At 72.9% G+C, this 53996-nt stretch carries 41 protein-coding genes (1 of these 41 cut by a window edge); 14 read left to right on the top strand and 27 right to left on the bottom strand.

What is annotated here, in order from left to right; translation table 11 throughout:
• Window positions 1–24: 24 nt before the first annotated feature.
• Complete coding sequence (locus ACWDYF_RS27935; RefSeq protein ID WP_451584307.1) at window positions 25–7317, top strand: hypothetical protein; 7293 nt, start codon at window positions 25–27, stop codon at window positions 7315–7317.
• 75 nt (window positions 7318–7392) lie between these two features.
• On the opposite strand, the gene ACWDYF_RS27930 is transcribed toward ACWDYF_RS27935, so the two are convergent.
• Window positions 7393–7752, bottom strand: a complete 360-nt coding sequence (locus tag ACWDYF_RS27930) for a hypothetical protein (RefSeq protein ID WP_389468328.1) — start codon at window positions 7750–7752, stop codon at window positions 7393–7395.
• A 331-nt stretch (window positions 7753–8083) separates the two neighbouring features.
• Here ACWDYF_RS27930 and ACWDYF_RS27925 point away from each other — a divergent pair, with 331 nt between their 5' ends.
• The gene (locus ACWDYF_RS27925) at window positions 8084–8623 is read left to right on the top strand and encodes a CGNR zinc finger domain-containing protein (RefSeq protein WP_026252431.1); all 540 of its coding nucleotides are present in this window, start codon (window positions 8084–8086) and stop codon (window positions 8621–8623) included.
• Between the two features lie 62 nt (window positions 8624–8685).
• On the opposite strand, the gene ACWDYF_RS27920 is transcribed toward ACWDYF_RS27925, so the two are convergent.
• Window positions 8686–9261 (bottom strand): TetR/AcrR family transcriptional regulator, encoded by a 576-nt coding sequence (locus tag ACWDYF_RS27920; RefSeq protein WP_389468324.1) that lies wholly within the window; start codon window positions 9259–9261, stop codon window positions 8686–8688.
• A 421-nt stretch (window positions 9262–9682) separates the two neighbouring features.
• Between ACWDYF_RS27920 and ACWDYF_RS27915 the strand changes: the two genes are divergently transcribed.
• Complete coding sequence (locus ACWDYF_RS27915) at window positions 9683–10117, top strand: hypothetical protein (protein WP_018567190.1); 435 nt, start codon at window positions 9683–9685, stop codon at window positions 10115–10117.
• Window positions 10118–10267: 150 nt separating this feature from the next.
• A complete protein-coding gene (locus ACWDYF_RS27910) occupies window positions 10268–12985 on the top strand; it encodes an AAA family ATPase (protein WP_389468314.1) in 2718 nt (905 codons plus the stop codon).
• Window positions 12986–13652: 667 nt separating this feature from the next.
• Here ACWDYF_RS27910 and ACWDYF_RS27905 read toward each other — a convergent pair.
• The 3 genes from ACWDYF_RS27905 to ACWDYF_RS27895 form a co-directional block, all read right to left on the bottom strand.
• Window positions 13653–16451, bottom strand: coding sequence for an AAA family ATPase (locus ACWDYF_RS27905; RefSeq protein WP_381741622.1), 2799 nt, complete (start codon window positions 16449–16451; stop codon window positions 13653–13655).
• Window positions 16452–16650: 199 nt separating this feature from the next.
• The gene (locus tag ACWDYF_RS27900) at window positions 16651–18918 is read right to left on the bottom strand and encodes an ATP-binding protein (RefSeq protein ID WP_389468306.1); all 2268 of its coding nucleotides are present in this window, start codon (window positions 18916–18918) and stop codon (window positions 16651–16653) included.
• Between the two features lie 311 nt (window positions 18919–19229).
• Entirely contained in the window at window positions 19230–20153 is a 924-nt protein-coding gene (locus ACWDYF_RS27895; RefSeq protein WP_389468375.1) for an NmrA family NAD(P)-binding protein, read from the bottom strand.
• 130 nt (window positions 20154–20283) lie between these two features.
• Between ACWDYF_RS27895 and ACWDYF_RS27890 the strand changes: the two genes are divergently transcribed.
• The 3 genes from ACWDYF_RS27890 (at window position 20284) to poxB (ending at window position 23448) form a co-directional block, all read left to right on the top strand.
• On the top strand, window positions 20284–20859 hold the full coding sequence (locus ACWDYF_RS27890; RefSeq protein ID WP_389468301.1) for a TetR/AcrR family transcriptional regulator: 576 nt from the start codon (window positions 20284–20286) through the stop codon (window positions 20857–20859).
• Window positions 20860–21144: 285 nt separating this feature from the next.
• On the top strand, window positions 21145–21618 hold the full coding sequence (locus ACWDYF_RS27885) for a Dps family protein (protein WP_037891982.1): 474 nt from the start codon (window positions 21145–21147) through the stop codon (window positions 21616–21618).
• 96 nt (window positions 21619–21714) lie between these two features.
• Complete coding sequence (gene poxB / locus ACWDYF_RS27880; protein ID WP_018567196.1) at window positions 21715–23448, top strand: ubiquinone-dependent pyruvate dehydrogenase; 1734 nt, start codon at window positions 21715–21717, stop codon at window positions 23446–23448.
• A 63-nt stretch (window positions 23449–23511) separates the two neighbouring features.
• Here poxB and ACWDYF_RS27875 read toward each other — a convergent pair whose 3' ends face one another.
• The 4 genes from ACWDYF_RS27875 to ACWDYF_RS27860 all read right to left on the bottom strand — a co-directional run bounded on the left by ACWDYF_RS27875 (window position 23512) and on the right by ACWDYF_RS27860 (window position 27987).
• Window positions 23512–23898, bottom strand: coding sequence for a hypothetical protein (locus ACWDYF_RS27875; protein ID WP_018567197.1), 387 nt, complete (start codon window positions 23896–23898; stop codon window positions 23512–23514).
• A 188-nt stretch (window positions 23899–24086) separates the two neighbouring features.
• On the bottom strand, window positions 24087–25433 hold the full coding sequence (locus tag ACWDYF_RS27870; protein WP_389468295.1) for a cytochrome P450: 1347 nt from the start codon (window positions 25431–25433) through the stop codon (window positions 24087–24089).
• 57 nt (window positions 25434–25490) lie between these two features.
• Window positions 25491–27446, bottom strand: a complete 1956-nt coding sequence (locus ACWDYF_RS27865; RefSeq protein ID WP_389468293.1) for an acyl-CoA dehydrogenase family protein — start codon at window positions 27444–27446, stop codon at window positions 25491–25493.
• Between the two features lie 10 nt (window positions 27447–27456).
• On the bottom strand, window positions 27457–27987 hold the full coding sequence (locus ACWDYF_RS27860; protein WP_389468291.1) for an EF-hand domain-containing protein: 531 nt from the start codon (window positions 27985–27987) through the stop codon (window positions 27457–27459).
• Window positions 27988–28376: 389 nt separating this feature from the next.
• On the opposite strand from ACWDYF_RS27860, the gene ACWDYF_RS27855 reads away from it, so the two are divergent.
• A complete protein-coding gene (locus tag ACWDYF_RS27855; protein ID WP_389468288.1) occupies window positions 28377–29318 on the top strand; it encodes an alpha/beta hydrolase in 942 nt (313 codons plus the stop codon).
• 261 nt (window positions 29319–29579) lie between these two features.
• Entirely contained in the window at window positions 29580–30110 is a 531-nt protein-coding gene (locus tag ACWDYF_RS27850; protein WP_389468286.1) for a VOC family protein, read from the top strand.
• Window positions 30111–30125: 15 nt separating this feature from the next.
• Here the strand turns inward: ACWDYF_RS27850 and ACWDYF_RS27845 are convergent, their stop codons facing one another.
• Window positions 30126–30476 carry a hypothetical protein gene (locus tag ACWDYF_RS27845; RefSeq protein ID WP_389468284.1) on the bottom strand — a complete coding sequence of 117 codons (351 nt, stop codon included), beginning with the start codon at window positions 30474–30476 and terminating at the stop codon, window positions 30126–30128.
• A gap of 236 nt (window positions 30477–30712) precedes the next feature.
• Here ACWDYF_RS27845 and ACWDYF_RS27840 point away from each other — a divergent pair, with 236 nt between their 5' ends.
• Window positions 30713–32272 (top strand): dolichyl-phosphate-mannose--protein mannosyltransferase, encoded by a 1560-nt coding sequence (locus tag ACWDYF_RS27840; protein WP_389468282.1) that lies wholly within the window; start codon window positions 30713–30715, stop codon window positions 32270–32272.
• 55 nt (window positions 32273–32327) lie between these two features.
• Here the strand turns inward: ACWDYF_RS27840 and ACWDYF_RS27835 are convergent, their stop codons facing one another.
• From ACWDYF_RS27835 to ACWDYF_RS27825, 3 genes are all read right to left on the bottom strand, one after another.
• Window positions 32328–32756: a DUF2690 domain-containing protein gene (locus tag ACWDYF_RS27835; RefSeq protein ID WP_389468279.1), complete on the bottom strand. Its 429-nt coding sequence runs from the start codon at window positions 32754–32756 to the stop codon at window positions 32328–32330.
• Between the two features lie 361 nt (window positions 32757–33117).
• Window positions 33118–33486: a hypothetical protein gene (locus tag ACWDYF_RS27830; RefSeq protein ID WP_389468277.1), complete on the bottom strand. Its 369-nt coding sequence runs from the start codon at window positions 33484–33486 to the stop codon at window positions 33118–33120.
• 141 nt (window positions 33487–33627) lie between these two features.
• Window positions 33628–34455, bottom strand: coding sequence for an SAM-dependent methyltransferase (locus ACWDYF_RS27825; protein WP_389468275.1), 828 nt, complete (start codon window positions 34453–34455; stop codon window positions 33628–33630).
• 143 nt (window positions 34456–34598) lie between these two features.
• On the opposite strand from ACWDYF_RS27825, the gene ACWDYF_RS27820 reads away from it, so the two are divergent.
• The 3 genes from ACWDYF_RS27820 (at window position 34599) to ACWDYF_RS27810 (ending at window position 36681) form a co-directional block, all read left to right on the top strand.
• Entirely contained in the window at window positions 34599–35438 is an 840-nt protein-coding gene (locus tag ACWDYF_RS27820) for an alpha/beta fold hydrolase (RefSeq protein ID WP_381741599.1), read from the top strand.
• A 22-nt stretch (window positions 35439–35460) separates the two neighbouring features.
• A complete protein-coding gene (locus ACWDYF_RS27815; RefSeq protein WP_389468372.1) occupies window positions 35461–35994 on the top strand; it encodes a TetR/AcrR family transcriptional regulator in 534 nt (177 codons plus the stop codon).
• A gap of 225 nt (window positions 35995–36219) precedes the next feature.
• Window positions 36220–36681, top strand: coding sequence for a hypothetical protein (locus ACWDYF_RS27810; RefSeq protein WP_389468272.1), 462 nt, complete (start codon window positions 36220–36222; stop codon window positions 36679–36681).
• A 121-nt stretch (window positions 36682–36802) separates the two neighbouring features.
• Here ACWDYF_RS27810 and ACWDYF_RS27805 read toward each other — a convergent pair whose 3' ends face one another.
• Window positions 36803–37402, bottom strand: coding sequence for a TetR/AcrR family transcriptional regulator (locus tag ACWDYF_RS27805; RefSeq protein ID WP_389468270.1), 600 nt, complete (start codon window positions 37400–37402; stop codon window positions 36803–36805).
• A 97-nt stretch (window positions 37403–37499) separates the two neighbouring features.
• On the opposite strand from ACWDYF_RS27805, the gene ACWDYF_RS27800 reads away from it, so the two are divergent.
• Window positions 37500–38759: an NADH:flavin oxidoreductase/NADH oxidase family protein gene (locus tag ACWDYF_RS27800; protein ID WP_389468267.1), complete on the top strand. Its 1260-nt coding sequence runs from the start codon at window positions 37500–37502 to the stop codon at window positions 38757–38759.
• 108 nt (window positions 38760–38867) lie between these two features.
• On the opposite strand, the gene ACWDYF_RS27795 is transcribed toward ACWDYF_RS27800, so the two are convergent.
• The 13 genes from ACWDYF_RS27795 to ACWDYF_RS27735 all read right to left on the bottom strand — a co-directional run.
• Window positions 38868–39842, bottom strand: a complete 975-nt coding sequence (locus ACWDYF_RS27795) for an alpha/beta hydrolase (RefSeq protein WP_389468265.1) — start codon at window positions 39840–39842, stop codon at window positions 38868–38870.
• Window positions 39843–39999: 157 nt separating this feature from the next.
• Window positions 40000–41349, bottom strand: coding sequence for a condensation domain-containing protein (locus ACWDYF_RS27790; RefSeq protein WP_389468263.1), 1350 nt, complete (start codon window positions 41347–41349; stop codon window positions 40000–40002).
• Window positions 41346–41618: an acyl carrier protein gene (locus ACWDYF_RS27785; RefSeq protein ID WP_389468260.1), complete on the bottom strand. Its 273-nt coding sequence runs from the start codon at window positions 41616–41618 to the stop codon at window positions 41346–41348. The genes ACWDYF_RS27790 and ACWDYF_RS27785 overlap by 4 nt, the downstream gene beginning before the upstream one ends.
• Before the next feature lie 80 nt (window positions 41619–41698).
• A complete protein-coding gene (locus ACWDYF_RS27780; protein WP_389468258.1) occupies window positions 41699–43360 on the bottom strand; it encodes an AMP-binding protein in 1662 nt (553 codons plus the stop codon).
• On the bottom strand, window positions 43357–43998 hold the full coding sequence (locus tag ACWDYF_RS27775) for a 4'-phosphopantetheinyl transferase family protein (protein WP_381741584.1): 642 nt from the start codon (window positions 43996–43998) through the stop codon (window positions 43357–43359). The genes ACWDYF_RS27780 and ACWDYF_RS27775 overlap by 4 nt, the downstream gene beginning before the upstream one ends.
• Window positions 43995–45305, bottom strand: coding sequence for an acyl carrier protein (locus ACWDYF_RS27770; protein WP_389468255.1), 1311 nt, complete (start codon window positions 45303–45305; stop codon window positions 43995–43997). Before ACWDYF_RS27770 ends, ACWDYF_RS27775 begins: the two co-directional genes overlap by 4 nt.
• A complete protein-coding gene (locus ACWDYF_RS27765; protein WP_018567222.1) occupies window positions 45295–45933 on the bottom strand; it encodes an NADPH-dependent FMN reductase in 639 nt (212 codons plus the stop codon). The genes ACWDYF_RS27770 and ACWDYF_RS27765 overlap by 11 nt, the downstream gene beginning before the upstream one ends.
• Window positions 45930–47945 carry a carbamoyl phosphate synthase preATP-grasp domain-containing protein gene (locus ACWDYF_RS27760; protein ID WP_389468252.1) on the bottom strand — a complete coding sequence of 672 codons (2016 nt, stop codon included), beginning with the start codon at window positions 47943–47945 and terminating at the stop codon, window positions 45930–45932. The genes ACWDYF_RS27765 and ACWDYF_RS27760 overlap by 4 nt, the downstream gene beginning before the upstream one ends.
• A complete protein-coding gene (locus ACWDYF_RS27755) occupies window positions 47929–48909 on the bottom strand; it encodes a threonine ammonia-lyase (RefSeq protein ID WP_018567224.1) in 981 nt (326 codons plus the stop codon). Before ACWDYF_RS27755 ends, ACWDYF_RS27760 begins: the two co-directional genes overlap by 17 nt.
• Entirely contained in the window at window positions 48896–50245 is a 1350-nt protein-coding gene (locus tag ACWDYF_RS27750) for an MFS transporter (RefSeq protein WP_381741576.1), read from the bottom strand. The genes ACWDYF_RS27755 and ACWDYF_RS27750 overlap by 14 nt, the downstream gene beginning before the upstream one ends.
• A 34-nt stretch (window positions 50246–50279) precedes the next feature.
• The gene (locus tag ACWDYF_RS27745) at window positions 50280–51335 is read right to left on the bottom strand and encodes a MupA/Atu3671 family FMN-dependent luciferase-like monooxygenase (RefSeq protein WP_389468248.1); all 1056 of its coding nucleotides are present in this window, start codon (window positions 51333–51335) and stop codon (window positions 50280–50282) included.
• A 49-nt stretch (window positions 51336–51384) separates the two neighbouring features.
• Window positions 51385–53475, bottom strand: coding sequence for a hypothetical protein (locus tag ACWDYF_RS27740; protein WP_389468245.1), 2091 nt, complete (start codon window positions 53473–53475; stop codon window positions 51385–51387).
• Window positions 53476–53489: 14 nt separating this feature from the next.
• Window positions 53490–53996, bottom strand: partial view of a carbamoyltransferase family protein gene (locus tag ACWDYF_RS27735; protein WP_389468242.1) — the end only. The gene runs 1278 nt beyond the window's last position; the window shows 507 of its 1785 coding nt (coding positions 1279–1785); the start codon falls outside the window, past its right edge; it ends in the stop codon at window positions 53490–53492.

Raw genomic sequence — 53996 nt, 5'->3', positions numbered from 1 at the left:
ATGATGATCATCGAGCAGGTCATCATGTTCTTCGCGGAGCTGGCGCTGATCGTGCTCCTGGAGATCTTCAACCCGCTCCAGGCGGCGTTCGAGAAACTGGCTCTGGAGATGACGTTCGGGGAGCTGTTCGCCCATGAGCTGATGCAGCTCGCGGTGCGCACGGCGGCGCAGATGGCGTCGATCCTGGCGTTGAACGTGGTGATCGCTGCGGCGCTGGACGGTCTGACGCGGTGGATCCTGGCAGGGCAGGGCCGGCACACCGCGCACGGGGACCAGTACCGTGACCAGTCGCTGAAGTTCGGTGCGATCCAGGGTGCGGTCTCCTCGCTGGTGCCGTTCGCGCTGGGGCCGATCGGCAAGGGCATCGGGAAGCTGCCCTTCTTCGGGCCGAAGGCGTTCAGGAACATCCAGCAGATCATCGGCGGGGCGCTGCACGGCCCGTCCCCGGTGCGGGCCGGTGCCAAGGCCGCCCTGGACGGCGGGGAGAGGACCGTCCTGTCCGGCGGGGGGAAGAGCGCCGCCGTGTCCGCCTCGGGCGGCGCGGTCACCGGTGGGGTCAAGGGCGCGGGCCGGGGCGGGCTGGGTGAGCTGTGGGACGATCCGCTCAACCGTGAGCTGCTGTCGGGCAACTGGTTCGGGCGCGGGATCGGGAGCCTGTCCGTGCCGATGGCGGTCCGGCTGCAGAACGAGGTGGTAGGGCGCGGGGCGCGGCAGTCGTTCCGCAACGCGGTGGGCGACCAGTTCGCGCGGGCCTTCGGTGAACGTCTGGGCTGGCGGCAGGCCCGGGAGGCGGGCCGGGCGTGGGCGGACACGTTCATGGCGCACGCCGGACGCGGCCCGAAGACGCTGGGCCGGGAACTGGACGCCGCGCTGTCCTGGATGCCGGCCTCCATGGACGCACTGCGCGGTGCGCTCTCGCGCGACCTGGCCGGCGCGCTGCCCTCACCGTCGTGGATGAAGTTCGTCCGCGCCTTCCCCGAGGCCGGGCTCCAGGCGGCGGCGATGAACCTGTCGGAGGGCTTCTTCAACCTCGACGAGCTGGGCAAGTTCACCACCACGTGGATGACCACGGCCGGCGGCGCGGGCGCGGCGTTCGGCAGCGCGGTCGGCCATATCGGCGCGGTCAAGCTCGGCCACTGGCTCAAGGGACGCCTCGGCTTCGACCTGCCCCAGCACAAACCCCCGCTGGCCGGTCTCACCCCCGAACAGCTCAACAGGACGTTCCGGCCCGGCCCCGCCGCAGGCAACAGCCACCAGCCCGGCGACGACAACGACGCCCCGCCCCGCCCCGCCCCCGCCCCCGCCTACCACACCGCCCCCGCCCCCGGCCCCTCGGAGAGCATCCTCGTGCCGGCAGGCATCCTGCCCACCACCGGCACAGGCACCCCGCCCCCGGCAGCTCCCCAGGCACCCTTGTTCCCCCCTGCGGGACAGGTCCGGCTCACCATCCCCGACCACCTCACCCTCCACCACACCACACCCGATGCCGTGCACACGGCGGAGTGGCCCGCGCCCCCCGCCACCCGCCTCACCACCGAATCCGGCGCTGCCCACTCCCCGCTCGCGACCGGGAACCGGGCCGCCCTGGCGGAGTCCCTGGACCGCCGGCAGGCACCCGAGGAACTGACCCGGCACGACACCGACGACGCCGACCGCGCACGCCTTCTCCTGGAACGCCCCGCCGCGGCCCTCGAGGCCATGCAGCACCTGCGGCAACTCGCCACCGAAGCAGGCATCACCCCCACCGACCAACGCCGCCTCCTCGCCGACGCCGACCGGGCCGTCGCCCGCCGCGATTGGCCCCAGGCTGCCACCCACCTCACCACCGCACGTGACTACATACAAACCCTCCGCATGACCCACGGCGAGAGCCACGACAACACGTCTGACTCCACCGTCGCTGTCCCTGACATCGAGGGCGGCGGGTACGCCCCTATCTTCTCGGCGGCAGCCCGTCCGGGGGAACAAATCTCCCACAACTTGGCCACCGAGTCGTCGGGCCACCCTGGGCACGCCACCACAGCGAACGGTGACACGGCACCCGGCCAAGGACGAGAACAACAGCAGGTCCGACTGCAGGAACTGAAAGAAAAGATTCGTCGATCCGGTGAATCACCGCAAACCGGAGAGCAGGCAATCAGCCCTGTCCTCGCATCTTCCGCCACTGACACCGAGCTCTCTCTTCCGGTACGAGGTGGCCCGTTCACTCTCGGGCCTCTCTTCGACGCACGCCGCGTGTACAACGAACACGGTCATCAGCGCACCGAACTCGAGATCCGTATCGCCTTCACCGGCCCTGCCGCCGACGCCCATACCGCAGACGCCCTTCGCCGGGCTCGAACCGCAATCACGCAGCGCTTCAACCGTCACCCTCACCAGCTCTCTGTCGTTCTGCGTCAGGTCACCGCCGACGACCGCCCTCACCTCACGATCAATCTCACCAGTACAGCCCGAACCGGCGACACAGGGGACACAGCCGTCCCGGGTCCGCCGCAGCTTTCAGCGTGGCCTGTGTCGACCGAGTCGGCGCACTACGCCGACCTCATCGGCCGGTACACCCGTCTGGACACCGCCACCTTCGAGGAGGACATCCTTGTCCCCTTCCTCAATCAGCCCTACACACTCCACATCGACGATCGCGACGGCATCCCCGCTCACGTGCGCGTCCACCTCAGGGTCGCTCGCCCCCCGTACGCGGCGGGCTCTGGCGAATGGGCCGCCGACAGGTGGGCTGCACACAACTGGTCCCGCCTCGACGACATCGAGCAGGACGTCAGTCGCCTCGTCACCGACCACCTCAGCCGCAACAGCGACGTAGCGGGCAGCGTGCCGGTGAGCGTCACGACGGAGCTCATCGACGCCGGTCACCTACGTCCCGGCGAGCCCGCCATTCACCTCACCGACCTGGCGAGGGGCGAAGTCAGCGCCCGCGATCACCTCCTCGAGGACCTCCTCACCGACCTGGACCACTACCGCGACGACCAAACTGGCGACGCCCGAACCCTCGTCGAATCCGATGTGCACACCGACACGGAAACCGTCGTCGGAGCCGACTACATCGCCTTTCTCAACCAAAAGGGAAAGTCTTCAGCGGTACACCCCTTGGATCATATGCAACGTCAGCCGCCCTCGGCCGCCGTTGTATTTACGATGCTGCAGAGCCTCTCAGATAATGAAACCGACAGCCTCTTCGGATCGCCTCCTCCCAGTCCGGACAGGAGTCCGCAGACATGGAGATCGTCTCTCACCTCGATGTCTGACAGTTTCAACAGAGAAACGATGGACGAGAATAGTAGTGACGACGAGTGGCTCGCATCAGCACTGCGTGACTCCTCGGAGCACGACTCGGACGAGAGCAGCGATGCTGATGACCTCATGAGCGAGGATGATGACTGGCTCACACAGGCCCTGAGGGAACCGAGTGTCGAAGCAGATTCGATTGAGGGGCACTCTGGGGAATGGCAGGCTGACCTCACACCAGTTCCGGAAATACCTGCCATCAATGTGGATGAGACCATCTATCCAGCTAGTCCCGCAGCACATTTGAAACTTGGTGCACTTGCCCAGCAGGAATGGCATAGTGCATCGCCGACCCCCATGTCGTGGGAACGTCAAAATCTATTCCGCCTCTCCGGTGCGCAGAAGGAAAATATCTTCGAACTGCTCGACCGCATTCGTCACAGCCGTCCTACCTTTGGCGGACTATGGGATCACATCAGGGCGACCATGAGCGGTATAGAGGTTTCCGGGGAGGGACTCCGTGCAATTAACCTCCAATATTTGAGCCGGCTGGAAGAAGTGCCGACGCCAAAGACGCTACGGGGCATGGAAGTCAGTGCTTGGTTTGCCGAAGAGGAGAACTATGGACACACGCCAGCCGGTTTCGGGTACGCGAGTAGAGCGCCTTTTCGAGAGGTGTATCTCTTCAGTGAATGGTTCCTTAAAATTAAGGACAAGGGAGTCTCGACTGACAGGATACAACCGGAGGTTATCTATGCGCTGAGAGAGGGGGGAATCGAGCTGGAGGAACGAGCGGCTCCACGAGGAAAACGCAGGCTTTTCCTAGCCGATAAGTACCCGTCGCGTAGGTTTAGTGCTGCTATGGCTCGACGCATCGTTGATATTCACCATACATGGAATGAGGACCTTAGGGAGCCGCCCCGCGCCGTGGCTGAGGGAACGAGCTCGGCAAATAGCTCCTCACGCGAGGCACGTGGTGCAGGACCTTCGCAGGCTCGTCAGACTCCTGGAGCCGTTTCAGCGCGTGGGCAACAGGAAGATTCGTCTGCACTGATCATTGACCATGTGCAGGACGAACCCCGACTCGCCCGGGAGTCTTTCGAGCCGACCCCGGGAGCGACTCTGTTGTTCAAAATCGTTAATGCAATCCTGGAGAACAGAGGTGAAGAGACGCTGACCACGCGGGAAGAACAGGAAATCCTGAGCCACATGGGCTTCTCTCTGCCTCTTACTCCGGGATTCGAAATCGCAATGGATGTTGCGGATCATATCTCGGGAAGGCGCGGAACTTTCCATGCTACAGTTCCCAGTGCCCCAGAAAATGGAAGTATTGAGCTCGATTCTGATATGTCGGGTCTGGAGGTGCAGATCCATCGAGTCGCCATACCCAAGTCACCGGAGGAAAAGAGCAAGAGTATACTAGAGGACTTTCTGATCGACACGCTTTTCCACCGCGGGGACGGTTCTCAACGTGTGGCCAGACTGCTCAGAGCACTCGACACACACCGCATCGACTCGGCGGTCACACATTTCCAAGTCGACTCCGCCCCTGTGTCACCTGACGCACAAAAAAGTCCAAGTGTTTCCGCCACCCGCCCGGTTACCATCCGCGGCCTAACCGGCCCTGCCGGATCGGCAAGCGCGGAGGATGTCTTCGCCACCCTTACCGAGGCTGCGGCAACGACGCCCGTTCCACCACGGCATGCGAACGAAGCCAACCCCATGAGTAGTCCTCTCAGCTCCCAGTCCGGCCTTGCAGCGCTGGAAGGCGATGCCGACATCATCGTCGGCGAGATCACATCCCCCTATGATGCCTGGAATGACTACACTCGCCAGCACCCGGACGACGCCGAAAGGCTCCTCCACTTCGCTGCATCACAAATACCCGAGCACTGGGGCGAAAGTCACGACGCCATCAAGCGAGCCTACGGTCAGCTCACCCATGATCAACGTGGCCCGAGACTCAATACAATGACAAAGGCGCAACTTCTGGTGACGCTCCTGCTTCACGGGCACGCCCGCACCGGAATCATGGAGGGCGGTCTCCCTCCTCGCTCCGAGGAAGCACCGGGTTCGGAGGAAGCATCAGGAAGCAGTGCACCGCAGGCAAGTCTTGCGCTGGATCTCCAGTTGATGCCATTGGTAGCCGGATTCGACGAGACCGATCGTATTGCCCCGGGACCGATTGACATGGCGATTGCCAAAGCGCTGGCGGCACGTGGCCCTTCGGCGGGATTTGAAGCGACTATGGGAGCTGAACAAGCAGACCAAAGTCCTCATGAGCGAAAAGAAAGTTCAGAGGACGAAGATATATTCGCTGTGCTGTCGGCTCTGCGTCCGCCGAGCATCTGGCGAGATCAACTAGGAGTTGCCCGGACTGCTGAATTGGTGGCGCTGGTCAGATATGGGAAGCGCGTTACGGGCGCTGCCAACATCACTGATGTCATCGGGCAGGTCCAACAAGATCAATGGTTCCATACTGATGGGATCATACTCGAGGAGGCCAGTGGAAAAGATTTTATTTGGCTTATAAACAACGCTTATGACACTATCCGCCATTCTCAGATGATGATACCCAGCGGTCGAGATCTGGTGATCGCTCGGCTCCTAAAACAGACGGACGATCCTATGGCCGGACGATCCGATTCCCATGGTGTATCCCTGATCGATGAAGAGGAATTTCGGAGCGCTCCTTCTGAACTTGAAACAGAATTGGCCCGTTTCAATGACGAAGAAAATCGATACTACCAGATGCTTCGTCAGCGACTCATCAATTCTCAGGAAGATCTGGAAATTTTCGAGGATTTGCGGACGCGTGCGGTATGGAATGAACTGTCTCCCGAGCAGATCGCTGTAATGGTGATGGTCGAGCGTCATGGGCGTCAGATCGCGGAGAGTGAGCGCACGCATCTTTTCAAGCGGCTCAGACGGGATGAACTGGATTGGGTGGACGAATATCCTATTCCAAGCGATGAGGAGATGGAGGAGATTATTGATCGCGCTCACGCCTACATGCGCGAAGAAATGGATATCACGATAAATGTGAACCTGGACCATGAGCATGAAGGTGTGCCGATCATCGAGTCGATGTTGTCCGACCCTGAGGCGCGAATATTCCGCAATGCCTGGGAGGTGAACCGTAGCGGTCCTTATATGAACTATCGCGGCAGCACCGAAGAGCGCCTTGGGTACGCCGCATCACTCAAGCGAGGGTTCGGCAGCACTGACCCGCTATTCACTCCTGTGGGCGAGGAGCGAAAGAACCTTCCCGTATATTCTGCCCTGAGCTTTCCGGATGCGCTAAAGGGTGCTGCACCACAATACGGATCGACTGTATTCCGACTGAAGTCCACTGTCCGTGAGCGAGTCAGTCATACCCCCAAGGACAGCATGGGAGGCGACTTCGGAAGAGACGGGACGCGGAGTTTGACCGGTCCGAACCATCTTATCCCGCTTCTCTCGCGAGGTAAATCGGAAACAGTCAGGAGAGTTTTTGCTGAAGCGACTGGCTTTAATTTCGACTCGGCGGAGTTCTACCAGCCTGATCCTGGCGACTACTTCGAGTCACAGGTGCATGGTGACGTCAAATGGGATGATGTCGACCTGATAAGGATGGTGCCTAAGCATGATGGCGAAGTGTCCTTTTATCGTGAGTATGAAAACAGACTCAAAACTTTCGCCGAACAGCATGGATTCACATTCCGGGTCGAGGTTCTGACCCTCGAAGAAATCGCTGAGTATGAAGAATGGCTTCCCCATTACAAGATGGCGCCCGCTCAGGCGATACGCTTTCATGCTGACCGGATCGCTGTGCACCTTGCAGCCACTTCCGTCCCAGAGGGACGACTGGCATGGCATCTGGAAGAACTATTTTCGCTGGTTTCGTCGGATTCGCTTCAAAGTATGGAGGAAGCATTCCGTGAAGCGACGCAAGGAGGCAATCTTCTCGAGTACCTGCGTCAGGCAGTCGAAGCCGGCCGTCTGAGTGAAGAGACCGGTCATCAGATCATGCGGGCTCTGACCACTTCTGCACAATCCGCCGGAGCGACTGACGGGCAGTCGGCGGCGCTCGGCTGAATCAATGACCGGCGCCGCCGCCTCCGGTCCAGGAGGCGGCGGCGCGGCGGTGCGGCCGTTCCGGGCGGTGTCACCTCACGCCGGGACCACCCGGTAGCTCAGCATGTTCCAGGGCAGGTTGCTCTGGGCCAGGGAGCCCGTACGGTACGGGTGCGGGCCGGTGCAGCCGGCGCCGGAGTACAGCTCCAGGGACCAGGAACCGGAGGCCACCTGCACCGATACGGCGGGCTTGGACAGGTTGTGACACGTCCCGGCGTCCCCGAGGTCGACGTTGGTCACGGTGCCGCTTCCGGTGGGACCCGAGTAGAGGTAGGCGCCGTTCTGGAGGGGCGGCCAGCCCGTGGCGCCCGCTGTCCCGGCACCCAGGCCCAGCAGTGCCGCGGCGGCGGTCAGCGCGGCGGCGGCACCGGCGATCTTCGACTTCGGCATGAGCATGTTACCCACCTTGTCCTGTGTGGTGATGAACGAGCGAGGAATGTGTCGGGACGGCCCGACCGGTGCCGTCACACACAGATGCTTGCACCTTCAAGCATGTGTGGGTGAGTGCGGATCTCGCCATCGGAGGCCGTCCGGGATGCGCAGATAACGCGGCCTGTATAGGGACATATCCGCACGAGAGTTACTCACATGTGTGGCTGAAAACAGCGGTTCTCGGGTTGCCTCGCGTCGCGAGATTTGACCAACGACACATCGCGTCGGCCTTCCGTCACCGGCTCGGGGGGTTACCTTAAAGGGTGGTACTCAAGTCACCTGTCAGGAGAGTGATGTGAAACATGTATTTCTCTGCGGGACGCCCACGCTCGACTTCGTGGGCACCTTGCAGGCACGGAGCGCCCCGGCCCCGGTGGAGCGGATCGGCTCCCCGCGGCTCCTCGACTCCTGGTTCGTCGCGTCCGGACTGGTCGACGAGGCGCCCGGGGCGGCGGAGGCGGACGTCCGGGCCGCCCTCACGCTCCGCGAGTCGATCTACGCGCTGGTCACCGCGCGCCGCACCGGCGCGCCGCTCCCCGCCGACGCGATGGCCGCGGTGAACCGGCAGGCCGCCCGGACACCCGTGTCGGTACGGCTCGGACCGCGCGGGACGAGCCGTACGGGCACCGCTTCCCAGGCCCTCGCCGAACTGGCCCGCGAGGCGGTCGGCCTGCTCGCGGGGGCGGAGTCGGTCCTGCTGCGCGAGTGCGCGCGTCCCGGGTGCACCCAGGTCTACCTGGACCGTTCCCGGGGCCACCGCAGGGAGTGGTGCGCGATGAGGACCTGCGGCAACCGGGTCAAGTCGGCCGCCCTCAGGGCACGGAGGCGGCAGTGAACACACCTCACCCGCGAACACACCTCACCCGCGCCGGGCGCGGTGCCCCGCCCCCCGGCACCTCAGTCCAGCACGCGCAGCGCACCCGACACCGCGCCCTCCAGGAACACCTGGTCGGCACGTGCGTTCCCCATCACGTGCAGCCCCTGGACGAAGGTGACGAGGAACCGGGCGAGTTCCACCGGACAGCGTCCGGCGCCCAGCTCGCCGCGTTCGGCGGCACGCTCCAGCGCGCCCGTCAGCACCGCCTCCGCCGCGGCCATGGTGACTCTCACCTGCGCGACCGTGGCGTCGTGCGCGGCGCGTTCCGTCGCGGCGTTCACCAGCAGGCAGCCGCGTTCGGGGTCCGCCACGTCGTCCGCCACCAGCGTCAGCAGTAACGCGCGCAGCGCCGTGCGGATGTCGGTGTCCGCCTCCGTCAGCCGGGCGAGATCGGCGACCAGGGCGGCGCAGTAGCGCTCCAGGGCCTGGGCGTAGAGCCCGTCCTTGGAGCCGAAGGCCGCGTACAGGCTGCCGCTGCCGATGCCGAGCCGGGCCGTGAGCAGGGGCAGGGGGGTGGCGTGGTACCCCTGCCTGCGGAAGAGGTCCATGGCCCGCTCCACTGCCAGGCCGGTGTCGAACGCGCGAGGGCGTGCCATGGCTCAGTCCTTCCTTCGCCGGTGCTGCGCCGACGGATGGGATCCGGTGGTGTCCGGCCGGATCCGGACGAGCGCGGGAAGGCCCTGGGGCCCTGTCGGCACACCGGGGAAACCCCTGGGAGCCGGCGACGGAACACGGTGCCGACTCTGGCAGGCGGGGGACCGGGAGGCATGAGTCGATCGACTGTCCTCCTGGAGAATCACGTGATGTCAAGGCACCTCTCCGGCGCATATGTACGGGTGTGTCCGACAGGTTGGCGCCGACGGAACTCGACGTTCCTGTTCTCGCCGTGCACCATGTGCCGCCGGGGCAGGTGGAACGGAACCGGCTGAGTTTCGGACCAGCGGAAACAGGGGCATGCTGCGCAGGTGTTATCCAGCTAGCCTCGACGACAGTGACGGCATCAGCCCGAGGACGAACATGCAGCTGCATCTGAAGCACCCCCTGGAGCCCGCAAGCGCGCCCCGGCACGCAGCTGCCATCGTCGCGACCGCAGCCGACATCAGCGGCGCGGAGCTGGACTACACCCCGGAGAGCCTCGACGTGGTGGAGGGGATCGTCGACGGCTTCCGCGCGGAAGGTGCCACCGGTGAGGAGATGGCCGAGTCGCTCGTCGCCTTCGGCTGCTACATCGGCGAGATGCTGACCCGCCGGGCCGGCGGGGTGTGGCGGCACGGACCGGGGCCCTCCGCGACCGCCTCCCCGCTCGTGGTGGAGCTGCCCGGCGCACGGCAGTGCTGCCCCATCGACTGGGTCTTCCACCGCCTCGAATGCGGGGACCACGTCAGCATCCGCGGTCTCTACGCGGACGCCGACCCCGGGGCCGCCCACCTGGGCGACGTCGCTCGGTGTTAGCATCCGACCTGCCCTTTTGGCGGCGGACGGGAAGCTGATCGCGGTCGCCCCGCGGCCTCCGGGCCAGGAGCACCGCCGGCCTGCCGGGCGCGTGTGTGTCGAGCAGGGACGCACCGCGGCTGCTGGAGGGACGGCGGAGAAGGGCACGGGATGAGCGCGAGGCTCGGTTCGGACGACACGCGTCTGATCGGTCGTGCACACGAACAGGAGCAGGTGGCCGCGCTGCTGGCCGCCCTGCCCGCCGGCGGACGGGTGCTCCACCTGAGCGGAGCCCCCGGCACGGGCCGCTCCGCCGTCCTGCGGTACGCCGCCCGCACCGCGGCCGACCAGGGCGTACGCGTACTCACGACATCCTGGGCCCCGGCCGAGCAGGACATCCCGCACGCCGCGCTGCACACCCTCCTGCGCCCGCATCCGGCCCCGCCCCGCACCCTGTCGGAAGCCGACCACGACACGCTGGAGGCGGCGTTCGGCGGCGACCGGGCCCCGGCACCGGACCGGCTCGCGGCAGCCGTGCTCGGCCTCATCGCCCAGGCACCGGGACCGGCCCTGGTCTGCGTGGACGACCTCGACCGCATCGACGCCGAGAGCCGCGCGGCCGTACGGGAGATGGCCCGGCTCTGCGCCGGCACCCGGGTCGGCATGATCGTCGCCGAGCGGACGGCCCCCGACGCCCCGCTCGCCCCGGCCGCGCTCGCCGTCACCCTGGGCCCGCTGTCCGGCCCCGAGGCCCGCGCACTCGTCGAACACGCCGGACGGGCCACCGGATACACCGAGACGGAACTCGTCGTCGCCGTGGCCGGGGGCAATCCGCTCGCCCTCACCGAACTGTCCCTGGGCGACGGCGCCCCCGGCGACACCGCCGGACTCGGCCTGCTCCCCGCGACACCGCGCATGGCCCAGGCGTACGCGCAGGACCTGGCCGAACTGCCGGAGCCCGCGCGCCGCGCCCTGCTCAGCGCGGCACTGAGCACCTCGTCCCTCACCTGGGACGTGCTGGGCGCCACCCGGCACGTCCTGGGCAGCGGCGACGCGGCACGCGACGGACTGACCGAGGCCGTCCGGCGCGGCCTGCTCGCCGAGGACGGCCGGAACCTGCGCTTCCCCCGGCCGCTCGTCCGCCCCGCCGTCCTGCACCTGGAGTCGGCCGCCCGGCGCATGGCCGCCCACGCGGCCCTCGGACGGAGCGTCACGAGCCCGCCGCACGCGGCCTGGCACGCCGCCCAGTGCGCGGTGGGCACCGACGAGGACCTCGCCGCCCGCCTGGAGGAACTGGCCGGACTCGCCAGCGCGGGCACCGCCGTCCTGACCGCCCTGGCCGCACTGGAGAACGCGGCCCGCCTCTCCCCGGACCCCGCCCGCCGGGCGGCCCGGCTGCTGCGCGCCACCGAACTCGCCTGCGACCACGGCCTGCGCGAACAGGCCCTGCGGCTCGCCCGCGGCATCGACCCGGCCGGACTCGGCACCTACGGCCGCGCCCTGCTGCTGTGGGTGCACGAACTCCTGCCGGGCAACTTCGTGGCCGGGCGGGAGAGCATCGCCGGACTGTGCGAGGCGGCCCGCGCGGTCGCCGCGACGGACCCGGAGCTGACCCGGAAGCTGCTGCACGCGGCGGCCCGCCGGTGCTGGTGGCACCAGGCCGGACCCGACGAACGGCGCCTGCTCACCGACACCGTCGAGGACCTCAGGCCCCGCCCGTGGGACGCGCGCGACATCGCCGTCATGGCACTGGTCGAACCGCAGGCGGTGCCCGACGAGGACACCCACCGCGTGCTGCGCCGGCCCGGCGGCGCGGACGTCGGGCTGCTCGGCCAGCTCGCCCACCTCGTCGGCGACCTCGGCCGCGCGACCCTGCTGTTCCGGGAGGCGGAGCGGACGGCCCGCGCCGAGGGACGCCACGGGCGGCTGCCGCAGATCCTCGTGCCCAGGGCACTGGAGGAGATCTGGCTCGGCGCCCAGTGGCACACCGCACGCGACCTGGCCGACGAGGGCCGGACGATCGCCGCCAGGACCGGGCAGACCGACTGGGTGGCCAGGGCCACCGGAGCCCTGGGCGTCGTCGCGGCCCTGCGCGGCGAGCACGAACGGGCCCTGGAGTGCGCGGCGGAGGTCGAGGAGGCGTCCCTGCGCCTCGGCCAGAGCCGCCAGCTCAGCCTGGCCTCGCTCGCCCGCGCCCTGACGGCGTCCGGCACCGGACGGTACGCCGAGGCGTACGCCCAGCTGCGCTCGATGGTCACCGAACCGTCCGCGCCGTACTCCTACGAGCAGTTCTGGGGCCTGGCCTTCCTCGCCGAGGCGGCACCGCCGGCCGGTGAACAGGACGACGCCAGGGCCGTCGTCGCCCAGGTCGAGGCCGCCACCCGCACCGGCCGGACCCCGCTGCTGCGGCGGATCCTGTCCTACGCGGACGCGCTGATCGGCCCGGACGAGGAGGCGGCGGAGCACCGCTACCGCGAGGCGCTGCGGCCCGGCATCGAGACCTGGCCGCTGCTGCACGGCATGACCCTCTTCGGCCACGGCGCCTGGCTGCGGCGCAGACGCCGCGTCATCGAGTCGCGCGAACCGCTCGCCGAGGCCGAGTCCCTGTTCCGTACGCTCGGCGCGGAGCCCCGCGCGGGGCTGGCGGCCACGGAGCTGCGGGCGGCCGGCCGGCCCGCGGCCGAACCCGACGCCGGTGACGTCTCCCGGGTGCTGTCGCCGCAGCAGCTCACCATCGCCCGGCTCGCCGCCCGCGGCCTGTCCAACCGGGCCATCGGCGAACAACTGCGGCTGTCCCCGCGCACGGTGGCCTCCCACCTGTACCAGATCTTCCCGAAGCTGGGCGTCACCTCACGCGCCCAGCTCGCCGCCCGGATCGGCACGGACTGACCGGCCGGTGGCCGGTGATCGGTGACCGGGGCGGGGGAGCCGGGTGGGCTGTCCGGGGCACCTGGGCGGGCCGCGCCCGCGCGGTCGTACGCCGCTGACCCGCGCGGCCGTCCCGCGGCACCCGGGGGAGCCGCGTCCGGCGGGGCGGCCTGCCGCCCGGACCCGGGGCCCCGGGTCCCGCGCGGAGCGGTCGTCCGCCGTCCCGGCGGCCCGGCCGGGTGTCACCTCGCATGCCCGGCTCGCCGCGTGGACCGGCGGGACCGACCGTCCGGTGCCCGGCGCAGCCACCCGGGCCGGGGCCGCCCCGCAGCACCCCGGCGGGCCGCGTCCCGCGCCCTCGCGCCCGGCCTGCTCGGACGTATCCGCCGACCGCCCCGGCCGCCCTGTCCGCCGAGGCGATCTGCTCCGTGGGCCCCCCGTGGGCCCGGACTCGGACACCGGCGCCCGCGTGGGGCGGCCTTTCGCCGTCCGGGCGGGCCGTCCCGCGGCACCTGGGGGAGCCGCGTCCGGCGGGGCGGCCTGCCGTCCGCACCCGGGATGCCGGGGACCGCGCGGGGCGGGCTTTCGCCGTCCGGGCGGGGCGGCGGGTGTCAGCTCGGGTGGCCGGTTCGCCGCGCGGAGCGGAGCGGTACGGGACGGCCGGACGGTGGCCGGTGCCGCGTGTGGATCAGCCGGGCAGGCCGTCGCGGAGCACCTCGGTGAGCTGCGCCCGCGCCGTCACGCCCAGCCGCGGGAAGATGCGGTAGAGGTAGGCCCCGATGGTGCGGGGCGAGAGGTGGAGGAGCTCGCCGATCTGGCGGTTGGACAGGCCCCGGCCCGCCAGCTCGGCCACCCGCAGTTCCTGGGCGTTGAGGACCTCGCGCACGGCGGTCCGCCGCCGCGCGCCGGGCGTGCCGCTCTCCGGGCGTTCGCCGGAGGCCCGCAGCTCGGCGGCGATCCGCGCGGCCCGCGCGTCGGCACCCGTCATCGTGTAGAGGGCCGCCGCCTGGCGCAGGCTGACCCGGGACTCGGCGAACTGGCGCCGCAGCCGCAGCCGCCGCCCGTGCGCCAGCCGCAGCGGGGCCTCCAGGAAGGGCAGCCGGGCCAGATCCATGGCGAAGGCCCGCTCGTACAGCGGCTCCGCGTCCCGCTCGTCGGCGAGGACGGCCCGTGCCACGGCGAGCCGGGCGGCGACCAGCGGCGCGCACTCCGGGCCCAGTTCGCGGGCGAGCCGGTCCAGCGTGGCCCGTGCCTTCCCGGCCGCGTTCACGGCGACGGCGGCCTCCGCGTAGGGGATCAGCGCGGGCATCGCCGCCGTGGGCCGGTCGGGCGCGGTGAGCAGCGACGTGAGCGCGGCGAACCCGGCGCCGAAGTCACCGCCTTCGACCAGGGCCCAGCCGCGGCCCACGGCCAGCACGCTGTCGATCGTCGGCAGCGACCGCCGCGCCTCCTGGAGGCCCAGCGGGTCGGCGGGGGGCGCCGTGCCGGTGCGCAGCGCCCGGGTCAGGTCCAGGAGCAGCCGGGCCGCCGCCCGGTGGTGGGGCCGTCCGTACTCCTCGGCGAGCCGCCCCGACTCACCGAACGCCTGCTCGGCCTGGCCCCAGTCGCCCATGGCCAGATGCGCGAGGCCCTGCCGGAACACGACCCGGGCCAGCCGTTCGGGCAGATCGTGGAAGCGGTAGCGGCGCTCCGCCTGCCGGTGCAGGTCCAGCGCGCGCGGCGGGTCCCCGGCGAGCAGCGCCGCCTCGCCCAGCCGTTCGAGATCGCGTACGGAGGTGTCCGTCAGACCGTGGAAGGCGGCCAGCCGGGAGACGACGGTCCCCGCCCGGCGCACCGGCGCCACCTTGGCCATGGCGTGCAGCAGCCGCGGGTCGCCCGCCCGCTCCGGCAGCGCGTCGAGGAACGCCAGCAGTTCCGCGGCGCGCGCGGGGTCGCGCGCGACCGAGGGCGCCGTGAGCCGCACCAGCTCCAGCGCGCTCTCCTGCTCGGCGGCACCGTCCGGCAGGGGCCAGGACCCGGGACCGGACGGCAGCTGTACGCCGTTCTCGCCCGGCCAGGCCAGGACCTGGGCGCAGAGCACCCCGAGCGGCCCCAGCGGATGGCGCAGCGCCCGCAGCGCCAGGGTCCGCGCGATGCGCTCGAAACCGAGGTCGTCGGCGAGCTGGGCGGCCCGCAGGGTGCACAGCCCGCGCTCCTCGGGCGTGCGGTACAGCTCGGCGGCCCGCCGCAGCAGACGTACGGCCATCGGCGGTTCGCACTGCTCCAGCGCGCGGCGGTGCGCGGCCTCCAGCCGGCGGGCCAGCTCCGGGTCGGGTCCCTCCACCGCCTGCGAGAGGTGCCACAGCATCCGTACCGACTCCGGGGGCAGTACGGCGGCCAGGGCCGCGTGCGCGGCGCGGCAGCGCTGCGGCGCGACGTCGTGGACCACGGCCCCGGCCGTGGCGGGGTGGCCGAACCGCAGCCGCATGCCGTCGAAGACCACGAGGCCGTCGCGTTCGGCCGGTTCCGCCGTGGCGAAGTCCAGCTCGGCGCCCGCGATCCGCGACGCGGCCGACAGCAGCAGCGGCAGCTCGCCCGCCGGGTGCAGGGCCGCCACCAGCAGCAGGTCCCGGGTGCCCGAAGGCAGCCGGGAGACGCCCGGCGCCATGGCGGAGGCCAGCCGGTCGGAGGAGGCCGGCACATGGGGGAAGTCGTCCTCGGAACGGGTGGGCAGCTCAAGGAGCGCCAGCGGGTTCCCGGCGGCGGTGGCCAGCAGCTCGCGCACGGCCTCGGCGTCGTTGCCCGGCCGCCGCGCCGCCAGCAGCGCGGCGGACTGCACCGGCGACAGCGGGCCCAGCGGCAGCTCGGGAAGACCGGCCAGGGCCGTCAGCCGCGTCCGGTGCGGACGCGAGGACAGCAGGAAGCCCATCGCCCGGCCCTCGGCGCGGCGCGCCACGAAGGAGAGCACCTCCCGGCTGGGCCGGTCCAGCGCGTCCCAGTCGTCGACGGCTATCAGCAGCGGCTGCTCGGCGCTGACCGACTCCAGCACCCGGAGCACCGCGAACGGCAGCAGCGACCGGTCGTCGCGGGGCGCGGCGGCCCCGTCGATCAGCAGCATCTCCAGGGCGCGGAGCCGTCCGGCCGCCGACGACCAGCCCGGAGTGCCGAGGACGGGCCACACGATCTGGAGCAGACCGGACAGGTCGGACGGGTGGCCGCCCCGGATGCCGGTGCAGCGCAGCACCCGTATCCCGGCGGCCGTCGCCCGCTCGACACAGGCGTCCAGCAGCGCCGACTTCCCCGAGCCCGCGTGCCCGCACAGCACCCGGGCCGCGCCGCGCTCCAGCGACTCGCGCAGGAACCCGTCGAGCTCCCGCAGTTCGCGCTCGCGGCCGACGAGGCCCGAGTCCCCGGGCGCCCTGCGGGCCAGGGCCGCCGCGAGCGGCAGCACCGGACGGCGCTCCTGCGTCCCGGCAGGGGCAGGGGGAATCTCGGTCTGCGCGTTCATGGATGACCCCCGATCTGCGGCGAACGGCCCCACCGGATTCCCGGGAGCGCTCTTCTGCCTGGGTCCATCCCACCGGAAGGCGTACCCGCGGAACCAGGCAGTTCGCATGCAGCTTGCCGCTTCCTGCTTCTTCCTGCCGCAGGCGCAAGAACCGGTCGCCGCCGCGTCCGCGCAGGTCAGAGCCGTTCGGCCGGGCCCCTCAGCGGTCCGCTCCGGGCCGCGCGCCCACGGCCCGCGCCTTGGCCCGCATCGCCGCGGCGCGCGGACTGCCGGTCTCCGCCAGCAGCTCCGCGGCCCGCGTCCAGCCGGCCCGCGCGGCCGCGGCGTCCCCCAGCTCCAGCTGCGCCGACGCCAGGTGGTCCAGCACCTCGGCCTGGTTGTAGCCGTCCAGGACCTCGCCGTACAGCTCCAGCGATCTGCGGTAGTTCACCACCGCGGCGTCCAGATCGCCCAGCCGGTGCAGCGCGTAGCCGATGCTGTCCCAGGTCGCGGCCTCGTTGCGGAGGTTGCCGTTGGCCTGGAGGATCGGCAGCGCCTCCTCGCACATGGTGATGGCCTCCCGGTACTCGCCGAGCAGGGCCAGGTACCAGCCGACGGCGTTCAGTTCGCGCGCCACCTCGTTGCGTTCCGGGAGCGTACGGTAGACCGCCAGCGCGCGCCGGGCGTGGAGCAGGGCCTCCGCGTGACGGCCCTGCCGGCCCCGCACCCAGCCGATGCTGCGCTCGGTGGCGGCGCGCTGCGCCGGGGCCAGCCGGTCCAGTTGCCCGAGCATCAGGCGGACCTGCTCGTCGGCCTCGTCGGCCTGCCCCGTCTCGGCCAGCGCGCGCGCCAGACTGGCGCAGTTCACGGCGATGGCCGCCGGGTCGTCCAGCGCGAGCGCCGCCTCCAGCGCGACACGCTTGGTGGAGACCTCCTCGGCCCAGCGGCCCGTGAAGGAGAAGTAGCCCACCCAGTCCGCCGTGAGGTCCGTGCGGCGCCGCAGCAGCCGGGGATCGTCCAGCGAGGTCAGCGCGGCCATGACCGTCGCCTCCTCCTGGCGGTACCAGTCCAGTGCCTCGGCGCGGTCCTCGATCGCGACCCGCACCACTCCCGGCGGCAGCCCGGCGGGTCCGGGCTTGGGCCGGGTGTCCAGCACCCGGGCGGCCGCCGCCGCGTTGTGCCGCAGATAGTCCAGCAGCCGGGTCTCGGCGCCGTGACGGTCGTCGTCCTCCTGGGCGCGCAGTTCGGCGGCGTAGGCGCGGACCAGGTCGTGCAGGACGTAGCGGCCGTCGGCGTCCCGGGACAGCAGGCTGGCCGCGGTCAGCTCGCGCAGATACCGGCGGGCCTCGGCCATCGGGACCCCCGCCAGGGAGGCGGCGGCCTCGGCGGACGCCGCCGGACCGGGGTGCAGGGACAACTGCCGGAAGAAACAGGCCGTACCGGCGGAGAGCGCCCGGTAGGACCAGGAGAAGACGGCCCGGACGTCGCCCCTGCGGTCGTCGGCCGACAGGGCGTCGAGCCGGGACGCCTCCAGTTCGTGGACGGCGGCCCGCAGCGGCAGGTGCGGAGCGGCGCTGAGCTGCGCGCCGACGACGGCGACGGCCAGCGGCAGGTGCCCGCACAGCCCGGCCAGCCGGGCGGCGGCCCCGGGCTCCGCCGCGCACCGCTCCTCGCCCACCCGCGCGGCCAGCCCGGCGACGGCCTCCTCCTGGCTCCACACGTCCAGCCCGACCAGCGTGGCGCCCTCCCTGGCCGCCAGGCCGGACAGCTGGTTGCGCGAGGTGGTGATCGTCAGACACCCCGCAGAGGCGGGCAGCAGCGGCCTGACCTGCTCCGCGTCGCGTGCGTTGTCCAGCACCACGATCAGCCGCAGGGAGCCGGTGTGCTCCCGGAACACGGCGGCCCGCTCCTCGGTGCCGGAGGGGATGTCGCTGCTCGGCACGCCGAGCGCGCTCAGGAATCCGCCGAGCGCCTCACCGGGATCCAGCGGTGCGGAGTCCTCGAAGCCGCGCAGGTTGACGTAGAGCTGGCCGTCCGGGAAGCGGTCGGCCACCTGGTGCGCCCAGTGCACCGCGAGCGTGGTCTTGCCCACCCCGGCCATGCCCCCGATCGCGGATACGACGACATGCCCGCCATGCCCGCCGTGCCCCCCGCCCGCCGCGACCCGCTCGCCGAGGCCGCCGACGGTCGCCAGAGTCTCCGCGCGGCCCCGGAACACCGCCAGGTCGGGCGGCAGTTGCTGGGGAACCTGCCGCGGGGTGCGCCGCGCGGACGAGGTCGCCTGGAGCAGCCGCCGCCGTTCGTCCTCGTCCAGCTCCAGCGCGTCCAGCAGCTCGGCCAGCGTCGCCTGCCGGGGAAGGCTCCTGCCGCGTTCCATGTCGCTGATGGCCCGCACGCTCACCCCGGACGCGTCCGCGAGGCTCTCCAGGGTCAGCAGCGAACGCTGCCGCGCCTGGCGCAGCAGCCGGCCGAATGTGCTCTTGTCCATCCCCACCCCCGGGGAACCGCACCCCGACGCGCCTGCCGTGTGTCCGCCGGTCCCGCTCCGCGACGCCGCGGAACCCCCGGATATGGATTGAACATTAAAGCAAGCCCGTGGGGTACGGACGCCCCCGCCCGCCATCCGGACCGCGGGGGCGCCGCCGGGAGGCAGGAGCGGGAGCCCGGACCCGAGGACGTGGTCAGGCCGTCGAGCCGGGGCGCGGGCCGGGTTCGCCGCCCTCCGGGCCCACGGTGCGGTTCCCGACCTCCGCACCGGGGCCGGGACCGCGGCGGCGCGCCGACGTCACACGTGCCCGCTCAGGCGGCGGCCCGCAGGTGTGTGTGCGCCCACTCCTCGAAGCCGGTCGGCTCGATGCCCAGCGCACGGGCGAACCGCGGCCGGGCCGGCTGACCGAACACCTCCATGAACTCGTGTGTGGCGCCCATGTCTCCCATACCGGCGGCGCGGGCCTGTTCCTCGGTCATGTCCGGGGCCGTCAGCGGGACGCCCAGGGCGCGGGAGAGGATCTCGGCGATCTCGGTCATGGTCAGGTGGTCTCCGGCCAGCTCCAGTTCCACCCGGTGGAACTCGGCGGGGGCGGACAGGGCGGCTGCCGCGGCCCGGCCCACGTCCCGGACGGTCACGAGCGCCAGGCGCGTGTCCGGTCCGACGACGGTGACCAGACCCCCTTCGACGCCGCGGGGGAAGTAGAACCGCTGGGACGGCTCGAAGTTCTCCATGAAGAACGACGGCTTGATCAAGGTCCAGGAGGGGAAGTCGAGTTCACGCAGCCGGTCCTCGATCGCGGCCTTGGTGCCGAGCGGGGCCTCCATCGCGGCCCAGCGTCCTTCGGCCCAGCCCGGAGCCTTGGTGTGCCGGCCGACGCCGCTGGTGGAGGACTGGACGAACTGCTCCACACCGGCGGCCCGCGCCGCCGTCATGAGGTTGTCCGCCTGGCTGACCTCACCGGCGAAGTCGAACCCCTGCTCGGTGTACGCGGGCATCTGCACGGAGAACACGGCCCGCACACCGGCCACGGCCGCCTCAAGGGTCGCGGGTTCGGTGAGATCGCCCACGAACAGGGCGGCGCCGAGTTCCTCGACGGCCCGTGCCCGGGGCGTGTCCGGATCGCGCACCAGGGCGCGCACCGGTGTTCCCCGCGCGAGCAGGGCGCGGGCGGTGGCGCCGCCCTGGCGGCCGGTGGCACCGGTGACGAGAACCGGTGGTGCGGCAGTGGTCATGAGAACCGGTGGTGCGGCAGTGGTCATGAGTGCATCTCCTCGGCGGTCACGCACCATAAACGGCGGGGCCCGCCGTTTCTTGTTCGCTACGATATGGCGGGCCCCGCCGCTTATCAACATCGGAGAGAGCATGACCGGCCGACGCTCGGACGCCCGCCGCAACCACGCACACATCCTCGCCGTGGCCGAGGCCGAGGTGGCCGCCCAGGGAGCCCAGGCGTCCCTGGAGCGGATCGCCCGCGTCGCAGGCGTCGGATCAGCCACCGTGCGGCGCCACTTCCCCACCCGCAAAGCGCTGCTCGAAGCCGTCTTCCGGCAGCGCGTCCACGCCCTGTGCGAGCGCGCTCACACCCTCTGCGGCGAGCACGACAGCCGCGCGGCGCTGGTGGCATGGCTGCGCGAGCTGCTTGCCTACTCGCTCGCCGCGCGCGGGCTCGCGGACATCCTCTCCTACGAGCCCCTCCGGGACGAGGACCAGGACGAGGCCGGCGAGGACTCCTGTGCGGCGGCCCTCGGCGCGGCCGGTGCCCTGCTGCTGCGCAAGGCCGTCGAGGACCGGGCGGTTCGGGCGGACATCACCATCGACGATCTGCTCGTACTGATCGTCGGAATCGCCCTGGCCACCGAGAACTACACCGACCCGGCGGTGCACGCGGACCGCGCCTTCCGGCTCGCCGTCGCGGGCTTCGGCGCCGACGGCGCCTGAGCATCCGCACCCGGCCGCCGCAGCCCCGGTCCTACGGCGGCTGCGGGTTCACCTCGGCACCGCCCCCCCAACGGCCGCCGGGTGCACACCTGCGCACCTGCACACCTGCACACCCCGGCGGACGGGCGGACGGGAGCGGACGGACGGACCAGCAACCCGGGCACCAACGGTCACCGGACGGATCGATCGGCAGTCAATCGATCGGCAGTCAAACGACTGATCCGCCGCCACCGGCACGGCGAGCAGGATGGGACACACCCGCCAAGCACCAGGAGAGGACCACACATGTCTGTCATCCGCAGCCCGCTGCCGGACAAGGAGCGCGAGATCGCGGGGGACGCCCTCCAGGCGACCCTGGTCGATCTGCTCGATCTGTCCCTGGTGGCCAAGCAGGCGCACTGGAACCTGTTCGGACCGCGCTTCCGCTCCATCCACGAGCAGCTCGACGAGGTGGTCACCACCGCGCGCGACTACGCCGACACGGTCGCCGAACGCGCGGCGGCCCTCGGCGTCGCCCCCGACGGCCGGGCCGCGACCATAGCCGCCACCAGCGGCGTCCCCGGCTTCCCGGAGGGCTGGACGAAGGACACCGCCGTCGTGGAGATCCTGGTCCGCACCTTCTCGACCGTCATCGAACGGGTGCGGCAGCGGATCGAGGACACCGGGCACGCCGACGCCGTCACCCAGGACCTGCTGATCGGCCTGACCGCCGACCTGGAGAAGCAGAGCTGGATGTTCCAGGCGGAGAACCGGACCTGAGCCGAGGAACCCGGCCCGGCCCCGCGCGGAGCCGGGCCGGGCGCCGCGCACCGGCACCGAAGGTACACACCCGACGGACGGAAGGCACACCCCCCCATGCACACGATCGCCGACCACCTCATCGCCTCGCTGAAGGCCAGTGGCGTACGGCGCCTCCACGGGCTGCCCGGCGACTCCCTCAACGGTCTCACCGACGCGCTGCGCCGCGACGGCGAGGTCGACTGGATCCATGTACGGCACGAGGAGAGCGCCGCGTTCGCCGCGGCCGCCGAGGCCGCGCTCACCGGTGAACTCGCCGTCTGCGTGGGCAGTTGCGGGCCCGGCAACCTGCACCTGGTCAACGGCCTCTTCGACGCCCAGCGCAGCCGCGTGCCCGTGCTCGCCATCGCCGCCCAGATCCCCGGCCCCGAGGTCGGCTCCGGCTACTTCCAGGAGACCCGCCCGCAGGAGCTGTTCCGCGAGTGCAGCGTGTACGCGGAGGTGATCAACAGCGCCGAGTCGGCTCCCCGGATCCTGCGGATGGCGATGCGGGCGGCCGTCGAACGCAACGGGGTGGCCGTGGTGGTGGTCCCCGGCGAGATCTTCCTCGCCAAGGCGCCCCAGGACACACCGCCCACCGTGGTCCGCGCGGCCCGTACGGTCGCCCGGCCCGACGAGGCGGACCTGAGGGAGGCCGCCGCGCTGCTGAACGCCGGGCGGCGGGTCACCGTGCTGGCGGGCGCGGGCGCGGCCGGTGCCCACGACGACCTGGTCCGGCTCGCCGAGGTCCTCCAGGCGCCCGTGGTGCACACCCTGCGCGGCAAGGAGCACGTCGAGTACGACAACCCCTACGACGTCGGACTCACCGGATTGCTCGGCTTCGCCTCCGGCTACAAGGCGATCGAGGAGGCCGACACCCTGCTGATGCTCGGCACGGACTTCCCCTACCGCCAGTTCTACCCACGGCACGCGAAGGTCGTCCAACTCGACCTGCGCGGCGAGCAGATCGGCCGCCGCACCCATGTCGACGTACCGCTGGTCGGCAGCGTACGGGACACCCTGCCCGCGCTGCTGCCGCTGCTGACGGCCAAGCCGGAGCGGGACCACCTGGACCGGGCCCTGGCCCACTACACCCGGACCCGCAGGTCACTGGACCGGCTCGCGGACAACGACCACGACCGCACCCCGGTCCACCCGCAGTTCGTGGCGAGCACGATCGACCGGCTGGCCGCCGACGACGCCGTGTTCACCACCGACGTCGGCTCGCCGGTGGTCTGGGCGGCCCGCTATCTGACGTTCAACGGGCGGCGGCGCCTGCTCGGTTCGTTCAACCACGGCTCGATGGCGTGCGCGCTGCCGCACGCGGTGGGCGCCCAGGCGGCGTACCCGGGGCGGCAGGTGGTCGCCCTGGCCGGCGACGGCGGACTCACCATGCTGCTGGGAGAGTTGTTCACGCTCCGGCAGAACAGGCTGCCCGCCAAGATCGTCGTCTTCAACAACGGCTCGCTGAACTTCGTCGAGCTGGAGATGAAGGCGGCGGGCGTCGTCAACTTCGGTACCGCGCTGGACAATCCCGACCTCGCGGCGGTCGCCTCGGCGATCGGACTGTGGGCAAGGCGGGTGGAACGCCCCAGCGATCTGGAGGGAGCGCTGAAGGACGCGTTCGCGCACGACGGACCCGCCGTCGTCGAGGTCATGACGGCACGTCAGGAGCTGTCCGTGCCGCCCGCGATCACCGCCGAGCAGGCCAAGGGCTTCACCCTCTACGCCATCCGCACCATCCTGTCCGGACGCGGCGAGGAACTGCTCGACCTGGTCTCCACCAACGTCGCCCGGCGCATCCTGCGCTGACCCCGGCCCGCTGGGTACGGCGTGGGCCGGTTCCCCTCGCCGGGGGAGCCGGCCCACGGTCCGTCACTGCCGGCGGAAGCTGTGGGCCGGGCCGTAGGAGAGCCACGAGTGGAAGTCGCCCGCCGGTTCGGTCAGCAGGGCGCCCGTGCAGTCGGCGTTCTTGTAGTACGTGACCGGCCTGTCCGTCATGTTGAAGTCGGCGAGGACACCGAACGGTGTGGTGACACACCCGCTGTCGACGTCCTGGTAGAGGGCCACCTTGCCGTCGAACCACTGCGTCTCGAAGACGCACACGTTTCCGCTGTTCACCGTGACACACCGCTCGTCGGCCCGGTCCAGGAACGTGGGGCCGGATGTCGCGGATGCCGTGCCGGTGGCCAGCCCCAGCAGGGCCGCGGCGGCGGCCGAGGCGACGGCGACGGTGATACGTCTGTGCTGCGAACTGCGCATGATTCTCTCCTCATGGGGACGGGAGTGGGACCGAAGTGCACACGTAGCCTGCCCGCACACATGGAAGTTTTAGATACTTCAACTATTTTTGGCTTGATCTGTTGGTCCGTGTGCACCGCGCGGCACCCCCGGCGAACCACACATGTGTGCCCTGTGCAGGCGGACCGGGGGGCGGGCCGCCGCGGTGGTCACGTCCTCCCGGTGCGTGGCCGCAGCCGGATCCGGCCACCCCGGGCCGGGACGAGCGTCACCGAGACCAGCCGCGCGGGCTCCCGGGGACCGGCCGGCTCGGGGACGGCCGCCGCGAGCACCACCCTCAGCACGGTCTCGATCTCCAGCTGGGCCAGCGCCACCCCGATGCAGCGCCGCACACCCCCGCCGAACGGTGTCAGGGCGTACGGCGCCGGATCCGCGCCCAGATGCCGCTCGGGCCGGAAGTCGTCCGGCCGCGGCCACAGCTCGGGGTCGAGATGGGTGAGCGGGAACAGCGCCGCGACGAACGCGTGCCGCGGCACCGGGCGCCCGCCGAGCATCGTGTCCCGGGCCGCGGTGCGCATGGCGTTCCAGACGGCGGGGCGCAGCCGGCCGGACTCCTTGACGGTGGCCTTGAGCAGGCGGTCCGAACCGGCGTCGAGATCGGCGATCAGATCGTCGCGCGCGGCGGGGTGGTGGGCCAGCAGGTGCAGCGTCCAGGCGATCGTCGTCGCCGTCGTCTCGTAGCCGGCCAGGACGAGACCGGTCAGCTCGTCCAGGAACTGCGCGTCGTCCAGCCCGGCGCCCCGCTCGTCGCGCGCGTCCAGCAGCAGGGACAGCACGTCGTCGCGCCGGGTGCGGTCGGGGGCGGCTCGGCGGGCGGCGATCTCCTCGCGGGTCAGGTCCAGCACGGCGCCGCGCAGCCGGTGGAACCGGCCGCCCGGCGAGAGCGGCCCGAGGTCGCGCCGCAGCGGCTCGGGCAGGAACAGGTACACCAGGTTGCCGGTGGCGACGAAGGGGCCGAGTGCCTGCCGGAAGGCGGCCGTCCGGGACGGGTCCGTCAGGCCGAGGACGACCCGCAGGATGACGTCCAGGGTGAGCCGCTGCGCCCAGGGCCGCACCGGCGCCCCGCCGCCGGACAGCAGCGCGGGCAACTGGGCCCCCACGAGTGCGCGCACCCGCTCCGCCCAGACCGCGATCCGCGCGCCGTGGAACGACGGCAGCAGCAGCTTGCGGTGGTCCAGGTGCACGGGCGGCGGGGTGCAGATCAGCGAACCGGCACCGACCGCGGGCGCCAGCAGGGCGGCGGCGTCGCCGCCCGTGAACCGCTCGTGGTCGGTCAGCACCGCCCGGTTGGCCGAGGCGTCGGCGGCGCACACCAGCGCGCCGCGGTAGGGATGCGTACGCAGCGAGAAGACCGGCCCGAGCCGCGCCCGCAGCGAGCGGGCGTAGCCCTGGGGGTCCATGAGCATCCGTGCGGTCTGCACGGCGCGTGGGGCGCGGGCGGCCGGCGGGAAGCGCCGGGGGTCCCACGAGGGCTCGCGGGTGAACGCGTCGTTCATGGCCGTGGTGCTCCTCGGAGGTGGTCGCGGGGCGGGGACGGGCCGGTGGGGCGGCGGTCAGCCGGGCGGTGTCCGCCGCCAGGGGCCGTCCGGGTCGTCGTAGGCGGCGGCGTAGCCGTCGGTGGCGATGGGGGCCTGGAGCATCGCGTCCGGCACGGCGAACGCCGCCACGAGGTCGAGTGCGTACGGGGCCAGCTCGGCGCCGAGCCGGTCGACGGCGGGGGCGAGACCGCGGACCGTCTCGGCGCCGAGGCGGCCGTCCGCCAGCAGGACGCCCGCGTGCGGGCTCAGGCACTCCAGGGCGAACAGCCGGAACACCTGCTGGAGCAGGGCGCGTACGGCCGGGTCGCGGACCCGGCCCGCAGCGGCCAGGAACGCCTGCGCGGCCCGCCGCGCGGCGTAGGCGTCCACGAGGCCGAGGCCCGGGTTCACCGCGTGGTTCCAGCGGTCCAGCGCGCCGGTGCTGGGTCTGCCGAGGCTGTCGCGGGCCTGCCGCAGGCGGTACAGCTCGTGGTGCACGAGCAGGTCGAGCAGTTCGGCCGGGCCGAGGGGGCTGAGCGGGGCGGGCGATTCGAGGGGGACGGGCGTTTCGCGGGGGCCGGGCGGGGCGGGCTCGGCCGGTGGGTCGTAGCCGTGGCCGGTCAGCATGTCGGCGGCGGCCTTGGTCCAGATGACCAGGTTGTCGCCCTCGGCCGTGATGGTGCTCTCGATCGGGGTGAGCAGGTCGACGACGCGGTTCGCGGACAGCAGGCCCTGCGCACCGCAGCGTTCACGGCATTCGAGCGCGATGTCCCTGGCCTGCCAGGTGATCCAGCCCTTCGCCGCCGCTACCAGGACGTCCGCCCCGCCGTCCGCCCCGCCGTCCGCCCCGCCGTCCGCTCCGCCGTCCGGCCCGCCGTCCGCTCCGCTCCCCTCCGGGGCTACGGCGGCGCGGGTGGTCTCGCGGAGCAGGAAGGTCGCCGCGTAGGCGCGGGCCACCGCGCCCAGCAGCCTCGTCTGATGGCAGCGGTAGGCGAAGAGCGGGACGCCGGATCTGCTCGCCGGGGCGAAGGTGTGCCGCCGGTGGGCGTGGCGCACGGAGATGGTGAGGGCGGCCCGCGCCCCGCCCAGCGCGGCGGCGCTCAGGCACAGCTTGCCCGTGGTGACGCGCTGGATGGAGCGCAGGAACCGGCGGCGCCGGCTGCCGGTCGTGCTGCGGAAGGTGCCGTCGGCGGTCAGCTCGCCGTGGCCGCCGCCGAGCAGCGCCGTGCGCGGCAGGACCACCCGGTCGAAGGAGGTGAGGGCGTGGTCGACCGACGAGCCGGGGGTCTGCGACAGGGGCCGCACCCGGATGCCCGGCAGCGGCCCGTCCTGTTCGCGCAGCGGTACGAGGAACAGGAACACCCCGCAGTCCTGGCCGCGGACGATCAGGCGGGCCGCGACCAGACCGCTCTTGGGGCCGCCGTACGGGCCGGTGTTGGGCATGAACTTCTGGGCGCCGGGCGACGGGGTGTGCAGGACGAAGGTGTCGGTCTCCGCGTCGTGGGTCGCCGTGGTCTCCAGCGCGGCGGCGTTGTTGCCGTAGCCGAGCTCGGTGATCAGCACGGTGCCGTACCGGCGCAGCCGGAGGAACGGGGACAGGTCGGTCGTGCGCCGGGTGTCCAGACGCAGCAGGCTGCCGAGGAACAGGTTGTAGTGGATCGTCGCCAGGGTGGTCAGACTGCCGTCGACCATGCCCAGCCATTCGTGCAGGGAGACCAGGTGGTCGGTCGCCGTGACCAGGTCCTCGACGGACGGGATGTCCTCGTTGAGGATCCGCAGCCGCCGGTAGGCCAGCGCGGTCCGCTCCTCGGGGGACAGCCCGTCGCGGTACCGGAACACCTCGCGGCCCAGGATGTCCGTCCAGGGCCGGTGCAGGTCCTCGAAACGGCCGTCGAAGAGCGCCTCGGTCAGCAGCGGGACCCGGGTCCCGTGCGGCCGGCCGGCGGTGGGGCCGACCGCCGCGCCTCGTCCCGCCACCGCGGTCGCGTCCACCGGGGCTGCCTCAGAGCGCCCCGAAGAGGAGATGACTGGTGGTGTTCGCCGGGTCGTCGTCGCGGTAGTACCCGCCGGCGGCGCTCATCAACTGGTCTCTCGTCAGCTGTCCGTCGGGTCCGGCCAGGCTGTCGAAGGCCGGTCCGGCGTCATGGGCGGGGACCCCGATGGCGGTGAGGACCGTGACGAAGTCCTCCTTGCCGACCCGGCCGTCGTCGTCGTGGTCGGCGAGCCGGAATCCGGCTTCGTAGAGCGGGCCGATCAGCGTGTCGAAATTGTCGCTCACATGGCGCACCGCCGCGCGGAACTCCTCCTTGTCGATCCGGCCGTCGCCGTCGGTGTCGGCGGATTCGCGCAGCGCCTGCCAGTAGTTCGCCATCTCGGCGGCGTACGCCTGTCCCTTCACCGACTGCTCACCGCCGACCGCGGCGATGCACCGGCCCGCCATCAGGGTGAAGTCGTCCTCGGCGATGACTCCGTCGCCGTTCGCGTCGAGTAAGGAGAACAGCCGTGCGTACTTCTGGTTCAGCAGTTCGCTCATGCGGGCCTCCGGCAGGGGAGTGGCGAATTGATCCGAATGCGAGAATACGGGCGGGCGATCGGGTGATTCCATCCCCGGAGTCATTCTCATTCGGGTGAATGAAGTCTTGTGGGATTGACGAAAAGGCGGTGGGGAACTGACGCAAAGGCGGTCGGGTGCGTTTCCCGTCCTCGTCCTTGTCCGGACGCAGGGCGCAGGGCGCGGACCGGCCCGGTGAGCCGGGCGGCCGGGGACACATGTTGAGGGGGAAGGTTTCTTCCCAGGCAGGAACCTGTCTCTTTTCCCTCCCTGGACGAGGAGTGATCGTAGAGATGTGCCCGCCGGGACGGCGGGCAACCGGCCCCTCCCGGGGCCCCTCCGATCCGACAGATCCTCGACAGGAGCCTTCCATGGCCAGGACCGACGTCACCTTCGACAGCGCCGGCATCACGATCGCCGCCCACCTCCACACCCCCGGCACCCCGGCGGCGGGCCCGCGTCCGGCCCTGGTGGTGGGGCATCCCGGCACCGGTGTGAAGGAGCAGACCTCCGGCACCTATGCGCGGCTGATGGCCGAGCGCGGCTTCGTCACCCTCGCCTTCGACGCCGCCCACCAGGGTGAGTCGGGCGGTCTGCCGCGCGGGCTGGAGGACCCCGCCCAGCGGGTGGAGGACTTCAAGGCGGCCGTCTCCTTCCTCACCACCCGTGCGGAGGTCGACGCCGACCGGATCGGCCTGCTCGGCATCTGCGCCTCCGGCGGCTACTCGTTGGCCGCCGCCGGTGGCGACCACCGGGTGGAGGCCGTGGCCACCGTCTCCACCGCCGAGCCCGCGCGCCAGTTCCGCCACGGTGCGGAGGGCGCCCAGGACCCTGCGGTCTTCCAGACCCTGCTCGACGCCGCCGCCCAGGCCCGGACCCGGGCCGCCCGAGGCGAGGACCCGGGTGTGATGACCATGTTCCCGGAGACCGCCGAACAGGCCGCCGCGCTCGGCGGTGAGCACGGTGTCGAGGGCTTCGAGTACTACTGCACCCCCCGGGGCGAGCACGAGCGGTCGGCGAAGTTCCTCGCCTGGGAGAGCATCGACAGGATGGCCTCCAGTGACGTCTTCCACGCCGTCCCCCTGATCGGCCCCCGGCCCATGCTCCAGGTCATCGGCGCGCGCGCCGTCACCGCCTGGATGGCCGTCGAGGCCCACCGGCGCGCCACCGGTCCCGCGGAGCTGCACCGCATCGAGGGCGCCAGCCATGTCGACCTCTACGACAGGAAGGAGTACATCGACCCCGCCGTCGACAAGCTGACCTCCTTCTTCACCGAGCACCTGGGCGCCACGCCCACGCCCCGCAGCGCGTGACGTGGTGGACTCACATGTGTCGGCATGTGTCCGCGGTGTCTCGCGCGCGCTCTCTCCTTCTCTCTCTCCCCCCCCGCTTTCTCTCTCTCCCCCCCCCGCGAAGACGCGAAGGTGCTGCGGCGAGTGGTACGCGAACAATGGCCGAATTTAGTTTAACGTTAAACCGGTGTAGAGGGCATGCTGATTGAAGCGTCGGAGACCGACTCCGGTACCCGGCTCAACGTCCCAGCCGATCAAAAACCGATCAACGGAGATGCCCCCATGAGCCAGACCCTGCCGCTCCGCCTTCACCACCACGCATGGATCACCGACGACCAGGAGGCCAACCGCCGCTTCTACGAGGACGTGATCGGCCTTCCCCTGGTGGCCGTGTGGACCGAACGCGAGGTGCTGTCCGGGGCCGAACGCGCCTACAGCCACGCCCTCTACGGCCTGGCCGACGGCAGCGCGCTCGCCTTCTTCCAGTTCGCCGACCCCAAGGACCAGGCGGAGTTCAGGACGGACATCAATTCCACCCCGTTGCGCCACCTCGCCTTCAAGGTCGAGGCGGAGACCCAGGAAGCCATCCTCAAGCGCGTCGAAGCGGCCGGCCGCCCCGAGTCGAACGCCCATGTGCTCGACCACGGCTTCTGCGTCTCGCTGTACCTCACGGACCCCAACGGACTCATCCTGGAGTTCGCCGTCGACCACCCCGACGCGGAGAAGATCGACGCCGAACGACGCGCCACGGCGCACGACGACCTCGCCCGCTGGCTCGGCGGCGACCACACCAGCAACAACGTCTGGCGCTGATCCTTCGGACGTGCGTCAGTCGCCCTGCGACCACGCGGCCACCGGCAGGGACAGATAGACGCCGACGTCGCCGAGCCCGGTCGCGGTGGTGATGTCGCGCTGGAGTCCGTCGACGCGTTCCTGGCGGTCGGCGGCCCTGCTCTCGAACCACTTGGACCGCACCTCGATCACCACATCCAGGCCGCAGCGGTCCAGCGGCCCCAGGCTCCGGAAGCGGATCTCGACGTCGCCCGGCTGTAGATCGCCGTCGTACGGCTCCTCGGGGCACTCCACGGCCCGGGAGACCAGGTGCGGCAGCACCGCACCCAGTTCACGGAGCGTGGATTCGGGGACGTCCGGGGCGTAGGTGACTTCCACAAGAGGCATCGGACCACTCTAGGACGGGCGCGGCGCACCCCCATGGGCCGGGCCGGGCCGCCCGGGGGCCGTGAACCTTTTCGGCCCGTGATTCGTGCGGCGGGACGGTCTGGACACGGGGCTGCGGCCAGTGGTTCGCTGCCGTGACAGATGTGTGCACCGGGATCCTGGCGGTTCGTGATGGTCGTGGCAACGCACTTCGAGGCCGGCCGGTGATAAGTGGTCCGGTCACAGCCGGGGGTGAGGTGGCGTCGGCACACCGCCCTGCGCCGCGTACCGAACGCCTCGCGCGGGCGAGAAGCTGGCTGGGGCCGGTGCTGGTCGCCGTTCTGGCCGGGGCGCTCCGCTTCCGGCACCTCGGCCGGCCGCGCGACCTGATCTTCGACGAGACGTACTACGCCAAGGACGCCTGGTCCATGCTGCGGCTCGGCTACGAGGGGGTGTGGCCCGACCGCAGGACGGCCGACCCGCAGCTTCTCGCCCACCCGCGGACCGTCTCGCTCTCCGACACCGGGGCCTTCGTCGCGCACCCGCCGGCCGGGAAGTGGGTGATCGCCCTCGGTGAGTGGACGTTCGGTCTGGACCCGTTCGGCTGGCGCTTCATGACGGCGGCCCTGGGCACCCTGTCGGTGCTCATGCTGTGCCGGATCGGGCGCCGCCTGTTCCGGTCCACCCCGCTGGGCTGCCTGGCCGGCGCGCTGATGGCGGTGGACGGACTGCACCTGGTGATGAGCCGTACCGCGCTGCTCGACCTCGTCGTCATGTTCTTCGTGCTGGCGGCGTTCGGCTGCCTGCTGATCGACCGCGACCACGCGCGGGCCCGGCTCGCGGCGGCCCTGCCGACCGGGCCGGACGGCCGCGCGCGCCCGGACGCGGGCATCGCCGGCCGCGCCGGGACCGGACCGCGCCCCTGGCGAATCGCGGCCGGGGTCTGCCTGGGCCTGGCCGCCGCCACCAAGTGGAACGGCCTGTACGTCCTCGTCCTCTTCGCCGTCCTCACACTGCTGTGGGACGTCGGCGCCCGCCGCACCGCGGGCGCCGCCGCCCCGTACCGGACGGTGCTGCGCAAGGACCTCGGTCCCTCGGTGCTGTCACTGCTCCCGGTCGCCGCGGTGACGTATCTGGCCACCTGGACCGGCTGGTTCCGCTCCACCGACGGCTACGGCCGCCACTGGGCCGACGGCCGCGGCGGCACCTGGTCCTGGATCCCGGCCCCGCTGCGCAGCCTGTGGCACTACGAGTCCGCGGTCTACGCGTTCAACGTGGGCCTGCACACCCCGCACAGCTACCAGTCCAACCCCTGGAGCTGGCTCGTCCTGGGCCGTCCCGTGCTGTTCCACTACCGCTCGCCCAAGTCCGGTCAGGACGGCTGCCGCACGGCGGCCGACTGCTCGCAGACCGTCCTCGCCCTCGGCACCCCGCTCCTGTGGTGGACGGCGTGCTGCGCCCTCGTCTACCTGCTGTACCGCTGGGCGCTGCGCCGCGACGGGCGTGCCGGTGCGATCCTGTGCGCGGTGGCGGCCGGCTATCTGCCCTGGTTCCTCTACCAGGACCGTACGATCTTCTCCTTCTACGCGGTCGTCCTCGTGCCCTACCTGTGCCTGGCCGTGGCGATGGCACTGGGCGCCCTGGCGACGGGCCCACCGGACGCGACCCCCGCCCGCCGCCTGCGGGGCACGGTGGCCGCGGGCGTGCCCGTCCTCCTCATCGTCTGGAACTTCATCTGGTTCTTCCCGCTCTACACCGGGCAGACGATCCCGTACACCGCCTGGCAGAGCCGGATGTGGCTCGCCACCTGGATCTGAGGGCCGCGCGAGGGAGACGGCGCGGGGGGCGACGGGGTGACCGGAGGTCAGGAACTCAGTACCAGCCGGTGCACTTGATGTGCCCGGTGGAGTCGTTCCACGCGCAGGCGCGCATCACATAGCCGCCGTCGTAGCGGGAAGCGGTGTGGGTGTCCGAGCCGCTCTTCACCGTGGTCATGCTCAGCGGGCCGTCCCAGGACTTGCCCTTGTCGGAGGAGCGGTCCACCCAGACCTTGTCACCGGGGTCGGCGCTGTAGATGCGGCCCCAGGCGCACCGGGTGGACGTGCTGTACCGGAGTTCGATGTTGATCGAGTCGACCTTCGCCGTCTTCACCGTCTTGGGACCGGCGAACGTGCACGTCCCCGCGGCACTCGTGTCGGCGGCGGTGGCACTCGTCGCGGCGACGGTACCGCCCAGCCCGGCGAACAGGGCTGCCGTCGCGACCAGGACTGCGGCGCGGGTGCCGATGCGTGGTACGACCATGATTCCTCCCGTTGTGGACGTGGGCCGGGCAGCATCCCCGGCCGATCCGGAACGCAGCCGTCATCGCTCCTCCGGGTGGCTTGAGCGCCGCTCCCGTCGTCGCACCGGCTTGCGGCAACGACGCTACGAGAGCGGCCGTCCGGCGCGAATCCCACAGCGGTTGCAATCAGCGCTCAACCTCCAGGGGTACGCCGACTACCGCAGCGGTTTACTCGCGCAAAGCCCCCGGCCCCTCCTGCCATCCGCCTGCCACATGCCCGGACGGAGCCTCGCAGCGGTGCGCCGCAGCACGCTGCGTGGCTGCCCCTGTGAGAGAACAAGATCCTTCAGCGCTGCCGGGCCCGCTGTGTGCCGGTGGTGGTCACGGCCGTTTCAGGACGATGGAGTTGATCGGGCCCAGGTCGACCCAGCGGAACGCGACCGCGGGCACGCTGTAGCTACAGTCACCGGTGCCGTTGTAACCGGTGCACAGGTTGATGGTCGCGCCGCCCGTCTGGTTGTTGTACACCCAGTGACTGCCGTACTGGTTGCTGAGGTTGTGGGCGCCGTAGGTCCAGTAGGTGTTGCTGGGCGAGGAAGAGAGCGGATCCGCGTTCTCGCGGTAGATGCACGCCGCTCCGCTCGGGCATCCGAAATCGGCGGGCCGGGCCTCCGCGGCACCGGTGCTCAGCACGGTCGCGGCTGCCAGGCCGGCCGTGACCGCGGCGGCGGTCCGGATCATCCTGCGCATAAGGATTCCTCCCCTAGCTCACATGCCCGCGGCCTCCGGCTGTGGCCGGACGTCCGCGGCTCTGATGGCCAACTGCTCAGCAGCGTAAGGGAAGTGACGCCTGGAGCCATCCCATTCGCCAGGGTGGACGGGACGACGGGACTAGACCTTGCGTGCCAGCCCCGCCGCGATCAGGTGTTCCCAGACGGTGAGTTCGCGGGGGGCGCCGTCGCCCCAGGGGCTGGCGATCTGTTCGGGGTGCCACAGGGGGGCGGGGACGATTCCGGGGTCGAGTATCTCCAGGCCGTCCAGGAGTCCGGCGATCTCCTCGTCGGTGCGCCAGCGGCCGCGCCCGAAGGTCTGCTGGAGGACGCGCTCGGCCTCCTCCGTCTCGGCGTTGTGGCCGGAGCGGAAGTGGCTCATGAAGAAGTAGCTGCCGGAGGGCACCTGGTCGCGCCAGTAGCGGACGATGGCCGCCGGGTCCTCCTCGTCGTTGACATGGTGGAGGATGGCGCTGAACATCACGGCCACGGGGCGTTCGAAGTCGATCAGTTCGCGGGTGTCCGGGTGGGTGCGGATGCCCTCGGGGTCGCGTACGTCGGCCGCGATGACCCGGGTCCGCCGGTTCTGCTCCAGCAGCGCCCGGCCGTGCACCAGTACCTGCGGGTCTATGTCGACGTAGACGATCCGGGACTCGGGGGCGTGCCGCTGGGCGACCTGGTGGACGTTGTCGGCGGTGGGGAGACCGCTGCCCAGGTCGATGAACTGCCTTATGCCGGTGGTGGTGGCGATCTCCGCCACGGCCCGGGTCAGCGCGGAGCGGTTGGCGAAGGCGATGGCCACCGAACCGGGGAGGTCGCGTTTGAAGACGTCGCCGATCTCCCGGTCCACGGCGTAGTTGTCCTTGCCGCCGAGCAGGTAGTCGTAGACGCGCGCGATGCTCGGCCTGGTGTGGTCGATGGAGATGCCCTCTTCCGTCATGGCGGCCATCTTCCCCTGTGAAGACCCCTGTTGACCATCGTTTCTGCATCTCCGACGACGATCGGCGAACCCGGCCGTTGACATGGTTGGCTAATGAGATTAGCTTATGGCTAATGACATTAGCCGGACTTCGGCCGGACCTGGGAGACGCCATGACCGAGTACCTCGCCGTCGGCGACGGCACGATCGCCTACGAGGTGACCGGGACGTCCGGCCCGCTGATCGTGCTCGCGCACGGCATGGGCGACAGCCGCGCCGCGTACCGCGCGATGGTCCCGCCACTGGCGGCGGCCGGATACCGGGTCGCCGCCGTCGACCTGCGCGGCTGCGGCGAGTCCGGCACCGACTGGCCGGACTGGAGCCGCACCGCCATCGCCGGTGACCTGCTCGCCCTGATCCGCCACCTGGGCGGCCCGGCCGTGCTCGTCGGCCACTCCGTCTCCGGCGGCGCCGCCACCATCGCGGCGGCACAGGAGCCCTCGCTGATCACGGCGGTCGTCGAACTGGCGCCGTTCACCCGCAAGCAGACGATCCGGCCGGGCGACCTGCGTGTGCGGCGCTTCCGGCAGGGCATGCTGCGGCTGCTCGGCACCGGAGTGTTCGGCAGCCGTCGGCTGTGGCGCTCCTACCTCGGCCTCGCCTACCCGGGAGTGCGCCCGGCCGACTGGGACGAACGCCTCGGCCGCATCGACGCGCTGCTGCGCGAGCCGGGCCGGATGAAGGCCATGCGGCGCATGGGCCGCAGCGCGCCGACCGACGCCGGTGCCCGGCTCGGCGACGTCCGCTGCCCGGTCCTCGTCGTGATGGGCACGCTCGACCCCGACTGGGCCGACCCGCACGCCGAGGGCTCGGCCGTCGTCGGCGCGCTGCCCTCCGGCCTCGGCCGCCTGGAGATGATCGAGGGCGCCGGGCACTACCCGCACGACCAGTACCCCGACCGGGTGACCGCGCTCGTGCTGGCCTTCCTCCGGACGGAGGCCGCCCGTGCCTAGGGCCGGACTCGACCCGGCGGCCGTGGTCGCGGCCGGTGCCGCGCTCGCCGACGAAGTGGGCCTCTCCCGCCTCACGATGGGCCTGCTGGCCGAACGGCTGGGCGTGCGCACCCCCTCCCTCTACAAGCATGTGAGCGGACAGGAGGATCTCAGCCGGCGGATCGCGGTCCTGGCGCTGCGCGAGGCGGCCGACGCCGTCGGCGGCGCGGTCCAGGGCTACGCCGGCCGGGACGCGCTGGCCGCCGCGGCGCGCGCCTTCCGCGCCTTCGTCCTGGCGCACCCCGGCCGGTACGCCGCGACGATCGGGGCCGAACCCACCGGCCCCGACGACCCGTTGGCGGCCGAGGGGCAGCGGCTGCTCGGCGCCTTCATGGCGGTGCTGCGCGGCTACGAGATCGCGGCGGCCGACGTGGACCACGCCCTGCGCACGCTCCGCAGCCTCTGCCACGGCTTCGCCACGCTCCAGTCGGCGGACGGCTTCCGGTGGAGCGCCGACGTCGACGAGAGCTTCGAGTGGCTGATCGCGTTCGCCGACCGGGGGCTGCGCGCGAACTGAACAGCCGCCCTCCCGCGTCCCCTTGTGTCCGGGACGCGCCGAACGTCCGGGAACGGTAACAGCGTCCCCGGGACGCAACCCCCGCCGCGCCCGGCCCCTCTGGAGGGGTGGCAGGACGCGAGAGCCCCTTCACGGGGCATCTTCTGACCGACCGTCACGCCACCGGAGACCGACGACACAGTCTGTGGATTGCCGCATGGGGGAGATCCACGGGAGGGAAAGTCCATGACCAGGACGATGAAGAGCGGTACGGGAACCACGGGAAGCACAGGGACCGCGGGGACGCTGAGCCGACGGCGCGTGGCCGTGACCGGCGCGCTGGGGCTCGCCTCGATCGCGCTGGCCGCCGTGCCCGCGCACGCCAAGGGCGACGTGGACCTCACGGCGCCGCGCACCGCCGCGGTCGGCAAGACCATCACGGTCAGCGCGAGCGGCAGCGACGACGCGGCCGTCTATCAGCGGATATGCCTGGAGGACCGCATGGGCAAGGCGGCCTGGCACCAGGTGGCCTGCGGCGCCACGGTCTCCCGTGACGCGGGCGGCGACGCCCGCGCCAGCGCCCGCGTGAAGGCCGCGCACCGCGGCGGACTCCAGTTCCGCGCGGTGATGTACGGGCTGACCAGCGCGCACGACAAGCACCCCGTCCGGTGGCGCACGTCGGACGTGGTGACCGTGCGGGTGCGTTGATCCGGGCGCGCTGATCGCCCCGCCGTTCTCCCGGGCGGGGGAGCGGCGCAGCGCGGAGAGCACACCAGGAGCGGCCGGGACCTTCCCGGCCGCTCCCTGTTTTTCCCCGCCGCTCCGCGCCCTACCCGGCCGGTCGCGGCGCCGCCGCGGCGGCGGTGAACAGGGCGTGGACGGCGGCGCGCACCTGGGCGGTGACCACCTCGGGCGAGGAGGTGTCGAGCTTGCCGTCCAGGTGCAGGAACGCCAGGCCGTGGACGAGGGCCCACACCGTGGTCGACAGGGCGTCCGGATCGGTGCCGGGGAAGGCGTTGCGGACGATGTCCCTGACGTACTCCGAGATGGCGGCCGTCGCGCGGACCCGTTCCTCGCTGGTGGGATCGCAGGGCTCGGCGAACATCACCCGGAACAGCGCCGGGTGGCCGAGCGCGAACCGGACGTAGGCGTCGGCGACCGCGGCCAGTTCGTCGGGGGTGGTGGGCGAGGGGTGCGCCGCCGCCAGGTGTCCGGCGAGTTCGCGGTAACCCTCGGCGGCGACGGCGGAGACGAGCGCGTCCCGGTCCGCGTAGTGGCGGTAGGGCGCCGTCGCCGACACCCCGGCCCGCCGCGCGACCGCCCGCAGCGACAGGCCGGAGCTGCCGTCCTCCTCCAGCAGCTCCCGCGCGGCCCGCAGACAGGCGGCGCGCAGATCGCCGTGGTGGTACGTGCCGCTCGCTTGGGACACAGGTCACACTCCCTCATGTTTGCAGTGCTCACATCGCTGCCCTAATGTGAGCGGTGCATACATCGTAGTCGATCGTGAGGGAAAGCGAGGAACCCGGATGACCAGCGAGCTGTTCTCGCCGTTGCCCCTGCGCTCCGGGCAGGTGCTGGGCAACCGCGTCGCCAAGGCGGCCATGGAGGAGAACATGGCCGGAGTCGGCCAACTGCCCGGCCAGGAGCTGTTCGGACTGTACCGGCGCTGGGCCGCCGGTGGCGCCGGGCTGCTGATCACGGGCAACGTCATGGTGCACGCCGAGGCCCTGACCGGCCCGGCCGGTGTCGTGCTCGACGAGGCGGCCCCGCTGGAGCCGTTCGCCGAGTGGGCGCAGGCGGGCAGGTCCGGCGGCGGCGCGGTCTGGATGCAGATCAACCACCCCGGCCGCCAGACCGAGGCCGACATGCCCGGCGTGGTGTGGGGTCCCTCCGCGGTCGGCGTCGACCTGGGCCGGCACAGCGGCCGCTTCGGCCGTCCGTCCGCCATGACCGCCGAGCAGATCGAGGCGACCGTGCGCCGGTACGCGGTCACCGCCCGCCGCGCCGAGCAGGCGGGCTTCGACGGCGTCGAGGTGCACGCCGCGCACGGCTATCTGCTCTCCCAGTTCCTCTCCCCGCTGGTCAACCGGCGCACCGACCGGTGGGGCGGCTCCCTGGAGAACCGGGCCCGGATGCTGCTGGACGTCGTCCGCGCCGTACGGGCCGCCGTCTCGCCGTCCTTCGCCGTCGCGGTGAAGCTCAACTCCGCCGACTTCCAGCGCGGCGGCTTCGACGCGGACGACGCCCGCCAGGTGATCGCGATGCTCGCGCCGCTCGGCGTCGACCTGGTCGAACTGTCCGGCGGCAGCTACGAGAGCCCGGCCATGTCCGGACGCCCCGCCGACGCGCGCACCCAGGCCCGCGAGGCGTACTTCCTCGACCTGGCGAAGGACCTGGTCACGACCAGTCCGCTGCCGCTGATGCTGACCGGCGGCATCACCCGCCGCCGGACCGCCGAGCGCGTCCTCGCCGGGGGCGTGGCCCTCGTCGGGATGGGCACCGCCCTCGCCGTCACCCCCGACCTCCCCGCCCGCTGGCGGACCGGCCGCGAGGCGGACCGGCACCTGCGGCCGGTGACCTGGTCCGACAAGGCCCTCGCCTCGGCGGCCGGGATGGCCCAGGTCCGCCACCAGATGCGCCGCATCGCCCGCGGTGCCGGACCGCGCCCCGGCACCCACCCGGCCCGCGCCCTCGTCTGCGAGCAGCTGCGCAGGCGGCGGGCCCTGCGCCGCTACCGCACCTGGCTCGCCACCGGGCGCGCCACGGCGCGGCCCGCCGCGTGCTGACCCCGCGCGCTGACCCCGCGCGCGGACATGCGGGGACGTGCGGGGACGCGCAGCGACATGCGCGGACATTGGGTGGGCGGGCCGGTCCCGTACGTCGGGCCGCCGGGTTCAGCCGTCGTGCAGGGCCGTCCTGAGCGCGTCCACGGCGAGCTTGCGGGCCACGTTCGCGGCGCGGGTGTCGCGCAGGCTGTCCAGCAGGAGGAAGTCGTGGACCATGCCCGCCACCCGGACCGAGGTGACGTCCACGCCCGCCTCGCGCAGCCGGTCGGCGTACCGCTCGCCCTCGTCGCGCAGCACGTCCGCCTCGTCGGTGACGACCAGCGTGGTGGGCAGCCCGCGCAACTGGTCGAGCGAGGCCCGCAGCGGGGAGGCGTACGCCTCGGCGCGCTGCGCGGGATCGGTGGTGTACGCGTCCCAGAACCACTTCATGGCGTCCCGCGTCAGGTAGTAGCCCTCGGCGAACTGCACATAGGACGGGGTGTCGAAGGAGGCGTCCGCCACCGGGTACAGCAGGACCTGCGCCTGGAGACGGAGGCCGCCGCGTTCCTTGTTCATCAGCGCGAACACCGTCGACATGCAGCCGCCGACCGACTCGCCGGTGACCGCCACGCGCGAGGCGTCCAGGCCGTGTTCCGCGCCGTGGTCGCGGACCCAGAGGCCCACCGCGTAGTTCTGCTCCACCTGGGTCGGGTACCGCGCCTCCGGTGCCCGGTCGTAGACGGGGAAGACACCCGCCGCGTCCGCGCCGACGGCCAGCTCGCGGAAGAGGCGGTCGTGTGTCCGGTCGTCGCCGAACACCCACCCGGCGCCGTGGATGTAGAACACCACCGGCAGCGGGCCGCGTGCACCCCTGGGCCGGACGATCCGGGTGCGGACCGTGCCCCACTGACCGGCGTCCACGTCGACCCACTCCTCGTCGACGTCGGGGCGGGGCACGTCCGGGTCGCTCTGGAGGCCGAGCAGGATGTCCCGGCCCTGCTCGGGCGGCACCTCGTAGATCCGGGGGTGCGGGGCGGTCGCCTCGGCCAGCTCCTTCGCGGCGGGTTCGAGATACGGGGTGGTCGGCGGCGGAAGCTCGGTCATCTTCGCTCCAGGTCGCGAGCACACGTGTGCCCTGCCGTGCGGCGGCACCGGCCGCTGCGGGTGGCGGTCGCCTCCCGGCGGGAGGCTCCGGCGAAAGTCCCCCGGTCCATCGTTGGCGCCCCGGCCGCGGTCCGCAACCGCCGCGGACACCCGCAGGTCAGCCGGGCGCGGGTGTGCGGGCGGCGGCCGGGCGGTCCAGCGCCGTGCGCAGCACCGAGCGGAAGGCCGCCCACAGGGCGTCGGCCTCGGGGACCGGGACGGCCGCCGTGGCGTGCTCCAGCTCCAGGGCGAGGCCGCCGCCGGGGGTGTCGGTGACGCCGAGCCACAGGTCGTACTCGGCGGTGCCGCTGCCGTGGACGCGCACGGAGCGCACCGGCGGGGCACACACCGGCGTGTCCTGCACGGCCAGGACGCAGTTGAACAGCGGGGTGCGGTGGGCCGCGCGCTCGGGCCGCAGCAGGGACAGGAGGTGCGGCAGCGGCACCTTGGCCCGGTCGCGGACGAAGGTCACGGCGGGCGCCACCTGCTCGGTCGCGAACCGGGCGAAGGACGGCGCCGCGCCCGGACGCAGGGCCAGCGGCAGCGTGTTGACGAAGAAGCCGCACAGCCCGAGCGCCCCGAAGGTGTGCCGGGCCAGGAACGGGCTGCCCAGCACCACGGCCGGGTCGCCGGTGTGCGCGTGCAGCGCGGTGGCGTACACGGCGGTGAAGAACTCGTAGCCGGTCAGCCCGAGCGCGCGGTGGGCCGAGCGGATCGCGGCGCGGGCCGCCGGGTCCGGCTCCCAGCGAAGGCGCCGGGCCGCGCGGTCGCCGCCGTCCGCCGCCGGTGCCGTCGCGCCGCCGAGGGAGGCGGGCGCCGTACCGGCCACGGACCCGGCCAGCTCCGCGGCCCGGCGGCCCGTCGCCGCCGAACCCTCGGCGGCGGCCTGGGCGGCGTGCTCGCCGAGGAGACGGGCCTCGCGCGCGGCGCGCAGCCCGTCGCCGGGCGCGGCGGGCCCGGGGGCGGTGAGGAATCCGGCGAGGTCGTCGGCGAACGGCTGGAGCGAGAATCCGTCGAACACCAGGTGGTGGACCGCCATGACCAGCACCGACCGGCCGTCCGGGCGGGCGTGGGCGAAGCGCAGCAGCGGGCCGCGCGCCAGATCGAAGGGGTGCGCGCCGAGCCGGGCGACGGCCGCGCTGACCTCGGCGGCGCCGCAGCGACCGATGTCCTCGAAGGGCAGGTCAGCGGCGGCGAGCGGCTCCTCGATCAGAGCTGTGCCGGTGAGCGGATCCCCGACGCGCATCCGCAGCGCGGGCTGCACGGCGAGCACGGCGGCCAGGGCCTCGGCGATACGGGGCGTGCCGATCGCGGGGTCGAGACCGACGGTGACGACGATGTTGTGGAGCTGCCGGGGACCGAGCCGGTGGGTGACCCACAGCCCCTTCTGGGAGGCGGTCAACGGCAGCGCGGGGACGGCCGGTTCCGCCCAGGGCTCCGCCCACGCGTCCTCGGACCAGATGCTCATGCCGCGCCGCCCGGGACGGGCACGGACCCGGTGTCCAGCAGGTCGGCGAGCCATCGCCGCAGGTCCCGCAGGGTGCTGCCGCGGCTGATCCGGGCGAAGTCGATCTCCACCTCGGGGCCGAGGGGCAGCGCGGCGACGATACGGACCACCTGGCGGGACTCGATGCCGAGGTCGACCAGGGTGCGGTCGTCGTCGGTGGTGCCGAGCGGGCGGCCCAACTGCTGTGCGAGGAGGTCGTCGAGGACGCGGACGGGCGGGGCGGGGGCCATCGGTGTCGTTCCTTTCTGCGGGGCGCGGCGCGGCGCGCGCACAGCGGGACTCAGCGGGACTCGGCAGGTGTCGGCGGGGCTCAGCGGGCGGCGACGGGCACCGGTGCCGCGGTCCGCCCGTCCGGGGCGGTGAGCAGGTCGAGCAGCAGGCGGCGGTCGGTCTTGCCGTTGGCGTTCAGCGGCATCCGTTCGAGTTCCGTGACGGACCCGGGGCACATGTAGGACGGCAGCGCCCCGGCGGCCAGCTCGCTCAGCGCGGGGCCGAGCCCGGGGTCGCCGGTGTACGCGGCGAGCAGGGTGCCGCCGCCCTCCGGGGCGAGCACCACCACGGCCTCCGTGACCCCCGGGCAGGTGCGCAGCACCGCCTCGACCTCACCGAGTTCGACACGGAAGCCGCGCACCTTGACCTGGTGGTCGAGCCGCCCGAGGTGCACCAGGACGCCGCCCTCGCGGCGGACCCGGTCCCCGGTGCGGTACCACAGGTCCGGGCCCGGCGGTCCGGCCGGGAGCGCGGTGTCCCCGCGCGGCGGGCCGGGTACGCGGGCGAACCGGCCGCGGTCGTCGGCCGGGTCGAGATAGCCGCCGAAGCGCTGCGGGCCGCGCAGCAGCAGCTCCCCCTCGTCGCAGGGGGAGCCGTCGCCGTCGACGACCAGATGGTCGAGGCCCGGGTGGACCGTCCCGACGGGCACGGTGCCGTTGCGGGTGTGCGGCCAGTGCGCCGGGTCGGCGGGCAGCCGGTACCCGGCGCAGGCGACGGTCACCTCCGTGGGGCCGTACAGGTTGCTGAGGGTGCTGTGCGGGGCGGCCCGCGCCCAGCACTCGGCCTGCGCGAGGGTGAGCTGCTCGCCCGCGAAGAAGCTGTGCCGCAGGGTCGGCATGCAGCCGGGGCGCAGGGCGCGGGTGCGCCGGGCCAGGGTGATCAGCGAGGGCACGGAGAACCAGTGCGTCAGGCGGCTCTCCTCGACATAGCGCACCGGGTTCAGCGCGAAGGCGTCCGGCGGGGGCAGGACGAGCGTCGCCCCGGCGGCCCAGGTGGCGAAGAGGTCGTCCACCGAGAGGTCGAAGGTCAGGTCGAAGGTGTGCGAGACCCGCGCCCCCGGACCCAGGTCCCGGGTGCGCAGGGTGTGCGCGAGGTACGCGACGGCCTGGGCGTTGCGGATGGGGACACCCTTGGGTTCCCCGGTGGAGCCCGAGGTGAACAGCAGATAGGCGACCGCGTCGGCGTCGTCCGGCAGCGGCGGCAGATCCGGGGCCTGCCCGGTGCCGTCCGCGACGGGCGGCGGGGCGGGCGGTCCCTGCGGTGCGGCGGTCAGCCGCAGGACCGGCACACCGGGTCCGGGGACGGGCCCGTGTGTGTCGGTGACGACCAGGTCCGGGGCCGCGGCGGCGAGGATGCGGGCGGTGCGGCGGGCCGGGTGGCCGGGGTGGAGCGGGACGACCCGGGCGCCCAGCCGCAGGGCCCCCAGATAGGCGGCGAAGGCGTCGAGGCCGGACGCGGCGTGCAGGGCGACGGTGGCGGGCGGCGCTCCGGTCACACGCAGCAGGCGCCGCGCGAACTCCTCGGCGAGGAGCCGCAGTTCGTCGTAGCGGACACCGCGCTCGCCCAGGTCGACGGCGGTCAGGGCGCCGTGGCGGCGGCTGCTCGCGTCGAACCAGGCGTAGAGCGTCGCGGGCGGCGGCAGGTGCGGCGGAGGTGCCGGGGGTGTCAGAGGCGTCAGGGGCTCGTCCGGGGCAGCTGTCATGGGTTCTTCCTCGGGCCGTACGGTGCCGTGTAGGCGCAGGTCAGGGGGATCCGGGAGGTGTCGTACGGGGCGTGCCAGCGCACTCCCCGCCAGGTGCCGGAGCGCTGGCCGACCGCCACCGGGACGGTCCAGGGCGCCCCGGCCAGACCGGTGCCGAGGGCCTTGACGCAGGCCTCCTGCGCGGTCCACAGCCAGGCGAACGCCGTCTCCTGCTCCCGGCGGGGCAGCGCGGACAGCCGGGCGGCGTCCTCGTCGCCGCAGCAGCGGCGCACCAGCCGCGGCGACAGCGGGCCCGGCACCTCGATGTCGACGCCCACCTCCCGGCCGAGGCCGACGGCGGCGGCGGCCCAGCCGCCCGAGTGGGACAGGCTGACGCCGGTGCCGGAATGCTCCGGCAGATGCGGCCGGCCGCTGTCGCGGGCCGCGATCACCGCGCCGGACAGCCCGGGGGCCAGTGCGGCGAGCAGGGCCCGCAGCAGACTGCGCGCCGCGACGAACTCGACGGCCCGGCCGGGCTCCAGCGCACGGGCGGCGGCCCGGTCGGCGGGGTGGGCGGGCAGAGTGCGCAGGATCCGTGCGCAGGGAGCCGCCGCGTAGTGCACGCCCGGGGCGACGCCGTGGTGCGGGAAGCCCTTCACCGTCCGCCTCCCGCCGCCCCCGCCGGTGCGGTGAGGTGGCGCAGCGCGAGGTCGCGCAGGGTGCCCGCGTCGCGGAGGGTGGCGGCGGTGAGGTCACCGGCGGGCACCTCGATGCCGAGGGCGCTCTCGACGTGCTCCAGGATGTCCACCATCCGGAAGGAGTTGAACCCGGGGACGGAGCTGAACGGCCGCCCGTCGGCCGGTTCGCCGGGCGGCAGCCGCAGCACGGCGGCCAGGGCCTCCCGTACGGCCCGCTCGGCGCGCGCGGCGGGCCCGTCGGCCCCCTGTCCGGCGGGCGGCCGCCCCTCCCGTGTGCCGGGCCCGTCCTGCGCGGGGCGCGCGGGTGCGGCGCCGGCGGCCGGGTCCGCCAGCAGCAGCGCCGTGAACTCCTCGAACAGGCCCGGGGGTTCGTCCTTGCCGCGGGCCGTGCGGCGGGCGGCGAGATAGACGCGTTCGGACAACCGCCGCCACCGCTCGGCGAGTCCGGCGGCCTCCGCGCTCCCGGTGCGCAGGGCGTACAGCCGCCAGGCCCGCACGCCCAGCCACACCTCCAGGTTGAGCCGGTCGTGGGCGTCAGCGCGGTCGGGGTGGTCGCGGTAGGCGCCGACGTAACGGAGCACGGCCGCCGGGCCGGTGGGCTCCTCGGCGGTGCCGGTGGGCCCGGTGCTCCCGGTGTCAGGCAAGACCGGCTCCAGGGCGTACAGGGCGGCGCCCGCCTCGGCGAGCAGGGCGGCCAGCCGTGGCAGCGGAAGCGTCCAGACACCGGGGCGCGCGCCGCCCCACGGGGTGTCGTTGTGGTAGGCGTCGTGCACGGTGGCCCGCCCGGCGCCGTACTCCACCACGAACGAGTGCTCCATGTGCCGCTGCCCGTGGTACGGCACCCAGGGCAGGTGGTAGGCGTCCGCGACGGCGTAGTAGGGGCCGGGGCCGGGCGGCAGCCCGCTGCCGGGGCGCACCCGGTGGAGGCGGCTCACCCGCAGGCCGAGCAGGCGGCGGGCCTCGGCGAGCCGGTCCGCCGCGCTCGCCTCGACGGTGGGCAGCGGCGCCGCGGGCCGGGGCCGGAGCGCGGGCCGGACGCCGAGCCGCAGATGGGTGCCCCGGCCGTGGTGGTGGTCGGCGAGCAGGGCGAGCCCGGTCTGGAGGCAGTCCAGCGCCGCGGCGGACGCCTCGGGCAGAGGCCCGCCGCGGAGCGTCCCGCCGTGCGGCGGCACCGGCCGGACGTCGTACGGACCCGGGGCGGACGCCCGGATCGGGTACGGGCCCGGGTCGGACGTCCGGTTCCCGGACGGGCCCAGGTCAGACGTCATGGGAGGCCCCCGCCCACGTTCCGGCGCCCACCGGTTCCCCGGCCGGGCCGCGCGGCGCCCGCGCCCGGCGGGCGAAGCCGACGACCTCGGCCGCCATCAGGTGCAGCCGGTCCCGCAGTCCGGGATCCACGAGCGCGCCGTCCGCGTCGAACGCGCCCTCGGCCGTGTTCACCGCGACCCCGAGCGGAGTGGGCCAGCCGCGCAGCGCGTGGACGACGTCCCGCAGGGCGCCCAGGGTCGTCATGGCGCCCTGCCAGCCCTGCCCGACCGCGACGCAGCCGACCGCCCGCCCGGACAGATACGGCCGCGGCTCGTCGCGCAGCTCCTCCAGGTAGTCCAGGGCGTTCTTCACCAGTCCGGAGAGCGAGCCGTGGTAGGCCGGGCTGGCGAGCACGACCCCGTCGGCCTCCGCGACCTCGGACAGCAGCCGGAAGACGCCGGGCGGGCGGATGCGCGCGGTCGGGTCGAACAGCGGCACGGCCAGGTCCGCGCCGGCGATCAGCCGGGTGTCGGCCCCCAGCCGCCGTGCCTCCTCCAGCACACAGCGCAGGGCCTGTTCGGCGGAGGAACCGGGCCGGGGCGAGCCGCCGAGGCCGACGATCCTCGGCCGGTGCTGCGGGAACGTCATCGCTTCTCCTCGTGGTCGTGGCCGGTCCGTTCCGAGGGCAGCGGAGCCACCCGGACCCGGTCGTCCAGGACGGCGCCGATGGCCTGGACGCCCGCGCTCAGCGCGCGGACGCCGGTGAAGCAGGGCACGCCCCGACGGGCGGCGGCGGCCCGCACCGCGGCGGCCTCCGCCGGGTCGTCCGCCGGGCCGGGGACACTGAGCACCAGGTCGAGCCGGCCCGCGCGCAGCAGCCGTACGGCGGGGAAGTCCCCGGGCGCGGCGGCGGTCTCGGACCGGGCCGCGGGCAGTGCCTCGGGCAGGGGCGTGACGGGCACCCCCGCGCGGCGCAGCGCGCCGAACGTGTCGCCGTCGGCGAGGAGTTCGAAGCCGTAGGAGGCGAGTCTGCGGGCGGGCAGGATCAGGGGGCGCAGGTCCTGTCCGGCGCCGGACAGACAGGCCCGGCCCTTGGTGGGCAGCGAACCGTGGCGGCCGATGAGGTACTTGGCGTACGCGGCGCCGAAGTCCGGCCCGGCCGCCGCCGTCGCGCCGCCGGGTGTGCCGTCGGGCGGGCCGCCGTCGCCGCCCGCGCGCAGGAACACCCGCGTGGCGGTGTCCGGCCGGGTCCGGGAGCCCTCCGCGGGCAGCAGCCCCTCGGCGCGCAGCTCCGCCAGGGTGGCTCCCAGAGCGATCCGGGCCGCCGCCCGCGCCAGCGGCACGCGCGCGGCGGCGGCGGTGAACGGCGCGGTGTGCGCGGTGCCGGGGACGGCCTCCCTGACGTACAGCGCGTCGCCCGCCGCCGCGAAGCGGACGCTCAGCGCGCCGCGCACCGCCAGCGTCCGGGCGGCCCGCGCGGTCGCCTCGGCCAGCCGGGCGGTACCGCTCGCCCCGAGGGAGACCGGCGGCAGGGCGCACACGGGGGTGCCGCCGTGGTCGTCGTCCAGGTACTCCAGTACGCCCGCCACGGCCAGCTCCCGGCCGTCGTACAGGGCGTCCACACGCAGCTCGACGCAGGCCCGCAGGGCAGGGGCGACGAGGACCGGACCGTCGTCGGCGCGCCGGTGCCACAGCTCGGTGAGGGCGGCCGGGCCGGTGACGGTGTGCGCGGTGCCGCCGGGGCCGTGCGGGCGGGTCACGGCGACGGGGTAGCCGGTGGCGTCGGCGGCGGCCAGGGCCTCGGGCAGGGACGCGGCGGCCCGCCGGGGCGCGGTGCGCAGCCCGGCACCGGCCAGGGCCCGGCCGAGCGCGTCCGGGTCGGCGGCGGTGCGGACCGTACCGGCCGGGAGATCGCTCAACGGGGCTCCGGCGTCCGCGAGTCCGGGCGCCAGGGCGGCCGTGGCGGGTCCGCCGAACTGGCCGAGGACCGCGGCGACGGTGCCCGAGCGGCGCTCCTCGGCCACGGCCTCCAGCACCGTCCGCACGGTCAGCGGCGCCGGGCGGCAGCGGGCGAAGGCGTCGGAGGCGGCCGCCGCCGTGCGCGGGTCGGCGGCGAGGAGCACCGGGGTCCACCCGGCCGCGCGCAGCGCGAGGGCGGCCTCCCGGCAGGAGTGGTCGGCGTCCGCGCCGGTCCGCACGGCCGGGCCCAGCACCAGCACGGTGCCGCGGCCGGGGCCCGCGCCGGGCGCCGCCGGTCCGAAGGCGCCGCCCGGTGCGGGCAGTTCGCGCGGGCGCCGGGCGCGGCCCCGGGCGGTCCGGTCCGGGTCCGCGCCGATGAACTCGACGTCGTACATCTCGGGCACCCCCGCCGAACGCAGGGTTGCCAGCACGGTGTGCGCGGCGGGGCCGCCCAGCTCGGCGAGGACCGCGTCCGGCCGTTCGCGGGCGACGACCCGCTCCACGACGTGCGGGGTGAGCGGTTCGGCGTAGACGGCGTCGGCGGCGTCGGCGCCGGTGAGCACCGCCGGGTGGGAGCCCAGCAGAACGGTGCGCAGCCCGAGCCGGGTCAGGTTCCGGCAGGCCCGTACCGCGTCGGCCGCGAGGTCCGCCCCGCCGCCCGCGAGGACGAGGACGGACCTGGGGTCAGCGCGCCGGGGCATAGGAGTGGTCCACGTGGGGGGCGATGATCCGGTGGAAGCGTTCCTCGTCCACGTTGCCTCCCGACAGCACGACGCCGACGCGCAGGCCGGCCGGGTCCGGGCGCCGGGCGCGGACCGCGGCCAGCGCGCAGGCACCGCTCGGTTCCACGACCAGCCGGCCGTGCCGCCACAACTCGCCCATGGCGGCGGCGATCTCGCTGTCGTCGACGGTGACGACCGAGTCCAGCAGCCGCCGGTTGACCTCGAAGGTGAACCGGCCGGGTGTCCGGTGGCGCAGTCCGTCGGCCAGGGTGTCCGGGGTGCGTACGGACACCCGGTGCCCGGCGCGCAGCGACCGCGCGGTGTCGTCGCCGCCGCGCGGCTCGACGCCGATGACCTCGATGCCCGGGTAGAGCGCCTTGGCCACGGTGGCGCAGCCCGCCGCCAGTCCGCCGCCGCCCACCGGCAGCACGAGCCGGTCCAGCGGGCCGGTCGTGGCGAACAGCTCCAGGGCGAGCGTGCCGTGCCCCGCGGCCACCACCGGGTCGTCGGAGGACGGCAGGACGCTCATCCCCTCCTCGGCGGCGATGCCCGCGGTCAGCGCGTCGCGGTCGTCGTGCACCGGGTCGTACAGCACGACGCGGGCGCCCTCGCGGCGCACCGCGTCGAGCTTCGCCGCCGGGGCGTCGGCGGGCAGCACCAGGACGGCGGGTACGGCCAGGCCGCGGGCGAGGGTCGCCACGGCCCGGCCGTGGTTGCCGGAGGACGCCGCGACGACGCCCCGGCGCAGCGCGCCGGGCGGCAGCGACAGCAGCTTGTTCAGCGCTCCGCGGATCTTGAACGCGCCGGTGATCTGGTGGAGTTCGGCCTTCAGGAAGAGCTGGGCGCCGAGTTCCGTGTCGAACTCGGGCAGCGTGAGCACCGGGGTGCGCACCACACGGCCGCGGATCCGTTCCGCGGCCCGGTACACCTCATTGATCTGCATGGTCGTGTCCCTGGGGAGTCAGGCGGCCGGGCGAGGCGCGGTCCGCGGCGGCGGCGCGGACGGGGGTCTCCCAGACCGGTTCGGGTCCGCGCAGCAGCAGCCGGGGCAGGGCACCGGCGACGGCGACCACGGCGGCCACCGCCCACCAGGCCCAGACGTGGTGCAGCAGGGCGGTGCCGAGCAGGACGGGCCCGATCAGGTCCTGGCCCACCCGCCCGAGGTTGTAGAAGGTGAGGTAACGGCCGCGTGCCTGCGGCGGGGAGAGGGAGAAGGACAGCGGGGTGCTGGCGATGTGCAGGCACTCGCCCGCCGAGTGGGCCACGATCGCCAGGAGCAGCAGCGCGGTGGCCGCCGCCGCGCCGGCGACCGCCCCGGAGGCCGCGTACACCAGACAGGCCACACCGATCGCGGCACCGCTGAGCGCGGACGCCCCGGCGGCGGCGTGGTAGCTGGAGAAGCGGCGGTTGACCGGGATCTGCGCCAGCATGGCCAGCACCCCGTTGACGGCGAGCAGGGCGGTCAGCGCCCAGCGGGGCGCGTCGGTACGGGTGGTGATCCACAGCGGGAGCACCAGTGTCAGCACCGTGTTGTGGGTCAGGAGCGCCGCGTTGACGGCCGTGATCAGCAGATAGGCGGGGCTGCGCAGCGGCGAGCGCACCCCGCTCGCGGGAGGCCGCCGGGGGGCGCCGCGCCCGGTGCCGGTGGCCGCGTCGGCGCTCGCCCGCATCCGTACGAGCAGGGCCGCGGCGGCGACGAAGGAGCCCGCGTTGGCCAGGACGCACGCCTGGTACAGCGACGGCGAGTCCAGCATGACCGGCACCGTCGCGGCCATCGAGCCCAGCACGATCGCCGCGTTGCGCAGGGAGAACACCGTGCCGAGGATGGTCGCCCGGTCCTTCTCGCCGAACAGGGCCGCCATCAGGCTCTGGTTGATGGCCGGGCTCGCCCGGTCGGCCGTGGAGACCAGACAGGTGAGCAGCACGAACGCCCAGTACGGCTTGGCCAGCAGATACATGCTGTAACCGGCGGCCCGCACCAGGAAGAGCAGCATCAGCGCCCGGTGGGCGCCCAGCCGGTCGGCGAGCCGCCCGATCTGCGGACTGATGAGCAGCGCGCAGACGCTGCCCGCCGAGATGCCGAGGCCCACCGAGGTGACCGAGAAGTGCCGCACCAGGGTGAAGAACAGGATGGACGTGGCGCTGTACAGACCCGTCCCGAAGGAGTCGACCCCGGCGGTCAGCAGCAGCAGCCGGGTCTCGCGCCGGCCCAGCATCAGGGTGTCCGCCAGGGCGCGCAGCCGCGCGGCCACGCGCGTGGGGGGCGGTCGGTTCGGCACGGTGGGCTCTCCTTGGCGGTGGGGATCGGGCGGGTCAGCCGTGCCGGGCGGCGAGGGCGCACAGCGGGGCGATCCCGGCGAGGATGCCGTCGGCCGGCAGGCCGAAGTCGATCAGGCAGGCCACCTCGTCGACGCCGGTGGCGGTGAGCCGTTCGACCATGGCGGCGCAGCTGTCGGGGGAGCCGATCAGGGAGCCCTGGTGCAGATAGCGCTCGTAGGTGACGTCGAGGAGTTCCTCGATCAGGTCGGCGGGGATGTCCTCGTCGGGCAGCGACAGACCGCCGCTGATGGTGCCGCCGCCGCCCGCCGCCTGCCGTTCCAGGCCGACGGCGGAGCGCAGGTACTCGCGGAAGGGGGTGCGGGAGCGGGCGACCGCCGTGTCCGCGTCCTCGTCCAGATGGGTGTGGAGCATCAGCGAGACGATGCCGTCCTCGGCCCGGTGGCCGTGCTCGGCGCGGGCCTTGCGGTAGACGTCGATCTTCTCGGCGAGCTGGTCCAGGTCCTGCCCGATGAGGTGGGTGAGCACGTTGACGCCGAGGGCGCCAGCGTCGGCGAAGGTCCGTACGCTGCCCGACGAGGTCAGCCACACCGGCAGTTCCGGCTGCACGGGCCGCGGGTGCAGCCGGACCGCGGTGGGCCGCCCCGCGCCGTTGGGCAGCTCGACGGCGGCCCCGCGCCACAACGACCGTACGGTGTCGAGCTGTTCGAGCATGACGGCGCGCCGGTCGGCGTAGGAGTCCGGGCCGAGGACGAAGTCGTTGGTGTTCCAGCCCGCGCCGAAGGAGACGGCGGCCCGCCCGCCGGACAGGTTGTCGACCACGGACCAGTCCTCGGCGATCCGCACGGTGTGGTGCAGCGGAGAGATGAGACTGCCCGCCCGCAGCTGCATCCGGCTGGTCACCGTGGCCAGCGCGGCGCTGGTGAGCGCCGGGTTGGGGAACACCCCGCCGAACGTGTCGAAGTGCCGTTCCGGGGTCCACACGGCGGCGAGCCCGCCGTCGTCGGCGAGCCGGGCGGCGTCCAGCATCGTGCGGTAGGTCTCGTGGGCGTCGCCCGTGGCGGAGGCGAAGAACATGATGCCGAAACGCATGGTCACTCCAGTTCCCGGGCCCGGCGACGGCCGGCCCGCGGCCAGGTCGTCAGGCCCGTGCGGGGGCCTTGTGTGCGGTGCACGCGAAGACGTGCCCGTAGGACGGCAGTCCCCGCGGCAGCGCCCCGCGCTCCAGGGCCGCGGCCCCGGCGGCGATCTGCTCGTCGCCGCCCGGTTCCGGCAGCGGCCAGGCGATGCCCAGCACGTTGCGGCCGCGGCGCAGCAGCCCGGCGGGCACGGTGAGCGTGCTCTTCGTCCACGCGGTGCCGAGCCGCTGCTCGGCGCAGGGCCTGCCGTTGACGGTGAGGGTGACGGCGGCCTCGCCGGTACGGGGCCTGGGCAGCCGCCAGGTGACGGTGAGCGCGGTGTCCGCCGGGTCGTCGACGACGAGATGGAACTCGCTGGTCAGATCGCGGGCCAGGAGGTAGGCGGCACCGCTGCCGACGGCCGTGCCCAGGCGTTCGCCGAAGGTGGCGGCCTGCGCCTGGTCGGCCAGCAGGTCCACGGTGTCGTCGGCCTGCTCGGCGATCAGCAGCTTCTCGTAGCGCTCCCGTACGTCCGAGCCCGCAGCGGCCAGCACGTCCACCATGGTCTCGCGCAGCGTGTGGTCGGCGAGCTTGCCGGTCAGCCGGGTGTCCCCGGCCACCAGATAGCGGGCGAACTGCGGGAGCACGGCGGAGCGTTCGTAGCTGGCGCACATCCAGTGCGGCGCGGTGCGGGTCTGGTAGTCGAGGTAGTCCTCGATGCGCGCCGCCACCCCGGGATCGAGCTCCAGTGCCCGCTCCAGATGGTGGCGCAGCAGCTCGGCGGGCTGGCCGTAGTGGGCGTTGTGCACCGCGGCCAGCAGATGGGCGGCCGCGGCCTGCGCGGGGGTGGGTCCGCTCGCCGTGGCCGCCAGGGCGGCGGGGTCGGCCGCCGTGCCGCCGGGCGGGGCCGCGGTGACGGCGGCAGCGGCGGCCGCGGCCAGCGCGAGCCCTTCGAAGGAGAGATGGCAGTAGTCGAGGTGGAAGCGGCGGCCGGGCAGGGCGCCGCCGGCCGCGTCCCGGAACAGCCGGGGCAGGTCGACGAGGCGGAAGCCGTGCTCCCGGGCCTTGCGGCGCATCTCGTCCTGGACGACGGCGAGGATCCGCGGCGAGTGCACCGTGAACAGGCCGACGGCGGCGTCCTTCGCCGTCACCAGGGCCTGTTCGCGCAGCGCCTGGTCACCGCACGCGGCGGCGGCGCGGGCCAGCAGCCGGGCGCCCACCGGGCTGGTGCCGCCGTCGAGTCCGGTCAGCTCGCGGGCCAGGTCCAGCGCCTCCCGGTCGCGCCCGGCCCGCAGCGCGTCGGCGGTACGGGCCCGCAGCCGCAGCCAGCGCGGCCCGGCGTCGCCGGGCAGGACGGGACACACCAGGGAGCGTTCGTCCGCCCAGTCGGCGAGGTTGAACTCGGGCACGACCAGCGTCACCGCGGCGCCGCACCCGGCGGCGGTGGCCGCGAGCAGGTCGAGGAAGCGGCCCGAGCGCTCCACCACGAACTCCTGGAAGAGCCGCCCGGCGGCCGGGTAGCCGCCCGCGCGCAGCGCCTCGGCGAGCCGCTGCCCCTGGTGCGGGGTCAGGTCGATGTTGTTCCAGTTGTTGCCCGCGTACACCACCAGGGCGTCGGGCCGCAGCCCGGCGGCTTCCGCGAGGACCCGCTCCAGGTCGCCGAAGTTCGCGTTGGTGCGCGCCAGGTCCAGCACGTCCACGTCGGCGGGGCCGGTGCCCCGGGTGAGCAGTTCGCCCAGGACGCTCGCGAAGCTGAACGCCGGGTCGTAGAAGTAGCCGCGGGCGGCGGACTCGCCGAGGACCACGGTCCGGCCCCGGCCGGGCGTCAGCGGCAGCCGGTCCAGGTCCGCCCAGTACCGCCACTGGTCGCGCAGGGCCGGATCGCGGACGTACTCCTGCCCCGAGCGGCGCCACACGCCGACCGTGTCCGGGCCGGACGGGCCGGACGAGTCGGCGGGGCGGGACGGCTCGGCCGGGGCGGCGGGCGCGGGCGGCCCGGCCGTATCCGGTGTGCCGAGTTTCTGGAGCAGGGCCAGGGCCAGGGTGCCGTTCTCGTCCGACAGCAGTTCGCTCAGGCGCCGCGTGTAGAGGGGATTCAGATCGTGCGTGCTCATGAGGCCGCCTTCGCCTAGAGGAGGGTGTAGACGGAGTCGCTGACCACCGAGGCGCGCGGCGGGCGGGTTCCTTCGAACCAGGTGCGCCAGGCGGCGGGCAGGTTCTCCCGGTCGATCACGAAGTCCTCGAGCACCAGGCAGTCGATGGCCGAGCGCAGGAAGCACAGCAGCGCGTCCTGCGGGGTGCACACGATCGGCTCGCCGCGCAGGTTGAACGAGGTGTTCAGGACGATGGGGCAGTCGGTGCGCGCCTCGAACGCCTTGATCAGGCGGTAGAAGCGGCCGTTGTCGGCCGCGGTGACGGTCTGCACCCGCGCCGAGCGGTCCACGTGGGTGATGGCCGGCAGGTCCAGCGGCGAGATCACCTCGCACGTCTCCAGCATGAACGGCGAGGGATGGTCGAGCCGGAAGTGCTCGGCCGCCTTCTCGGCGAGCACGGCGGGCGCGAACGGCCGGAACGCCTCCCGCATCTTGACGGAGGCGTTGATGCGGTCGCGCATGTCGGCGCCGCGCGGGTCGGC

Source organism: Streptomyces sp. NPDC003284 (assembly GCF_053589675.1).
The sequence above is the reverse complement of the archived record's forward strand: the minus strand, read 5'-3'. Positions and strand labels throughout refer to the sequence as shown.

Excerpts from the sequence above, each read along its gene's own strand:
- ACWDYF_RS27935 (WP_451584307.1), top strand. The coding sequence starts at position 25 with ATGTTCTTCGCGGAGCTGGCGCTGATCGTGCTCCTGGAGATCTTCAAC.
- ACWDYF_RS27930 (WP_389468328.1), bottom strand. The coding sequence starts at position 7,752 with ATGCTCATGCCGAAGTCGAAGATCGCCGGTGCCGCCGCCGCGCTGACC.
- ACWDYF_RS27920 (WP_389468324.1), bottom strand. The coding sequence starts at position 9,261 with ATGGCACGCCCTCGCGCGTTCGACACCGGCCTGGCAGTGGAGCGGGCC.
- ACWDYF_RS27915 (WP_018567190.1), top strand. The coding sequence starts at position 9,683 with ATGCAGCTGCATCTGAAGCACCCCCTGGAGCCCGCAAGCGCGCCCCGG.
- ACWDYF_RS27910 (WP_389468314.1), top strand. The coding sequence starts at position 10,268 with ATGAGCGCGAGGCTCGGTTCGGACGACACGCGTCTGATCGGTCGTGCA.
- ACWDYF_RS27905 (WP_381741622.1), bottom strand. The coding sequence starts at position 16,451 with ATGAACGCGCAGACCGAGATTCCCCCTGCCCCTGCCGGGACGCAGGAG.
- ACWDYF_RS27900 (WP_389468306.1), bottom strand. The coding sequence starts at position 18,918 with ATGGACAAGAGCACATTCGGCCGGCTGCTGCGCCAGGCGCGGCAGCGT.
- ACWDYF_RS27895 (WP_389468375.1), bottom strand. The coding sequence starts at position 20,153 with ATGACCACTGCCGCACCACCGGTTCTCGTCACCGGTGCCACCGGCCGC.
- ACWDYF_RS27890 (WP_389468301.1), top strand. The coding sequence starts at position 20,284 with ATGACCGGCCGACGCTCGGACGCCCGCCGCAACCACGCACACATCCTC.
- ACWDYF_RS27885 (WP_037891982.1), top strand. The coding sequence starts at position 21,145 with ATGTCTGTCATCCGCAGCCCGCTGCCGGACAAGGAGCGCGAGATCGCG.
- poxB (WP_018567196.1), top strand. The coding sequence starts at position 21,715 with ATGCACACGATCGCCGACCACCTCATCGCCTCGCTGAAGGCCAGTGGC.
- ACWDYF_RS27875 (WP_018567197.1), bottom strand. The coding sequence starts at position 23,898 with ATGCGCAGTTCGCAGCACAGACGTATCACCGTCGCCGTCGCCTCGGCC.
- ACWDYF_RS27870 (WP_389468295.1), bottom strand. The coding sequence starts at position 25,433 with ATGAACGACGCGTTCACCCGCGAGCCCTCGTGGGACCCCCGGCGCTTC.
- ACWDYF_RS27860 (WP_389468291.1), bottom strand. The coding sequence starts at position 27,987 with ATGAGCGAACTGCTGAACCAGAAGTACGCACGGCTGTTCTCCTTACTC.
- ACWDYF_RS27855 (WP_389468288.1), top strand. The coding sequence starts at position 28,377 with ATGGCCAGGACCGACGTCACCTTCGACAGCGCCGGCATCACGATCGCC.
- ACWDYF_RS27850 (WP_389468286.1), top strand. The coding sequence starts at position 29,580 with ATGAGCCAGACCCTGCCGCTCCGCCTTCACCACCACGCATGGATCACC.
- ACWDYF_RS27845 (WP_389468284.1), bottom strand. The coding sequence starts at position 30,476 with ATGCCTCTTGTGGAAGTCACCTACGCCCCGGACGTCCCCGAATCCACG.
- ACWDYF_RS27835 (WP_389468279.1), bottom strand. The coding sequence starts at position 32,756 with ATGGTCGTACCACGCATCGGCACCCGCGCCGCAGTCCTGGTCGCGACG.
- ACWDYF_RS27830 (WP_389468277.1), bottom strand. The coding sequence starts at position 33,486 with ATGCGCAGGATGATCCGGACCGCCGCCGCGGTCACGGCCGGCCTGGCA.
- ACWDYF_RS27825 (WP_389468275.1), bottom strand. The coding sequence starts at position 34,455 with ATGGCCGCCATGACGGAAGAGGGCATCTCCATCGACCACACCAGGCCG.
- ACWDYF_RS27820 (WP_381741599.1), top strand. The coding sequence starts at position 34,599 with ATGACCGAGTACCTCGCCGTCGGCGACGGCACGATCGCCTACGAGGTG.
- ACWDYF_RS27810 (WP_389468272.1), top strand. The coding sequence starts at position 36,220 with ATGACCAGGACGATGAAGAGCGGTACGGGAACCACGGGAAGCACAGGG.
- ACWDYF_RS27800 (WP_389468267.1), top strand. The coding sequence starts at position 37,500 with ATGACCAGCGAGCTGTTCTCGCCGTTGCCCCTGCGCTCCGGGCAGGTG.
- ACWDYF_RS27795 (WP_389468265.1), bottom strand. The coding sequence starts at position 39,842 with ATGACCGAGCTTCCGCCGCCGACCACCCCGTATCTCGAACCCGCCGCG.
- ACWDYF_RS27790 (WP_389468263.1), bottom strand. The coding sequence starts at position 41,349 with ATGAGCATCTGGTCCGAGGACGCGTGGGCGGAGCCCTGGGCGGAACCG.
- ACWDYF_RS27785 (WP_389468260.1), bottom strand. The coding sequence starts at position 41,618 with ATGGCCCCCGCCCCGCCCGTCCGCGTCCTCGACGACCTCCTCGCACAG.
- ACWDYF_RS27780 (WP_389468258.1), bottom strand. The coding sequence starts at position 43,360 with ATGACAGCTGCCCCGGACGAGCCCCTGACGCCTCTGACACCCCCGGCA.
- ACWDYF_RS27770 (WP_389468255.1), bottom strand. The coding sequence starts at position 45,305 with ATGACGTCTGACCTGGGCCCGTCCGGGAACCGGACGTCCGACCCGGGC.
- ACWDYF_RS27765 (WP_018567222.1), bottom strand. The coding sequence starts at position 45,933 with ATGACGTTCCCGCAGCACCGGCCGAGGATCGTCGGCCTCGGCGGCTCG.
- ACWDYF_RS27760 (WP_389468252.1), bottom strand. The coding sequence starts at position 47,945 with ATGCCCCGGCGCGCTGACCCCAGGTCCGTCCTCGTCCTCGCGGGCGGC.
- ACWDYF_RS27755 (WP_018567224.1), bottom strand. The coding sequence starts at position 48,909 with ATGCAGATCAATGAGGTGTACCGGGCCGCGGAACGGATCCGCGGCCGT.
- ACWDYF_RS27745 (WP_389468248.1), bottom strand. The coding sequence starts at position 51,335 with ATGCGTTTCGGCATCATGTTCTTCGCCTCCGCCACGGGCGACGCCCAC.
- ACWDYF_RS27740 (WP_389468245.1), bottom strand. The coding sequence starts at position 53,475 with ATGAGCACGCACGATCTGAATCCCCTCTACACGCGGCGCCTGAGCGAA.